Source organism: Microbacterium sp. NPDC086615, assembly GCF_040686055.1.
In the GTDB taxonomy this organism is placed as follows: Bacteria; Actinomycetota; Actinomycetes; order Actinomycetales; family Microbacteriaceae; genus Microbacterium.
In genome coordinates this window covers 167,784-223,084 of record NZ_JBFBJJ010000002.1, presented here as the reverse complement: position 1 = coordinate 223,084, position 55,301 = coordinate 167,784, and the positions used below count along the sequence as shown (strand labels likewise).

56 protein-coding genes, 1 tRNA gene and 1 pseudogene (2 of these 58 cut by a window edge) are annotated in these 55,301 nt (G+C 69.8%); 34 read left to right on the top strand and 24 right to left on the bottom strand.

Annotated elements, in window-relative coordinates:
* From cmk to AB0O24_RS03310, 4 genes are all read left to right on the top strand, one after another.
* Positions 1-368: the 3' portion of a (d)CMP kinase gene (gene cmk / locus AB0O24_RS03325; RefSeq protein WP_275797745.1), read on the top strand. It extends 370 nt beyond the left edge of the window; 368 of the gene's 738 nt are visible here — the last part of the coding sequence; its start codon lies off the left edge, out of view; its stop codon occupies positions 366-368.
* On the top strand, positions 358-1,881 hold the full coding sequence (gene der / locus AB0O24_RS03320; RefSeq protein WP_058594874.1) for a ribosome biogenesis GTPase Der: 1,524 nt from the start codon (positions 358-360) through the stop codon (positions 1,879-1,881). The genes cmk and der overlap by 11 nt, the downstream gene beginning before the upstream one ends.
* Before the next feature lie 175 nt (positions 1,882-2,056).
* Positions 2,057-2,500 (top strand): DUF805 domain-containing protein, encoded by a 444-nt coding sequence (locus AB0O24_RS03315; RefSeq protein ID WP_058594873.1) that lies wholly within the window; start codon positions 2,057-2,059, stop codon positions 2,498-2,500.
* Positions 2,501-2,961: 461 nt separating this feature from the next.
* Entirely contained in the window at positions 2,962-3,864 is a 903-nt protein-coding gene (locus AB0O24_RS03310) for an NUDIX hydrolase (RefSeq protein ID WP_275797289.1), read from the top strand.
* Between the two features lie 178 nt (positions 3,865-4,042).
* On the opposite strand, the gene AB0O24_RS03305 is transcribed toward AB0O24_RS03310, so the two are convergent.
* On the bottom strand, positions 4,043-4,426 hold the full coding sequence (locus tag AB0O24_RS03305; protein WP_275797287.1) for a S4 domain-containing protein: 384 nt from the start codon (positions 4,424-4,426) through the stop codon (positions 4,043-4,045).
* Positions 4,427-4,468: 42 nt separating this feature from the next.
* Positions 4,469-5,047 (bottom strand): GNAT family N-acetyltransferase, encoded by a 579-nt coding sequence (locus AB0O24_RS03300; RefSeq protein ID WP_275797285.1) that lies wholly within the window; start codon positions 5,045-5,047, stop codon positions 4,469-4,471.
* 243 nt (positions 5,048-5,290) lie between these two features.
* Between AB0O24_RS03300 and AB0O24_RS03295 the strand changes: the two genes are divergently transcribed.
* The 8 genes from AB0O24_RS03295 to AB0O24_RS03260 all read left to right on the top strand — a co-directional run bounded on the left by AB0O24_RS03295 (position 5,291) and on the right by AB0O24_RS03260 (position 13,492).
* Positions 5,291-5,364, top strand: a tRNA-Pro gene (locus tag AB0O24_RS03295).
* 130 nt (positions 5,365-5,494) lie between these two features.
* A complete protein-coding gene (locus tag AB0O24_RS03290) occupies positions 5,495-5,653 on the top strand; it encodes a hypothetical protein (protein ID WP_275798562.1) in 159 nt (52 codons plus the stop codon).
* Positions 5,654-6,007: 354 nt separating this feature from the next.
* Positions 6,008-6,610 (top strand): RNA polymerase sigma factor, encoded by a 603-nt coding sequence (locus tag AB0O24_RS03285; RefSeq protein ID WP_275798564.1) that lies wholly within the window; start codon positions 6,008-6,010, stop codon positions 6,608-6,610.
* Positions 6,585-7,730: a hypothetical protein gene (locus tag AB0O24_RS03280; RefSeq protein WP_275798565.1), complete on the top strand. Its 1,146-nt coding sequence runs from the start codon at positions 6,585-6,587 to the stop codon at positions 7,728-7,730. The genes AB0O24_RS03285 and AB0O24_RS03280 overlap by 26 nt, the downstream gene beginning before the upstream one ends.
* A 74-nt stretch (positions 7,731-7,804) precedes the next feature.
* Complete coding sequence (locus AB0O24_RS03275) at positions 7,805-8,770, top strand: hypothetical protein (RefSeq protein WP_363372566.1); 966 nt, start codon at positions 7,805-7,807, stop codon at positions 8,768-8,770.
* Positions 8,771-8,887: 117 nt separating this feature from the next.
* Positions 8,888-10,087 (top strand): peptidoglycan-binding domain-containing protein, encoded by a 1,200-nt coding sequence (locus AB0O24_RS03270; RefSeq protein ID WP_275798569.1) that lies wholly within the window; start codon positions 8,888-8,890, stop codon positions 10,085-10,087.
* Positions 10,068-12,089: an ABC transporter ATP-binding protein/permease gene (locus tag AB0O24_RS03265; RefSeq protein WP_275798571.1), complete on the top strand. Its 2,022-nt coding sequence runs from the start codon at positions 10,068-10,070 to the stop codon at positions 12,087-12,089. Before AB0O24_RS03270 ends, AB0O24_RS03265 begins: the two co-directional genes overlap by 20 nt.
* Entirely contained in the window at positions 12,086-13,492 is a 1,407-nt protein-coding gene (locus AB0O24_RS03260) for a DUF2079 domain-containing protein (protein ID WP_363372563.1), read from the top strand. The genes AB0O24_RS03265 and AB0O24_RS03260 overlap by 4 nt, the downstream gene beginning before the upstream one ends.
* Before the next feature lie 51 nt (positions 13,493-13,543).
* On the opposite strand, the pseudogene AB0O24_RS03255 reads toward AB0O24_RS03260, so the two are convergent.
* A pseudogene (locus tag AB0O24_RS03255) lies at positions 13,544-14,683 on the bottom strand (MMPL family transporter); the annotation flags it as partial.
* Positions 14,684-14,936: 253 nt separating this feature from the next.
* A complete protein-coding gene (locus tag AB0O24_RS03250; RefSeq protein WP_275798597.1) occupies positions 14,937-15,545 on the bottom strand; it encodes a TetR/AcrR family transcriptional regulator in 609 nt (202 codons plus the stop codon).
* Positions 15,546-15,992: 447 nt separating this feature from the next.
* On the opposite strand from AB0O24_RS03250, the gene AB0O24_RS03245 reads away from it, so the two are divergent.
* The 5 genes from AB0O24_RS03245 to AB0O24_RS03225 all read left to right on the top strand — a co-directional run bounded on the left by AB0O24_RS03245 (position 15,993) and on the right by AB0O24_RS03225 (position 19,398).
* The gene (locus tag AB0O24_RS03245; protein ID WP_363372560.1) at positions 15,993-16,652 is read left to right on the top strand and encodes a TetR/AcrR family transcriptional regulator; all 660 of its coding nucleotides are present in this window, start codon (positions 15,993-15,995) and stop codon (positions 16,650-16,652) included.
* Positions 16,653-16,730: 78 nt separating this feature from the next.
* Positions 16,731-17,471, top strand: a complete 741-nt coding sequence (locus AB0O24_RS03240) for an SDR family oxidoreductase (protein WP_275798575.1) — start codon at positions 16,731-16,733, stop codon at positions 17,469-17,471.
* A gap of 95 nt (positions 17,472-17,566) precedes the next feature.
* Positions 17,567-18,469, top strand: coding sequence for an SDR family oxidoreductase (locus AB0O24_RS03235; protein WP_275798577.1), 903 nt, complete (start codon positions 17,567-17,569; stop codon positions 18,467-18,469).
* Complete coding sequence (locus AB0O24_RS03230) at positions 18,466-18,813, top strand: nuclear transport factor 2 family protein (RefSeq protein ID WP_275798579.1); 348 nt, start codon at positions 18,466-18,468, stop codon at positions 18,811-18,813. Before AB0O24_RS03235 ends, AB0O24_RS03230 begins: the two co-directional genes overlap by 4 nt.
* A 429-nt stretch (positions 18,814-19,242) precedes the next feature.
* The gene (locus AB0O24_RS03225; RefSeq protein ID WP_363372556.1) at positions 19,243-19,398 is read left to right on the top strand and encodes a chemotaxis protein CheY; all 156 of its coding nucleotides are present in this window, start codon (positions 19,243-19,245) and stop codon (positions 19,396-19,398) included.
* A gap of 21 nt (positions 19,399-19,419) precedes the next feature.
* Here the strand turns inward: AB0O24_RS03225 and AB0O24_RS03220 are convergent, their stop codons facing one another.
* Entirely contained in the window at positions 19,420-20,316 is an 897-nt protein-coding gene (locus AB0O24_RS03220; protein ID WP_363372743.1) for a signal peptidase I, read from the bottom strand.
* 157 nt (positions 20,317-20,473) lie between these two features.
* On the bottom strand, positions 20,474-21,088 hold the full coding sequence (locus AB0O24_RS03215) for a hypothetical protein (RefSeq protein WP_275798583.1): 615 nt from the start codon (positions 21,086-21,088) through the stop codon (positions 20,474-20,476).
* 190 nt (positions 21,089-21,278) lie between these two features.
* Between AB0O24_RS03215 and AB0O24_RS03210 the strand changes: the two genes are divergently transcribed.
* The 3 genes from AB0O24_RS03210 (at position 21,279) to AB0O24_RS03200 (ending at position 23,697) form a co-directional block, all read left to right on the top strand.
* A complete protein-coding gene (locus AB0O24_RS03210) occupies positions 21,279-21,686 on the top strand; it encodes a MarR family transcriptional regulator (RefSeq protein WP_275798584.1) in 408 nt (135 codons plus the stop codon).
* 219 nt (positions 21,687-21,905) lie between these two features.
* Positions 21,906-22,673 (top strand): acyltransferase family protein, encoded by a 768-nt coding sequence (locus AB0O24_RS03205; RefSeq protein ID WP_275798586.1) that lies wholly within the window; start codon positions 21,906-21,908, stop codon positions 22,671-22,673.
* Between the two features lie 124 nt (positions 22,674-22,797).
* On the top strand, positions 22,798-23,697 hold the full coding sequence (locus AB0O24_RS03200) for an NAD(P)-dependent oxidoreductase (protein WP_275798587.1): 900 nt from the start codon (positions 22,798-22,800) through the stop codon (positions 23,695-23,697).
* Between the two features lie 46 nt (positions 23,698-23,743).
* Here the strand turns inward: AB0O24_RS03200 and AB0O24_RS03195 are convergent, their stop codons facing one another.
* Both AB0O24_RS03195 and AB0O24_RS03190 read right to left on the bottom strand, forming a co-directional pair.
* Entirely contained in the window at positions 23,744-24,091 is a 348-nt protein-coding gene (locus AB0O24_RS03195) for a hypothetical protein (protein ID WP_363372552.1), read from the bottom strand.
* Positions 24,091-25,812: a 2-isopropylmalate synthase gene (locus tag AB0O24_RS03190; protein ID WP_363372549.1), complete on the bottom strand. Its 1,722-nt coding sequence runs from the start codon at positions 25,810-25,812 to the stop codon at positions 24,091-24,093. Before AB0O24_RS03190 ends, AB0O24_RS03195 begins: the two co-directional genes overlap by 1 nt.
* Positions 25,813-25,977: 165 nt before the next feature.
* On the opposite strand from AB0O24_RS03190, the gene AB0O24_RS03185 reads away from it, so the two are divergent.
* The 4 genes from AB0O24_RS03185 to AB0O24_RS03170 all read left to right on the top strand — a co-directional run bounded on the left by AB0O24_RS03185 (position 25,978) and on the right by AB0O24_RS03170 (position 29,066).
* The gene (locus AB0O24_RS03185; protein WP_363372547.1) at positions 25,978-26,646 is read left to right on the top strand and encodes an FCD domain-containing protein; all 669 of its coding nucleotides are present in this window, start codon (positions 25,978-25,980) and stop codon (positions 26,644-26,646) included.
* A 71-nt stretch (positions 26,647-26,717) separates the two neighbouring features.
* Complete coding sequence (locus AB0O24_RS03180) at positions 26,718-27,248, top strand: hypothetical protein (protein ID WP_363372544.1); 531 nt, start codon at positions 26,718-26,720, stop codon at positions 27,246-27,248.
* A 7-nt stretch (positions 27,249-27,255) separates the two neighbouring features.
* On the top strand, positions 27,256-28,413 hold the full coding sequence (locus tag AB0O24_RS03175) for a histidine kinase (RefSeq protein ID WP_363372542.1): 1,158 nt from the start codon (positions 27,256-27,258) through the stop codon (positions 28,411-28,413).
* On the top strand, positions 28,410-29,066 hold the full coding sequence (locus tag AB0O24_RS03170) for a response regulator transcription factor (protein ID WP_363372540.1): 657 nt from the start codon (positions 28,410-28,412) through the stop codon (positions 29,064-29,066). The genes AB0O24_RS03175 and AB0O24_RS03170 overlap by 4 nt, the downstream gene beginning before the upstream one ends.
* A 29-nt stretch (positions 29,067-29,095) precedes the next feature.
* Here AB0O24_RS03170 and AB0O24_RS03165 read toward each other — a convergent pair whose 3' ends face one another.
* Positions 29,096-30,118: a putative zinc-binding metallopeptidase gene (locus AB0O24_RS03165; protein WP_363372538.1), complete on the bottom strand. Its 1,023-nt coding sequence runs from the start codon at positions 30,116-30,118 to the stop codon at positions 29,096-29,098.
* Positions 30,119-30,207: 89 nt separating this feature from the next.
* Between AB0O24_RS03165 and AB0O24_RS03160 the strand changes: the two genes are divergently transcribed.
* Both AB0O24_RS03160 and AB0O24_RS03155 read left to right on the top strand, forming a co-directional pair.
* On the top strand, positions 30,208-31,197 hold the full coding sequence (locus tag AB0O24_RS03160; protein WP_363372536.1) for a hypothetical protein: 990 nt from the start codon (positions 30,208-30,210) through the stop codon (positions 31,195-31,197).
* A gap of 7 nt (positions 31,198-31,204) precedes the next feature.
* On the top strand, positions 31,205-31,558 hold the full coding sequence (locus tag AB0O24_RS03155; protein WP_363372533.1) for a YnfA family protein: 354 nt from the start codon (positions 31,205-31,207) through the stop codon (positions 31,556-31,558).
* Positions 31,559-31,628: 70 nt separating this feature from the next.
* On the opposite strand, the gene AB0O24_RS03150 is transcribed toward AB0O24_RS03155, so the two are convergent.
* Both AB0O24_RS03150 and AB0O24_RS03145 read right to left on the bottom strand, forming a co-directional pair.
* Positions 31,629-32,924: an FtsX-like permease family protein gene (locus tag AB0O24_RS03150; RefSeq protein WP_363372531.1), complete on the bottom strand. Its 1,296-nt coding sequence runs from the start codon at positions 32,922-32,924 to the stop codon at positions 31,629-31,631.
* Positions 32,921-33,628: an ABC transporter ATP-binding protein gene (locus AB0O24_RS03145; protein ID WP_363372529.1), complete on the bottom strand. Its 708-nt coding sequence runs from the start codon at positions 33,626-33,628 to the stop codon at positions 32,921-32,923. The genes AB0O24_RS03150 and AB0O24_RS03145 overlap by 4 nt, the downstream gene beginning before the upstream one ends.
* A gap of 132 nt (positions 33,629-33,760) precedes the next feature.
* Here AB0O24_RS03145 and AB0O24_RS03140 point away from each other — a divergent pair, with 132 nt between their 5' ends.
* Both AB0O24_RS03140 and AB0O24_RS03135 read left to right on the top strand, forming a co-directional pair.
* Positions 33,761-34,993, top strand: a complete 1,233-nt coding sequence (locus AB0O24_RS03140; protein ID WP_363372526.1) for a histidine kinase — start codon at positions 33,761-33,763, stop codon at positions 34,991-34,993.
* The gene (locus tag AB0O24_RS03135) at positions 34,990-35,655 is read left to right on the top strand and encodes a response regulator transcription factor (protein ID WP_275800110.1); all 666 of its coding nucleotides are present in this window, start codon (positions 34,990-34,992) and stop codon (positions 35,653-35,655) included. The genes AB0O24_RS03140 and AB0O24_RS03135 overlap by 4 nt, the downstream gene beginning before the upstream one ends.
* Positions 35,656-35,708: 53 nt before the next feature.
* On the opposite strand, the gene AB0O24_RS03130 is transcribed toward AB0O24_RS03135, so the two are convergent.
* Positions 35,709-36,143, bottom strand: coding sequence for a DUF2000 family protein (locus AB0O24_RS03130; protein ID WP_275800111.1), 435 nt, complete (start codon positions 36,141-36,143; stop codon positions 35,709-35,711).
* Between the two features lie 49 nt (positions 36,144-36,192).
* Here AB0O24_RS03130 and AB0O24_RS03125 point away from each other — a divergent pair, with 49 nt between their 5' ends.
* Positions 36,193-36,969 (top strand): AraC family transcriptional regulator, encoded by a 777-nt coding sequence (locus AB0O24_RS03125; protein ID WP_363372522.1) that lies wholly within the window; start codon positions 36,193-36,195, stop codon positions 36,967-36,969.
* 166 nt (positions 36,970-37,135) lie between these two features.
* Here AB0O24_RS03125 and AB0O24_RS03120 read toward each other — a convergent pair whose 3' ends face one another.
* Entirely contained in the window at positions 37,136-37,675 is a 540-nt protein-coding gene (locus AB0O24_RS03120; protein WP_363372520.1) for a hypothetical protein, read from the bottom strand.
* 264 nt (positions 37,676-37,939) lie between these two features.
* Here AB0O24_RS03120 and AB0O24_RS03115 point away from each other — a divergent pair, with 264 nt between their 5' ends.
* Positions 37,940-38,164 (top strand): hypothetical protein, encoded by a 225-nt coding sequence (locus AB0O24_RS03115; protein ID WP_363372518.1) that lies wholly within the window; start codon positions 37,940-37,942, stop codon positions 38,162-38,164.
* Between the two features lie 34 nt (positions 38,165-38,198).
* On the opposite strand, the gene AB0O24_RS03110 is transcribed toward AB0O24_RS03115, so the two are convergent.
* Positions 38,199-38,741: a hypothetical protein gene (locus AB0O24_RS03110; protein WP_363372515.1), complete on the bottom strand. Its 543-nt coding sequence runs from the start codon at positions 38,739-38,741 to the stop codon at positions 38,199-38,201.
* A 129-nt stretch (positions 38,742-38,870) separates the two neighbouring features.
* A complete protein-coding gene (locus AB0O24_RS03105) occupies positions 38,871-39,770 on the bottom strand; it encodes a hypothetical protein (protein WP_363372512.1) in 900 nt (299 codons plus the stop codon).
* A 102-nt stretch (positions 39,771-39,872) separates the two neighbouring features.
* Between AB0O24_RS03105 and poxB the strand changes: the two genes are divergently transcribed.
* From poxB to AB0O24_RS03085, 4 genes are all read left to right on the top strand, one after another.
* On the top strand, positions 39,873-41,597 hold the full coding sequence (gene poxB, locus AB0O24_RS03100) for a ubiquinone-dependent pyruvate dehydrogenase (protein WP_363372509.1): 1,725 nt from the start codon (positions 39,873-39,875) through the stop codon (positions 41,595-41,597).
* A gap of 192 nt (positions 41,598-41,789) precedes the next feature.
* Positions 41,790-42,443, top strand: coding sequence for a hypothetical protein (locus AB0O24_RS03095; protein ID WP_363372507.1), 654 nt, complete (start codon positions 41,790-41,792; stop codon positions 42,441-42,443).
* Positions 42,444-42,560: 117 nt separating this feature from the next.
* Positions 42,561-43,685, top strand: a complete 1,125-nt coding sequence (locus tag AB0O24_RS03090) for a cohesin domain-containing protein (protein ID WP_363372504.1) — start codon at positions 42,561-42,563, stop codon at positions 43,683-43,685.
* Positions 43,682-45,559, top strand: a complete 1,878-nt coding sequence (locus AB0O24_RS03085) for an amidase family protein (RefSeq protein ID WP_363372501.1) — start codon at positions 43,682-43,684, stop codon at positions 45,557-45,559. Before AB0O24_RS03090 ends, AB0O24_RS03085 begins: the two co-directional genes overlap by 4 nt.
* 165 nt (positions 45,560-45,724) lie before the next feature.
* Here AB0O24_RS03085 and AB0O24_RS03080 read toward each other — a convergent pair whose 3' ends face one another.
* From AB0O24_RS03080 to AB0O24_RS03040, 9 genes are all read right to left on the bottom strand, one after another.
* Positions 45,725-46,660 (bottom strand): siderophore-interacting protein, encoded by a 936-nt coding sequence (locus AB0O24_RS03080; protein ID WP_363372498.1) that lies wholly within the window; start codon positions 46,658-46,660, stop codon positions 45,725-45,727.
* A gap of 11 nt (positions 46,661-46,671) precedes the next feature.
* A complete protein-coding gene (locus AB0O24_RS03075) occupies positions 46,672-47,505 on the bottom strand; it encodes an ABC transporter ATP-binding protein (RefSeq protein ID WP_363372495.1) in 834 nt (277 codons plus the stop codon).
* Complete coding sequence (locus tag AB0O24_RS03070) at positions 47,498-48,532, bottom strand: iron chelate uptake ABC transporter family permease subunit (RefSeq protein WP_363372492.1); 1,035 nt, start codon at positions 48,530-48,532, stop codon at positions 47,498-47,500. Before AB0O24_RS03070 ends, AB0O24_RS03075 begins: the two co-directional genes overlap by 8 nt.
* Entirely contained in the window at positions 48,529-49,575 is a 1,047-nt protein-coding gene (locus tag AB0O24_RS03065) for an iron chelate uptake ABC transporter family permease subunit (protein WP_363372489.1), read from the bottom strand. The genes AB0O24_RS03070 and AB0O24_RS03065 overlap by 4 nt, the downstream gene beginning before the upstream one ends.
* Positions 49,572-50,501 (bottom strand): iron-siderophore ABC transporter substrate-binding protein, encoded by a 930-nt coding sequence (locus AB0O24_RS03060; RefSeq protein ID WP_275800125.1) that lies wholly within the window; start codon positions 50,499-50,501, stop codon positions 49,572-49,574. Before AB0O24_RS03060 ends, AB0O24_RS03065 begins: the two co-directional genes overlap by 4 nt.
* A gap of 185 nt (positions 50,502-50,686) precedes the next feature.
* On the bottom strand, positions 50,687-51,811 hold the full coding sequence (locus tag AB0O24_RS03055; RefSeq protein WP_363372486.1) for an NAD(P)-dependent alcohol dehydrogenase: 1,125 nt from the start codon (positions 51,809-51,811) through the stop codon (positions 50,687-50,689).
* Entirely contained in the window at positions 51,808-53,274 is a 1,467-nt protein-coding gene (locus tag AB0O24_RS03050; RefSeq protein WP_363372484.1) for an aldehyde dehydrogenase family protein, read from the bottom strand. Before AB0O24_RS03050 ends, AB0O24_RS03055 begins: the two co-directional genes overlap by 4 nt.
* Positions 53,271-53,987 carry an alpha/beta hydrolase gene (locus AB0O24_RS03045; protein ID WP_363372482.1) on the bottom strand — a complete coding sequence of 239 codons (717 nt, stop codon included), beginning with the start codon at positions 53,985-53,987 and terminating at the stop codon, positions 53,271-53,273. Before AB0O24_RS03045 ends, AB0O24_RS03050 begins: the two co-directional genes overlap by 4 nt.
* A 362-nt stretch (positions 53,988-54,349) precedes the next feature.
* Positions 54,350-55,301, bottom strand: partial view of a LuxR C-terminal-related transcriptional regulator gene (locus AB0O24_RS03040; RefSeq protein WP_363372479.1) — the final stretch only. Its footprint extends 1,283 nt past the window's final position; only the last 952 of its 2,235 coding nucleotides appear in the window; its start codon lies off the right edge, out of view — the gene reads right to left on this strand; it ends in the stop codon at positions 54,350-54,352.

Sequence of the window (55,301 nt, the reverse complement as noted above, 5' to 3'; positions counted from 1 at the left end):
CCCCCGTGCGGCACGCCGTGAACGAGCTGTTCCGTCGGCTCGTGGCATCCGCCGCTCTTCCGGGCGTCGTGGTCGAGGGACGTGACATCACGACCGTCGTGTTCCCCGATGCGCCGGTGCGGATCCTTCTGACCGCGGCGCCCGAGGTGCGCGCCGCGCGGCGCAGCGCAGAACTGACGACACAGGATGCCGCAGCCGTCGCCGCCGCGCTGCACAAGCGCGACGCGGCCGATTCCACGGTCGTCGACTTCCTCACCGCCGCTGAAGGCGTCGAGGTCGTCGACTCGACCCACCTCGATTTCGAACAGACCGTCGATGCCGTGCTGAGCGTCGTCGACTCCACGATGGGAGCCCGCGATGGGCGTTGAAGACGAGTACGAGGGCGGGCCCGACCAGCTCGCCGAGAAGATGGCCGAGCTGGACGAGGTCCTCGCCGAACAGCGGGCCGAGGCGCTGCGCGCGGGCCTCGAGGACTTCGACCTCGACGAGGACGATGCGGCGCTCCTCGCCGGTCTCGCCTCGGGCGAGGGAGCGATCGAGTTCCTGCCGGCGCTGCCGGTGGTCGCGATCGTCGGTCGCCCCAACGTCGGCAAGTCGGCGCTCGTGAACCGCATCCTCGGGCGCCGCGAGGCGGTCGTCGAAGACACTCCCGGCGTCACGCGCGACCGCGTCACGTACAAGGCCGAGTGGCTCGACCGCCGCTTCTCGCTCGTCGACACCGGCGGGTGGGAGCCCGACGCGAAGGGCATCGACCGTTCGGTCGCCGCGCAGGCCGAGGTCGCGATCGACCTCGCCGACGTCGTGCTCTTCGTCGTGGACGCCACGGTGGGGGCGACCTCGACCGACGAGCACGTCGTGAAGCTGCTGCGCAAGAGCAAGAAGCCCGTCTTCCTCATCGCCAACAAGGTCGACGACGCCCGCCAGGAGCCCGAGGCCACGGCCTTGTGGAACCTGGGTCTCGGCGAGCCGCACCCCGTGTCGGCGATCCACGGTCGCGGTGTCGCCGACCTGCTCGACGAGCTCATGAAGGTGCTTCCCGACGTCTCGGCCGTCGCGAAGTACGAGATCGGCGGGCCGCGCCGCGTCGCGATCCTCGGTCGCCCGAACGTCGGCAAGTCGTCGCTGCTGAACAAGGCCGCGGGCGAGGAGCGCGTCGTCGTGAACGAGCTCGCCGGCACCACCCGTGACCCCGTGGACGAGGTCGTCGAGCTCGGCGGCAAGCTCTGGACGCTCGTCGACACCGCCGGCATCCGTCGTCGTGTTCACCTGTCGCAGGGCGCCGACTTCTACGCGTCGCTGCGCACCTCGACGGCGCTGGAGAAGTCCGAGGTCGCCGTCGTCGTGCTCGACGTGTCGCAGCCGATCAGCGTGCAGGACCTCAACATCATCGACCTCGTGCTCGAGTCGGGTCGCGCGCTCGTGCTGGCGTTCAACAAGTGGGACCGCCTGAACGACGACGACATGGAGAACCAGGACCGCCGTCGTTACCTCGAGCGCGAGATCGAGCAGGACCTCGCGCACGTCGCCTGGGCTCCGCGCGTGAACATCTCGGCCCGCACCGGCCGTCACCTCGACAAGCTCGTGCCCGCGCTCGAGACGGCGCTGGAGTCGTGGGACACCCGCATCCCCACCGGCAAGTTCAACGCGTTCCTGTCGGAGCTCGTCGCCGAGCACCCTCACCCGCTCCGCGGCGGCAAGCAGCCCCGCATCCTGTTCGGCACGCAGGCGGCGACGCGTCCGCCGACATTCGTGCTGTTCACGACCGGGTTCCTCGACCCTGGTTACCGCCGGTTCATCCAGCGGCGCCTCCGCGAGATCTACGGTTTCGAGGGCACGCCGATCGTGCTGAACATGCGCATCCGCGAGAAGCGCCAGCGCTGATCCGCTCCGAGAACGCCCCGGTCGCCGTTGCGGTGACCGGGGCGTTCTCTCGTTGTTCGCGAAACAATCGCGCGATTTCTCACAGAAACCTCCCAGGAATCGGTACGCTGCATCAGCGGTGGGCTACAGGGTCCGCCCGCGTGCGGCACGTCGGCCGCTGACAAGGGGGATCTCCATGACCAATCTGCAGGCCGAACCGGCACTCGATCAGCCGTACTACGGAGCGCCGTTCGGTGCGGCCGTGCGCCGCATCTTCAAGAAGTACGCGACGTTCACCGGTCGCGCGAGCCGCAGCGAGTACTGGTGGTGGATCCTCGCGAACGGCCTCGTCGTCCTCGTGCTCAACGTGCTCGCGGCCGTGACGGGCGGGGTCACCACGGGCCCGTACGGCGAGGTGCAGCTCGCCGGTGGGATCGGTGTGATCTTCGTCGTGCTGTCGGTGATCTGGGGCCTGGCCACGATCGTCCCGCACATCGCGGTTCTCGTGCGCCGCCTGCACGACACCAACCGCAGCGGCTTCTGGGCGTTCATCTACTTCGTGCCGCTCGTCGGGCCGATCATCCTCTTCGTCTTCACGCTGCTGGGCTCGAAGCCCGAGGGTGCGCGGTTCGACCGCTGACCTTTGTCTTCGCGTGCCCCGGCCCCGATTGCGGGGGTCGGGGCACGCGGCTGTTCCGGTGCCGTGGGGCCCGTGGTGCGGGGCGGGCCGTTGGGCTGCGGTGGGTTGTCGGGTGTCGGTGGGCGTTGCGGTGGTGGTGCGGGGTGGGCCGTCGGGCGGAGTCGGTGGGGGACACGCCGTTCCGGGTGCCGTGGGGTCGGCGTGTCGGCGTCCGGATCCGCGGGACGGTTCGGGCGCGGGTGGTTCGGCGGGCCGTCGGGCGGAGCCGGGGGCGTTGCGGTGGCGGCGGTTGGTGGGCCGTCGGGCGGAGTCGGTGGGGGACACGCCGTTCCGGATGCCGTGGGGTCGGCGTGTCGGCATCCGGATCCGCGTGACGGCTCGGGGGTGGCTCGGCGCGGGAATGCGGCGCCATGAGTCGTCCGGCTGACCCGGGCGCGCCGAGGTGTGCCAGGCTGGACGGGATGACGATCGAGCCCCCTGCCGCCGGCGAACCGCGGCGCCCGCACGGTCCCCGCGACCCCGGGGATGCGTGGGTCGTCGCGCCGACGGGCGAGAAGTACTGGGGGCGTTTCGGTGCCGCCGGACTGCTGGCCCTCGACGCCGAGCGGGGCGTGCTGCTGCAGCACCGCGTGTCGTGGAGTCACTTCGGCGACACCTGGGCTCTCCCCGGCGGGGCGCGCCACGAGAACGAGTCGGCGCGCGACGGCGCCCTGCGCGAGTCGGGCGAAGAGGCCGGCGTCCCCGAGGACGCCGTGCAGGCCCGTTTCGAGAGCGTGCTCGACCTCGGTATCTGGACGTACACGACCCTCGTCGCCGACGTCACCGCGCCCTTCGAGCCCGTCATCAGCGATCCCGAGAGCGTGGCGCTCGAGTGGGTGCCGGTCGACGAGGTCGAGTCTCGGCCCCTCCACCCGGGCTTCGCCGCGGCGTGGCCGGCCCTTCGCTCCGCGCTGTCGGTGCGTCCCGCGGTGGTGGTCGATGTCGCGAACGTCATGGGCTCGGTACCCGACGGCTGGTGGAAAGACCGCGCCGGCGCGGCCGGGCGACTGCTCACCCGCCTCTCGGCGCTCGCGTCCGAGGGAATGGATGCCGAGTCCCTCGGCCTTTCCGCCACGCGCTGGTTCCCGTTCGTTGCGGCGGTGCTGGAGGGCGAGGCGCGTGCGACGGACGTCGACCACGAACTGGTCGCGGTGTGGCGGGCCAGCGGGTCGGGCGATGACGAGATCGTGCGCGTGACATCGAAGCTCGTCGGGTCGTGGGACCCGGTGATCGTGGTGACGAGCGACCGCGGATTGGCGGAACGCGTGGAGGCGCTGGGGGCGTCGGTGCGCGGGACGCGGTGGTTGCTGGATCAGCTGGGCTGAAGCGCGACGGAACCGGGGTGGCTGGGCTCGTCGGAGCCGCCTGGCGACGTGGGGGTCTCGGTCCCTTCGACGGGCTCAGGGACCTGGGGTGGCTGAGGTGGGGGTTTCGGTCCCGTGCATGGGATCGGGGACCTGGTGAGGTGGCTGAGCTTGTCGAAGCCACCGGTCGAGTCGCTGCTCAGTCGAGGTCTCGGCCGCGCAGCTTCTCGATGTCGCGGCGATCGCGCTTGGTCGGGCGGCCCGCGCCGCGGTCACGGACGGGGACGAACGGCATGCTCTCGCGCGGTGGGGGTGGGGGAGTGCGGTCGTCGAGGGCCTCGGCGACGAGGGCGGCCCCGACCCGCTTCGAGATCGTCTTCTTGACGACGAGGATGCGGTCGAACCCTTGGATCCGCACGCGGAGCTCGTCGCCGGGCCGAACCGGCTGCGCGGCCTTCGCGCGTTCGCCGTTGACGCGGACGTGACCGGCGCGGCACGCGGTGGTGGCCGCGGAGCGCGTCTTGTAGACCCGGACCGCCCACAGCCAGGCGTCGACGCGCGCGGTGGGCGTGGCATCCGTCATGTCAGGTCCTTCGTCGGCGAACCTCCATCGTAGGACGGGCGCTCAGTCGTGCAGCGTGAGCGCGACGAGGGCGCGGTCGGGTTTGGGGCGATCGACGACGTCGAAGCCGGCGGCCTCGAAGACCGAGACGGTGCCGCGGAAGAGCTGGTTCGACGACCGCTTCGCGGCGTTCGGATCGAGCGGGTACCCCTCGACGACGCGCGCCCCGCCGTCGCGGGCGGCGGAGACGGCGGCATCCAGGAGCTGGCCGGTGAGACCCCTGCCGCGGTGTTCTGTGCGGACGACGAAGCACGAGACGGCCCACACATCGTCGGCGTCGAGCGGCTCCGTGGTCGAGGCCGTGACGTCGCGGGTTCGGGCGAGGCGCGGTTGGGCGGTGCGGGGTCCTACCCGCACCCAACCAGCGGGTTCGCCGTCGACATATGCGATGAGTCCGGGCGGGCGGCCGTCGCTGAATTCGGCGCGGAAGAGCTCGGTGCGTTCGGCGACGGATGCCTCTTTCCACGGGCCGTTGGGGAGGAGCCACCACTGGCACTGGCATTCCGGGCCGTCGCCGCTGTCGAGAGCGACCTCGGCGTCGTCGAAGCGGTCACCGGTCGCGGGGAGGATCTCGATGCTCATGCGGCGACCGTAGCGAGGGGGTCCGACACCGGCAAGGGATTGCCGGGCGCTCGGCCTCTGGGAGCGGGTCGGCCCCGCGCGCACCGCCCGAGGCGGCTTGTTCCTGCATCGCCGGGCTCTGCCCACACGCCGGGGTGCGGTTGGCTTCACACTTCGCGGGCATGCGCACACGCCCGGGCTGCGGCCGGTTCGCGGCACGGTCGCGGAGCGGCTAATATAGGGGAGTTGCCCGCTCGCGGGCGACGGGATGTGGCGCAGCTTGGTAGCGCACTTGACTGGGGGTCAAGGGGTCGCAGGTTCAAATCCTGTCATCCCGACAGAAATGGGCCGGAATCCTGCGGGATTCCGGCCCATCGTCGTTGTTGGATCGTCGGCGGATACCGGCTCCCAGGACTTCTCCGCTAGCTGGTGAAGTGAGCTGCCGGTGACGCCGATGCGGCTCGCGTGATGGACGGTCTGGACGGTGAGAAGGTCGCCGAGCGGGCTGTGGAGATTGTGATCGGTGACTTCGTCGTGATCGATGAAGACCTGTCTGAAGATAGCCTGGTTGAGTCTTCGTCGGACTTCGTCGCTGGCGTGGCGGTAGCAGTCGGCGACCTCCGTTGACAGTCGTGCTGCAAATCTGCTCGCTCAAGCTTGGGGCGATGCTGCCAGGAATTGGTGAGCAGTGGGCCGGAGGCAAACGTGCGGACGCCGGGGACGAGCGCGTAAGTCGAACGACTTCGACAGGGGAGTTGGGCGTCGCGATGCCTTCGCGCACACGTCCGGCGGAGGGCGTTCGACGCGACGTTTCGCTCATTCTCGTCAGGCCTCACCCTCATGCGATTGCGCTGTGCACGGACTCAGCGCTTCCGAGTCAGGGCCGGTAAGCGACTACTCAGTGTCGGTCCGTCTGCTCCGGCGACGGCCGCCGTTGGAAAAAACTTTGAAGGGGCCGCGCGTGGAACAGGAATATCTAATGTGAGCAGCGACAGCGAGATCCTCAGACGCGCCGAGCGATCTCCCCACGCGTTCGCTGAGGTCTTCGATCGGCATGCGGGCGCGGTGGAGTTGTTCCTGCGGCGACGGCTCGGAGCTGATGCTGCCGAGGATGCGCTGAGCGACACCTTCCTGATCGCCTTTCGGCGGCGGGCGACGTTTGATCATGCGTGGGAGTCGGCGCGCCCGTGGCTGTTGGGGATCGCCGCCCGGGTCGCGGCGAAGCACCGGGTCGCGGAAGCACGTCACTGGCGCGCGGTAGAAGCGGCTGCGGGGCGGGGAGAGATGACCACGGGCGGCGGGATCGAGGAGGCCACCGGACGGTTGGACGCGGCGGCCGCTATCCGTGCTCTCGCGCCCCGGATCGCTGCCTTGTCGCGAAAGGAGCGCGACACGCTGCTCCTGCACGCATGGTCGGGTCTGACGCCCGAGCAGATCGCGCAGGCGCTGAACGTACCCGTGGGCACGGTGTGGTCCCGACTTCATCGCATCCGACACAAACTCGCGGCCTCAGGTGCGTCCGCTGCCCAGCTGAGATGGAAGGGAAGGGACACCGACGATGGAAATGTTCGAGCTGGTGCGTGACATTGAGAACACGCCGGATTCCACAGCGCCGGCGCGCATTGCCCGGTCGCGTACTCGTGTGGTGGCAGGGCTGGATGGGCGTGGGAGACACCGCGTCCACTCCCGCTGGGGGTGGAGTGGTGTCGCCGGATTGGGTGGCCTGGCTGTTGCGGCCGCCGCAGCGGCCATCGTCATCGTCGGCACGGCGGCTCCTATCGTCGTGCAGCCGCCGTCCGCCGCTGCCGAAGTTCTCAACGCTGCCGCCGACGTGGTGATTACCGGTGCTGACCCCACGATCGGACCGGGTCAGTATCTGAGGATCCGCGAAACGTACGAACGAGTGTCCCTGTGGGACGCCGATGCGGCGACGTCAGACCCCGTAGCGGGTTTCACCCGGTCGACACTCCTTGACGCCGAGGGCGCCGTCCGTGCGCGCGGGATCCGGGACCTGTATGTGCCTGCCAACCGTGCCCAGGACTGGATCCTGGATGACCGGGCCAAGAACGAGGTGATCAATGTGTGGGGGGACCCGCGCAGCAGGGATGCCTACGACCAGATGGCGACGGACGCTCCCGGCCGCGACGAGGATCCTGACGGCATCACGATCCTTCCGAGGGGGCTTTACGACAGCACACCCAAGGTGACGCCTTCCCCTAACGAGTCGGGCGACAACACGACTCTGCCCACATCGATGGACGATGAGTTCTACGACCGGTTCCGTCTGTATTACGACGACATGCCCAGAGACCCGGCGCAGCTGCTCGCCTGGTATCGAGATCACCTCACCACCTCTTCGGACGACTGGTACGTGTTCCAGGCCATCGGTCAGGGGCTGGGCACCAACCTCATGCCCAGTGACCTCCGTGCAGCATCTCTCCGCGCTCTCGGCCTGCTCAGCAATGTCGAGGTCGCCGCCACGACCGGAACCATCGCCACTCTCGCACTGCCGACACCGCTCGATAGTGGTGGCGAGTTCGGAGACCTTCTGGTTTCGGAGCTCGACATCGACACGAGCAGCGGCCAGGTCGTTGGAATCCGGGAAACCTACCCTCACCGGTCGACAGCTCTCCTCCCCTCCGGCGTGCCATGGACCTCTTCGCAGATCACGATCACTGTCGTCGACGGTGCCCCTACCCCCTGATGCCCAGATCGATCCGACAGTTGCCATTCGCGAGTAGCCGACGCTGCGTCACCCAAGAGAAAGTAGGAACACAGATGTCCTTTCGACAGGGGCAGAAGCAAGCCCGACCCCGCACGATGATGATTCTGCTGTCGGTGCTCGTCAGCGCGGCGGTGCTCGCCGGGTGCTCGTCAGAGCCGACCGCTTCCGGTCTCACCGACCCGAACGCGGCCTGGCAAGGTGGGGCGACGGAGGCCTCTGCTGCACCGAACTCGTCACAGTCGGGCGTAAAGAACATCGCCGGGTGGGCGCTGCCTCTGGATGAGTTCGTGCCAGAGTTCAGCAACCTCGACAACTACGCGGAGCAACTCCTTCTCGCATCCTGCCTCAGCCAGAAGAACATCGCGTGGCCCGTGCCGTGGCAGGACATCGATGAGCCAACGTCTCCGGTGTTCAATCCGACGGGCCGTCGATTGTTCAATCTCGAGATCGCCAAGAAGTACGGTTTCCGGACGAACCTCGCCCCGTCGAAGAGCGCTCAACTGTGGGAGACGTTCCTCACCTATCAGCCAACGGAGCCGGGGTTCCAGGACGCTTTCGATACGTGCCTTGATGGCATCCGCGCGGAGCATCCCCTCGTCAGCAGTGAGGACACGATGTTCGTCAACGCGCTCATCGCCCAGATTCAGGAACAGGCCTTCCAAGATTCCGCGGTGCAGGAGGCTGCCGGCCGATGGCGGTCGTGTATGGAACCGCAGGGATTGGGGCAGCTTCCAGAGAACCCGAACGAGTTCCCAAGTCTGGAGCTGCAGGGCGAACTCGGCGCGGTGCCCCCGGTGAAGACAGTCGAACCGTCCGCACGTGAACTCGATGTCGCCGTCGCACACGCTACCTGCCTGGATTCGAGCGGGTTCTCCGCCGCGATGTACGAAAAAGAATGGGAGTTGCAGGAGACGGCGATCGAGCGTGAGCGAACGAAGCTCGATGCCATCCGGGACGCAGTCCAAGCCCGTCAGGCCGCAGTGAAAGAGATCATCGCCGCGAACGCACCGAAGGCCTGATACGTGGCGATGAAAGCATCGACCACGAACGTTATCCCTAGAGCGGAAAGCGCAACACGTTCCAAAGGCCCAGGTGTACTTCGGTGGAGACGGACGCTGCTCATCGGAGGTGCGGTCATGGCTGTGGTGGCCTTGGTAGTCGCAACCTGGGTGCTCGCTACCGTCTTCGAGTCTCCCGAGCAACGGGAAGCAAACGCCGCCGCTCCAGCGCCGCAACCAGTATTCGCTGCGGTCACGACAGGCGTCCTTGCCGACACTCGTTCGTACTCCGGGACGATCGCGTATAGCGATGAGGTCGGGTTTACGCTCCCGGCCGGGGCTGAGGCGATGCGCAGTATCGTCACGGGCAGAGCGGTCACCGCCGGCGGCACGGTCGGCTCGGGTGATGTGCTGACAGAAGTGAACACGCGACCGGTCTTCCTCGTCGCTTCGCCGTTCGACTTCTTTCGTGACATCGGCTTCGGTGACGACGGGGCAGACGTCCGCGTGCTCCAGGAGGCTCTCGTCGGTCGCGGCTACCTCGGCAGCGCGGACGGCAAGTACGGTGGCGACACGGCGCGTGCGGTGGCGCACTGGTACCGCGATGCCGGGTACGAGGCTCCGACCAAGCAGCGATCGGAAACCGGCACTGACACCACGAGCGCCGATGCATCCGGGACAAGGGGCTCGTCCGATCCTGTAGCACCATCTCAGTCCTCGGGTTCGGAGACTGCTGGGGGGACATCGAATCCGGCACCGAAACCCGTGCTCGATGCTTTCGTGCCTCTCAGTGAGCTGCTGGCCGTGCCGTCCCTTCCCGCAACGGTCGTCACAGCGCTCGCGGTCGGCACGCACGTCGCGGGGAAGACCACCGACATCACTCTCGGTGCGACCGAGCTCATCGTCCGTGCCGAGGCGCCTACAGCCGATACGACGGGACTCGCTCCCGGCGATCCGGTGACCGTCGTCGCCGGCACCGACAAGGTAGACGGCGTCCTCGCGCGGGTCGAGAATCGTCCGGCCGCCGACGACGGGACGCCGCAACCGAGCGTGCTCGAGGTGTCATTCGAGAAAGACGCATCCGTCTTGGCCTCTCACCGTGGGGAGTCAGTCACGGTCACGGTGCAGGACGCGGTCGTTGCGGGGGAGTCCCTCATCGTGCCCACCGCAGCGGTCGTGGGGCGCGGCGAGAAGCAAGGTGTTGTCGTAAAGCGGCAGGATGACGGGTCTCTCGTTGAGGTGCCCTTGACCGTGGATGGTTCCCTACGGGGGATGACGGCGGTGACTCCGGATGACAAGGCGGCGTTAGTTGAGGGTGATGATGTCCGGGTCGGGTGACGAATCGGTACCGCTTCTGGAGATCCGGCACCTTTCGCGGCGGTACTCGTCCCCGCGGGCGCCGGACGTCGTCGCTCTGGACGATGTGAATCTGCAGATTGAGCAGGGCGAGTTCGTCGCGATCGTGGGACCTTCCGGGGGTGGGAAGTCGACTCTGCTGAACATGCTCGGACTGCTCGACTTCCCCGACGAGGGTGAGTACTTACTCGATGGGGTGCCGGTGCCCCCGCGGGAGGGAACTGAGTCGTCGCGCATCCGCAGCACGGAGTTCGCGTTCATCTTCCAGTCTTTCCATCTGCTTCAGAGCAGACCGGTGCGGGACAGCGTGGAACTCGGGCTGATGTATCGGGGCGTCATAGCGCGCAACGCCCCCGCGACATCCGCACTGGAACGGGTGGGCCTCGCGGACAGAGCGGAAGAGCGAGCATCTCACCTATCCGGTGGGCAGCAGCAGCGAGTGGCTATTGCCCGTGCGATCGCATCGAGTGCTCGGATCATTTTCGCCGACGAGCCGACCGGCAATCTCGACAGCGAGAACGCGCAGACCATAATCTCCGAACTACACGCGCTGAACCGAGCCGGCACGACCGTGATCGTCGTGACCCACTCCGAAGACGTCGCCGCCGCCGCGCACCGGCAGCTGCACATCCAAGATGGACGGCTCGTCTCCGACACTCGGCACAGGCAACTCCCGCACACATCGACCGCGGTGGTCCCCGCACCTACGCAAGCTGTCGCAGACGTGCGTCCCGTCGCCTCAAGTTCGCCCACCTCGTCCTTCACCGTGCTGCTGGACGGTGCACACAAGGACGCGACAGAAGAGGACGAAACCGGACAGAGGCCCGCCCGTCCACGATTGCGGACGCGCGATGTCCTCCGCGATGCGTGGCGGTCGGTGCGGTCACGTCCCGCACAGACAGTCGCGCTCGGCCTGGCCGTGTCGATCGCCGTCGCGCTGACTCTGACGACGCTGGGCATCTCCACCTCCGCGGGCGCGCAGGTCTCCTCGGCCTTCGACGCGCAGCTCAACCGTGAGGTCACCGCGACCTGGGACAACGATCCACACTCGAGCGCCGCTGCCCTCGCCGACGTGCCTGAGCGGACAGAGAAGCTCGCCGGTGTCGATGCGGCCGCTGCCCTCGCGGACTTCGACCCGGTCACCGTCACCGGAGTGTCCGAAGGCCGCGCGATCCAGCCACACACCTACGCCGGAGACATCGAAGCCGCGGCCCGCCTCACGATTCGGCAGCCGGCATGGCGGACCCCAGGTCCCCTCGCGCCGAACGAGGTGTTCATCGGGTCACAGCTCGCCACACTCCTCGAACTCAGCCCGCTCGATAGCGGACCGATCGTCACCATCAACCACCGCGCATTCCAAGTCGCGGGGATCATCGAGCAATCCCCGAGACTGCCGCTCCTGAAAGGCGAGATACTCCTCGCCGACAACGCGCCCGGGCTCGACAGCCCAAAGACGATCAGCGCAGTGCTGCTCACCTCCGCCGGCGCGGCACAGCAGGTCGCCCGACAAACACCCATCGCCATAAACTCCTACGCCCCCGAGACGGTGACCGTCCAAGCGCCCACCGACGCCACCGGACTGCGGGTCACCGTCGAACAGGGCGTACAGGCCACCCTCATTGCTTTCTCGATCCTCGCGATCGTCGTTGCTATCGCCGCGCTCTCCAACGCAATGCTGCTCGCCGTCACAGCCCGCCGCGGCGAGATAGGCATGCGCAAGGCACTGGGAGCCCGCAGCAGTCACGTCGCTTGGCTGCTTGCAGGAGAGTCCGCCTATATCGGCGCGGCGGGCGGAATACTCGGGCTCGCCATCGGCATCCTCGCAATCCTCGTCATCACACTCATCCAGAAGTGGACACCCGTGTTCGATCTCCGCCTTGGCCCCCTCGCTGTCGTTGCCGGCACGCTGATCGGCATCCTCGGCGGAGTTATGGCCGCCGCCCGCGCCGCCAAGATCCGCCCCTCCGACACCCTGCGCCAATGAGCTTGGATACGCTCACCTCCGCGCCACCGGCGAGCCCGCGCCCGAAAGTCGAGTGGATTGCCCCGATCAGCGTCGCCGCGGTCGTGACGGCGGCGTACGTGATGTTCGCGGCGTGGCAGTGGAACCGAATCGTGGTGAAGTCGTGGGACCTCGGTATCTTCACGCAGTTGCTGCAGAGCTACGCGCGGTTCCAGCCGCCGATCGTGAACATCAAAGGCGACGGATTCAATCTCCTTGGTGACCACTTCCATCCGCTGCTGGTCCTGCTTACACCGGTGTTCGCGATCTTTCCGCACGCGTTCACGCTGCTGGTGATCCAGGCTGTCTGCTTCGGAGTCTCCGCGGGAATGCTGACAGCAGTATCGTCCCGCCGACTGGGCACACGTGTCGGCGGAATGCTGCTGGGAGTGGCGTTCGGGTTGAGCTGGGGGCTGCAGTACGCCGCTGAGGCACAGTTTCATGAGATCGCGCTTGCTGTCCCTCTTCTTACCTGCGCGCTGAGCGCCATCTTGGAGCGGCGATGGCAGGCTGCGGCGATGTGGGCGGTGCCGCTGGTCTTTGTGAAGGAGGACCTCGGTCTCACCGTGATGGTGATCGGCCTGCTCGTCGCTCGTCTCTCCCGCAACCGGCGGTACCTGTGGCTGGCCGTGTGGGGGGTGGGATGGTCTGCCATAGCGATGCTTTTCGTCCTGCCGGCGCTCAACCCCAACGGTGCCTGGGCCTACGCCGCGAACGCCAACCCCACCGGGCTCCTGGCCGACGCCGAGAGCTGGTTCGACCCAGCGAAGGGCCACACTCTCACACTCGTGCTCGTCACCACCGCCGGATTCCTCCTACGATCACCGCTCGCCCTCATCCTTCTTCCGACGCTCGCCTGGCGGCTCTTGTCGACCAACCCTGGTTACTGGGGGCCAACCTGGCACTACAGCGCCGTGCTCATGCCCATCGCGTTCGCCGTCGTCATCGACGGCATCCAGCGTGCATCCTCCAGCGAATGGGCTTGGCTGCGCTCCTACGCTCGGCACGGCGCGGCCGTCGCGATCACCGTCTCGATGATGCTGCTCCCGCAGCAACCCCTGGCCGATATGATCACCGCCGACGCGTGGAAACCGGTGGATCGCGCTGATGCCGCGGTCAAAATCCTCAAGAGCATCCCCGACGGGGCAAGCGTCGAGAGCGACATCGGACTCATGAACTACGTCGTCGACGACCACGACGTCTACTGGATCGGCAACCCCAATCCCGCGGCCGACTGCATTCTGATCGATCGCGCTGCCGGCGGCACCCCAAACGAATGGGGCGATGTTCTCAGTGTCGGCCGTCGTCTCCATCCCACGGCTCACTACGCGATCATCGAGCACGTCGAGGACTACCAACTCGCTTGCAAAAGCGCTCTGCACTGATCCGACTTGCGAATAATGCTCCGATTGCGTTATGCAATGTCGGCTTCGGGCACGGTTCTTGCGCGTCAATACCCGGGTGCCAAGCAGGGCGAGGAGGGCCGGGGCAGCGGTGATGGCGAGGAGGATCGCGATGGCGACGCAGATCGCCCCGACGGTCCCCATCATCCCGAGGAACCCGATCCCGGTGACGTTCAGGGCGAGGAGCGCGATCAGGACGGTGGAACCGGCGAAGACCACGGCGTTGCCCGAGGTGCCGTTGGCGAGCCCGATCGACTCGTGAAGCTCTGTCCCCTCGAGGAGCTGGCGGCGGTGACGGTTCAGGATGAACAGGGCGTAGTCGATGCCCACGGCCAAGCCCAGCATGACTCCGAGCACGGGGGTGAGGGAGATCATCTCGACCACGCCGGACATCGCCAACGATGCGGTCACGCCGATCCCGACGCCGACGATCGCGGTCACCAGCGGCAGCGCCGCGGCGATCACGGTGCCGAGCATGATCAGCAAGGTGAGCGCAGCGACCGCCAGGCCGACGATCTCACCGGCCCCGAAGATCTCCGTGCAGCTGGAGTCCAGCTCGGTCGCGAACTCCACCGAGACGCCATCCGGGAGGCCGCCGCTGATGTGGTCGGTGACCGCGGCCTTCGTTTCCGGGGTCACATCGTCTTGCGCGGCATCGAAGACCACCGTTGCCAGCGCGGTCGTGTCGTCCTCAGGCACCGTGCCGGACCTCGCCGACATCTCCAGCAGGCGGGACGAGAGATCCAGGGTCTTTGCTTGTTCGTCCAGGTCGGAGAGCTGCTCGGAGAGATCCGTCTGCTGCGTGTCGAGCTCGGTGCGTTGCGCATCGATCTGCTGCTGTTGGGTATCGAACTGCGCCTGTACTGCATCGGGAAGGTCGCCGGCCTGCTGTGCGCGCTGGAGTTCCGTGTCCAGCGGGGTCTGTGCGGCGTCGAGTTGCTCGGCTGCGGCGTCGAGCTGCTCCTGTGCCGACGACAGCTGATCGCGACCGTCGCTGATCTGTTCCTCCCCGTCCGTGATCTGTTGCTCTTGATCGGAGATCTCACGGGCGGTCTGGAACGGGTCGGTCGTGGTGTCGACGCCCGCAAGGCCGCCGGCACTCTCCAAGAGCTCGCTGATCGTTCGCTTCTGCTCGCTGGAGAACTCGCTGCCGTCCTCGGTATGGAACACCATGCTGCCGGTGCCACCGCTCGCGCTCGGGAAGGATTCCGTGAGCTTGTCCGTCACCCGAGCGGTCTCGGTTCCCGGGATCGGGACGCTGGAAGACAAAGTCCCGCCTGCGATCAGGAATGCACCGACTGCCAGCGCGAGGATGGCCAGCCAAGACAACAGGACGGTCCAGGCGTGGCGGGCCGAGAAACGACCAAGACGGTACAGCAGTTCAGCCAAAATTCACTCGTAACTTTATGGTGGATGCGGGCGGGGATCAGTTCTGGGGGAGGTAGCCCCTGCGCGCGGTGTCGATTACGCGCTCTAAGAGCTCCGCCCAGAGCGCGCGGGCTTCGGCACTCGTCGCCGCGTTAGTGGCGGCGATCCAGTGATAGGCGACCGCAGAGGTTCCGCTCATCAGCGATGCCACGATCAACTCAGCGTCCAGCTGGTCGATAGTGCCGTCACGTTCTGCGAGCTCGCGGGAGAGCTCGGTGGTCGTTCGGGAGAACGCGCCTTGGAAGATCTGCTGCGGCCGAGGATCGATCGCGTCGAATCCGCCGAGCGCCTTCCAGAGGTAAGAGATGATGCCGGGAGCATCGGCTGCCCGCAGAGCCGTCGCGACATTGTCGAAGGCGTGAGCGGGCCCTCCAGCTCCTGCAGGCTGAGCCAGCATGACCTCGCGGAATCGGTCGATGATCGATGACCAGGCCTCAGCACAGGAGGTCGTCACGATGTCGTCGATCGAGGCGAAGTGATTGAACACCGTCCGACGCGACACCCCCGCACGTTGCGCAAGTGCATCCACATCGAACCCGGCGATCCCCGCTTCGCTGATCATCCATCTGGCGGTATCCAGGATCGCGCGTCGTCGTTTGGCTTTCACCACGGATCGGCCGTCGAGGGAATCTGAAGGAGAAGTCACTTGCTTGCACTAAGTGCAATATGCACAAAGTGCAAATTGATCTACTGAGAGCAGGGGAGCGGACGTCCGGATCGTGCGTGACACCGGATCTGCTCGCGCTGAACGATGCGAGCTGCAGGCCCGTGGCCGAGAACATGGAAAGAATGCCTAGCATCCGCGCCGTCATCACCGACGAATCTCCCGACCAAGCTGACCGCAACGGATCATCTGTCGCGCGTCGGAGATCAGCTCCCAAACGTCGTCGGCACTGGCCGGCCTTGGAGGGGCAGTCGGGTGTCGCTATGTAGGGCCGGGCGCCGTAAGAGTACGCATCCTCTCGCACCGAGAGTGGAGCAGATCACCGATACGATAAATTCATTGCGCTGATACCACCGTCGTGTTATCGTCGATTACATGAGTTCGAGATCGGTGATCCTCGATCGTGCGGTGGAGTTGCTCTCTGTCTCCGAGACCGGCGATGTGTCGACGCGTGCGGTGTGTGAGGCCGCGGGCGTCGGACAGCCGGTGTTGTACCGGATGTTCGGTGACAAGGACGGTCTCCTGGCGGCCGTGGCCGACCGGGTGTGGGAGCAGTACCTCGGTCCGAAGCGCGCGGCGGCCGTGTCGGATGACCCGGTGCGGGATCTGCGTGACGGGTGGGACAACCACGTCGCCTTCGCCCTGGCCAACCCCCATGCCTACCGTCTGGTGTTCGCCAGCTCGCTGTCGTCACGGCCGGCCGCGGCCGGCGAGGCCATGACCCTCCTGCGCGGGGTGCTGGAGCGCGTCGCGGCGCAGGGGAGGCTCCGGTTGGAGGTGGGGGAGGCGGCGCGGATTGTGATGGCCGCCAACAGCGGGATCGCGCTGTCGCTGATCCTGCGTCCGGAGCAGTATCCCGACCTGTCCGCCTCGACTCAGATGCGCGAGGCGACCCTGCGCGCGATCCTCACAGAGGATGTCCCGGACGCCGGTCAGGCACAGCGGGTCGCCGCCACCACACTGCTGGCGGGACTCACCGACGCCGCGGCGTTCACCTCTGCGGAGGCGGCGCTGCTGGCCGAGTGGCTCGAACGCATCCGCACCTCCTGACCCGCCCCCTTCCTCTCCCCGTCCACGCATCCGCGTGAGCGGTGTCCGTCGACCCTGAAAACAAGGAGATACCCACACATGAAGACGAAGAGCACCCCTCGCATCGCCCTCGTCACCGGTGGTTCCGGTGGGATCGGCAAGGCCGTCGCCCAGCGCCTCGCGGCCGACGGATACGCCGTCGCCGTGCACTACGCGGGCAACAAGACCAAGGCCGACGCCCTCGTCACCGAGATCACGGACGCGGGGGGACGGGCGATCGCCGTCGGTGCGGATGTCGCCGACGAGCACGCCGTCTCCGCCCTGTTCGACGAGGTCGCGCAGGTCTTCGGCGGGATCGACGTGGTCGTGAACACCGCCGGGATCATGATCCTGGCACCGATCGCGGAGTACGACCTCGACGCGTTCGACCGGCTGATGCGCACGAACGTGCGCGGCACGTTCGTCGTCTCGCAGCAGGCAGCCCGCCGGGTGCGCGAGGGTGGGGCGATCATCAACTTCTCCACGACCGTCACCCGTGCCCAATTCCCCACGTACGGCCCCTATGTGGCCAGCAAGGCCGCCGTCGAAGGACTCACCCTGATCCTGGCGCGCGAGCTGCGCGGGAAGGACATCACCGTCAACGCTGTCGCTCCCGGCCCGACAGCGACGCCGCTGTTCCTCGACGGCAAGACCGAGGAGCAGATCGCGGGGCTGTCCAAGGCCGCCCCTCTGGAGCGCCTCGGTCAGCCCGATGACATCGCCGAGACCGTCGCGTTCCTCGCCGGCCCCGCCCGGTGGGTGAACGGGCAGACCATCTTCACCAACGGCGGACTCGCCTGACCCCCATCCCACCGCCGGCCGGCCTTCGCCGAACGCTCCCTCCCCGGCGGGAGCGGCCCGCGCATGTGGGCGGCTCCTGCCAGAAAGCAGTCATCATGACCTCTTCACGCATCATCGTCATCACCGGCGCCTCCTCGGGCTTCGGCCACCTCACCGCCAGGGCCCTCGCGCGCGCCGGGCACACCGTCTACGCCGGCATGCGCGAGACCGCCGGTCGCAACGCGCCCCGCGTGGCCGAGCTCGCCGCGCTCTCCGCCACGGAGGGGATCGACATCCGCGGCATCGAGATGGACGTGCAGGACCAGGACTCCGTCGACACCGCGATCGCCCGGATCGTCGCCGAGCAGGACCGCCTCGACGTAGTCATCCACAACGCCGGGCACATGGTCCTCGGCCCGCTCGAGGCGTTCACCCCCGAGCAGCTCGCCCGGCAGTACGACATCAACGTGCTCTCCACCCAGCGCGTCAACCGCGCCGCCCTCCCCGTCCTGCGCGCACAGGGATCCGGGCACCTCGTGTGGGTCGCCTCCAGCTCCGCCCGCGGCGGGCACCCGCCCTTCCTCGCCCCGTACTTCGCTGCGAAGGCCGGTATGGACACCCTCGCCGAGAGCTACGCGGCGGAGCTGATCAAGTTCGGCATCGACACCACCATCGTCGTCCCCGGCGCCTACACCAGCGGCACCAACCACTTCGCGAACTCCGGCACCCCCGCCGACACTGCCCGCGCGGCCGAATACGACGCGCTCTACGGACAGCTGCGGGAGAACATGGCGGGCGCCCTCGCATCGATCTTCCCCGAAGGACGCGAGGTCACCGAGGTCGCCGACGAGATCGTCCGCGTCATCGGCCTCCCCGCCGCCGAGCGCCCGTTCCGGGTGCACGTCGACCCCAGCAAGGACGGCAGCGAGGTCGTCTCGGTCGTCTACGACCGCATCCGCGCCGAGTTCTACCACCGCATCGGCATCGACGAGCTCCTCACCCCGCAGGCCACGGCATGACCACGGCCAAGACCACGACCAGTGGCCTCCCCGAGACGATCGCTCAGTTCATCGACGCCACCAACACCGCCGACACCGCCCGGTTCCTCGACGCCTTCACCACCGATGCCACCCTCGACGACTGGGGACGCCAGTTCCACGGCCGAGACGGCATCGCCGCATGGAACGACACCGACAACATCGGCGTCCAGGCACACTTCGAGCTCGTGAAGGTGGCGGAAGCCGACGTCGGGCACGTCTACGTCGTGACGCTCGCGGTGTCCGGCAACGGCTACAACGGCACCGGGCCCATGACCTTCACCCTCGCAGACGGACGCATCCACAGCCTCGTCATCAGCCCCTGACGCATCCGCGGGTGGGAGCGCGTGAGCCTTTCATAAGCCCCAGGTGAAGCCCCGATGGATCTGCGGTCGGCTACCAAGAGCCGGGACCTGGTCGGGACCTGATGCATGCAAACCATGCAATCCATGACGTGAAATGAGGCCTTCTGCGGGACGGGGACGCCCGAAAAATGAAGGATTCAGGTTGAACCGTCTACCTGGGGGTCAAGGGGTCGCAGGTTCAAATCCTGTCATCCCGACAGTCGAGGCCCGAACTTCCGCAGGATTGCGGGGGTTCGGGCCTCTTGTCGTTTCCGTGCCTTTCCGGCCGGACAGGCTCGATGTCCGCGCGTCGATGTGGCGACGGTCTGAGGCCGCGGGGCGCCGGAACATTGCGCCCGAAACGAGGCCGCGGCTATTTTGGGGCGGGTGCCAGAGCGGGTTTCGGAACGAGTGCGGAGGCTCCTCGTCGAGCAACCGAGCATCGACGTGCGCTTCACCGCCGCCATCGCTCCGGAGAGCTTCCACCACGCGGTCCGGCCGGGCGCTTCGGTGCTGTTCCTTCACCCCGTCCACCGGGAGCTCGTGGAGCAGCTGCGCGGCGGATGACTGCCGCGGGAAGGCCGGTGCTCAGGCGCAGCGCGCCACGCCGACCCACAGGATCGTCACGGTCGTCACGCTGCGCGAGTCCGAGCTCGTCGCGCCCCAGGTCGGCGTGAGGTTCGTGCGGACGCGGACGACGGAGGTCCGACCGAACGAGAACGGGGTATTCGCCCGGAGTTGGACGGAGCGGGCTTCGGGCCCGAGGGTGGCGATGGAGCCGCGGCCATCGACGAGGACCTCGAAGCTGGAGGGCGTCTCGGCGTCGTAGCTCCAGCCGACGGTGACGGAGCCGTCGAAGTTGTTCTCGCAGGTCAGATCCGACGGCGCTTGAGCCGTCGCCGCGCGGACCGACCCGAGCGTCTGCGTGCGATCGGAGAAGGATGCCGCGTGGGCCGGTGAAGCCGCGGCGACAGCGGCAACCGTGAACGCCGCGACGAAGGCCACCGTCCGCGACCTGGCGCGGCGCGTATCGGCATCCTGTGACCGTCCGCTGCCGCGCACCTCGGAGCGCGGCGCGGGAGGATCCCCGTCGTTCCGCGCGGTCGGGGGAGCGAGAGCCACCGCGATGACGACGATGAGTCCGAGGACCGTCGTGGCGAGGGCGACGACATCTCCGTCGTGCGCCTGCTGGATCGGGATGCCGATCCAGGGGACGCGGAGGGCGCCGATGCCGAGGACGTCGGCGCGGGCCACCGGAGACGAGTCGGCCTCGGGGTTGGCGTCGCCTTTGGTCGTGAGCTCGGCGCCGTCGATGGCCTGGAGGCGGTGCAGTCGGAGGCGTTCGGAGTGGTCCGGGTCGTCGACGAGGACGACCTGACCAGGGCGCAGTTCGGCGGGGTCGATGGGGCGGCTGACGACGAGGTCGCCCGGCTGGATGGCGGGTTGCATCGAGCCGGTCATGACCGTGGTCGTCTGCCATCCGATCGCGAGAGGCGCGACGGCCCAGAACGTCAGGCCGAAGACGGCGGCGAGCGCGGCTCGCGCGGAGATGACCGCGCAGAAGCGGAGCCAGGCCCACGACGGACGGGCGGGCTCCGTCGTGGAGAACCCGCCCGCGCCGTCGGTGGAGCGACTCCTCAGCTCACTGATTTTGCGCTTCCCAGGTGAAGTTGACGTTGGCGGTCGCGCCCATGATCGACGACGGGGCGTTCGTCGAGACCGCGTACGTGATCTGGAAAGTGCGCGTCTCGGGGGAGCTGCCGCCCGCGGGCGCCCAGTTTCCCACGCCGCTGCCGTAGTCCGTGGCGCCATTCACGAACGAGCTGAGGGTGTTGTCGTAGACGGACGCGCCGGACGAGATCGGCGAGAATCCATTGCAGCTGCCGTTGCCGCCGCCGGTGCCCTGGGTCACCGTCAGGTTCAGCCAGTCGCCGATGCCCTGGCTCTGGGACGCGTTCGTCGCGTACAGCTTGACGGCGGCCGGCAGGGTGCCGGTGGAGGTGACGGCGACACAGGTGGTGCCCGTCGATCCCGGCTTGAGGTTCGTCGCGTCGAACGCCGCGCTGTTGGGTGAGCTGTTGGTGAGCCCCACCGAACCTGCCGACCAGTTGTTCGATGGGTTCGAGGTCGTCGCCGAGAAGGCGGAGTACGACGCAGTGGAGACCAGCGCGCCGGCGGCGATGAAGGAGAGGGGGATGACGGCGATCGTCGCGATCTTGCCGAGACGACGCGAGGGGATGGTGGCAGTTCTGCGCATGAGAAGGGCTCCTGGAACGGGGAGGACGAATGAGGAGAAAGCACGTGCTCCGGAAAGTGCCTAGCGGAACTATAAGAATGTGAAACTAGTAACTCAAAATGTGAGACATAGTGTGGACTATTCTTTCTGAATGGGGTATGCGCAGAATCCCGGAAGGGAATCGTCACCCTCCGCGAGTTCCGAAGCGATCGTGTCGGCGTGGTACCGCATGCAGGTCGAGAATGCGCACCTTCTTCAGCGTCTTGCGCTGGAGCACGACCTCAATCCGATCGATCTCCGTGCCTTGAAATTCCTCGGTGTCGACGGCCCGCCGCAGACACCGAAAGATCTCGCCCGATTCCTTCAGGCCGGCAGCAGCCTCGCGAGCGCGGTGATCGAAAGGTTGGAGTCCCGGCACCTCATCCGTCGCGCGCCGAATCCTCGCGATCGGCGGAGCACCCTTCTGCAGCTCGATGACGGTGGACGCGAGGTGGTCGATCAGCTGCGCGGGTTGTACGGCCGAGCGCTCTCGGGGTTGTTCGGCCACCCCGATCAGGACGCGATCCTCGCCGCGGTGACGCAGATCGGGGAAGGGCTGCGCGAAGCCGCCTCGTTCTGACGCGTGGTGATCGCGCCCACCGCGATGAGCGGGGGCGGGGTGAAATGCGGCGCGCTCGCTGCGGACCTCGGAGCGAGCCGGTGTCTGGCTCCTCGCGGTCGGTGACCCAGGTGTTTGTTGGTGCCGGTGCGGCGATCATGAGCGGAGTGCGAAACGCGCGCGGCGGCGACGACGACTCGCCCTTCCGATGAGACGATCATCTCCACGATGAAATGAATCGTGACTGAGCGCATCGGCTGGGTGGACCTCCTCCGCGGGGTGGCGGTCGTGCTCCTCTTGCTCTGGCACGCCTCGTCCCTCCCGGCCTATCTCGGATGGGAAATGCCCGTCTGGCTGTTCCTCGTCAACGAGATCTTCTTGCCGTGGCGGATGCCCACGCTCATGTTTCTGTCAGGCATGCTCCTCACGCGAGCACGTCGAAACGATCTCCGCGACTACTACCGAGGCAAGGCTCGCACTCTGTTGTGGCCGTATCTCGTGTGGTCCGCGCTCTACCTGCTGACCTTTCCGTTCCCCGATGGCTCGATCCTCTCCGCGCGGTCGTGGATCGCCACGGGATATCTCTGGTTCATCTTCTTCCTCCTCGCGTACGTCGTCGTCGCACCCCTCGCGACGAGGCTGGCGTGGCCGATCGTGATCCTGCCGGCCGCGGTCATCTCGGCGGCCGCCCCCGCTGTCTTCGCGATGATCTTCCTCACCGCGATCGTGGCAAACCGCGTCGCACCGGGCCTCGCCGCGACGACCGCGGGCCGCTCCGTCGCCTGGATGGGGCGCAACTCGATCGTCTTCTATCTCGCGCACTTTCCGGCGATGGTGGCGGTCGGCCAGATCGCGACGATGTTCCCCGTGCCGCTGGGGCTGTGGCTCGTCGTCGCCAACCTGGTGGTCGGACTCCTCACGTCCTCCGTGCTGGCCCGATACTCGTCCACGTTGCCCGTCGCCTGGCTGTTGCGGATAGCGCGGCGGCGACCTCACACCGCTGAGTGAAGGAGAGGCGGCTCTGCGGCCCGTTCTCAGCCGTACGACCGCACCAACACCCCCTATGTCGATGATATGCGGCGCTTTCCCCGTCGCCGGGGGACGGCGGGTCGGGCGACCTATGCTCGGGAGCGTGAGGATCCCCGCTGCGTCGAAGCGAACGGTCGGTTTCATCGGACTCGGCCTCATGGGGGTGCCCATGGCGACGAATCTCGTGCGGGCCGGATTCGACGTGGTTGTCTGGGCCCGCGCGAGCGGGCCGGTCGACGAGCTGGTGGCGGCCGGTGCACGGCCGGCGGCCGACGTCGCCGGGGTGTTCACCACCGCGGAGACCGTGGTTCTCATGCTGCGCGACGAGGCCGCCGTGGATGCCGTGCTCTCCCGCGGCACCGGCGTCTTCTCCTCCCTGGTGACCGGCCACACCCTCGTACAGATGGGCACGTTCGCCCCCGCGTTCTCGCGAGCTCTCGCCGACGACGTCGAGGCGACCGGCGGACGTTATGTCGAAGCCCCGGTGTCGGGCTCGCGCGGACCCGCGACGGACGGCACGCTCGTCGGGATGCTCGCGGGAACTCCGGATGCCATCACCCACGTCGATGAGGTCGTCGGGGCGATGTGCGGTCAGGTGTTCCGCTGCGGCGACATCCCGGCGGCGCTCACGATGAAGCTCGCTGTCAATACGTTCCTCATCACGATGGTGACCGGTCTCGCCGAGACCTTCCACTTCGCCGAGCGCGGGGGAGCCGACGTCGAGGTGCTGCGCGAGGTTCTCGCGGCCGGGCCCATGGCATCCGTCGTCTCGACCGGAAAAGCCCGGAAGGTGACCGGCGGCGACCTCTCGGCGCAGGCTGCGATCGCGGACGTCCTCAAGAACGCGAGGCTCGCGGAGGACGCGGCGAGAGCGGCGGGATCGGCTCACCCCCTCATCACGGCGAGCCGCGAGCTTTACGAAGAGGCGGTCGCCGAAGGCGCGGGAGCACTCGACATGATCGCGGTCGTGAGGGCGTTCGAAGCGCGGACATCGGCGCAGTGACGATCACCGTGCCGCGGCGGAACGAATCCCGCCGCGGCGCGTTCGCTCAGAAGCCGATCACCGTGGCCCCCTCGCGCGAGTAACGCAGGAAGGCGTCGCGCGCGATCACGAGGCTCAGCCCGCGGGCGCGCAGCGCGTCTTCGAGGCCGTCGGCCCGCGCGAGCGTGATGCACGCGCCCACGGGGATTCCGGCGGCGAGCAGTTCGTCGATCTGCTCGTTGAAGCGGCGGTCGAGGTCGGTGTCGGCGCGCCCGAGGCGGCGCTGCGCGGCGCCGAAAACGAAGACCTCGAGGGGCGGATCGTCGGGGCGCGCGGCATCGGCCATGCGGCGGGGGAGCCTGCTGCCGATCAGGAGCGAGTCGGGGTCGTCGTGGAAGAGGTGGACGACGGTCATCACGATCCGACCACCTCTCGCGCCGCCGCCACCGCGTTCGCGGCGCGGACCACGGCGTCCACCGAGGCGGTGAGCACGGAGCCGTTCCGCCCCGCGACCCACGCGGGGCCGTCGGGGCCGCGGTACTCGAGAAGCGTGAGGGCCTCGGCATCCGCTCCCGCCCGCAGTGAGCTCTGGTGCAGCGACAGGATCTCGAGCGCGATGCCGCCGCGGTCCAGAGCGCCGACGACCGCATCGACCGGGCCCGTCTCGGAGACACCGCGATACTCGATGCCGTCGACCTCGACCGCCACCTCCGCGCCTGCGTCGACCCGCAGCGACGTCACCCGCACGGCGTCGTCGGGGCCGGACAGGTACGCGTCGGTGAAGATCGCCCAGATGTCGTCGGCCGTGGCCTCGTCGCCCGTGCAGTCGGTGTGCCGCTGTACCTGGCGCGACAGGTCGATCTGCAGACGGCGGGGGAGTTCGAGGCCGTACGCCGTCTCGAGCAGGTACGCGATACCGCCCTTGCCGGACTGCGAGTTGACCCGGATCACGGCGTCGTACGTGCGACCGATGTCCGCCGGGTCGATCGGCAAGTAGGGCACGCGCCACGCGATCTCGGCCTCGTCGCGGCCCTCGGCGAGAGCCCGGGCGCGGTGTTCGGCGAAGCCCTTGCGAATGGCATCCTGATGCGTTCCGCTGAAGGCGGTGTGAACGAGGTCTCCGACATACGGATGCCGGGGCGAGACCTCCAGTCTGTTGCAGTGCTCCACGACCCGGCGGACTCCGTCGATGTCGGAGAAGTCGATCATCGGGTCCACGCCCTGCGCGTGCAGGTTCAGCGCGAGGGTCGCGAGGTCGACGTTGCCGGTGCGCTCGCCGTTGCCGAAGAGGCAACCCTCCACCCGCTGTGCACCGGCGAGCACCGCCAGTTCGGCGCAGGCGATGCCCGTGCCGCGGTCGTTGTGCGGATGCACGGAGAGGATCACGGCATCCCGACGGGCGAGGTGGGTGTGCATGTACTCGATCTGGTCCGCGTACACGTTCGGCGGGGCGACCTCGACCGTGGCCGGCAGATTCAGGATGACGGGACGCTCGGGCGTGGCATCCCACAGCTCCGTCATCGCGTCGCAGATCTCGAGGACGTAGTCGGGCTCGGTCAGGTTGAACACCTCGGGCGAGAACTCGAACCGCACGTTCGGAAGGTGCCCCGCGAGCTCCCAGACGTCGCGGCCCCCGGCGAGGATGAGCTCGCGCAGCTCGTCGCGGTCCTTGCCGAGCACGGTCTCGCGCCAGGTCGGAGCCGTCGCGGTGTACAGGTGGATGACCACCTCGTTCCGGATGCCGCTGATCGAGGCGACCGTGCGTTCGATGAGGTCGCGGCGCGCCGGGGTGAAGACGACGATCGTGACGTCGTCGGGGGCGATGTCGCTCTCGGCGATGAGCCGGACGAAGTCGAAGTCGGTCTGCGAGGCGGAGGGGTAGCCCACCTCGATCTCGGTGTAGCCCATCCGGACCATGAGGTCGAAGAAGAGGCGCTTGCGCTCGGGGTCCATGGGTTCGGAGAGCGCTTGGTTCCCGTCGCGCAGGTCGACGGGGACCCACAGCGGTGCCTCGGTGATGCGGCGCGTCGGCCATTGCCGTTCGGCGTCGGCCAGGGGGACGTCGACGCGCGAGTAGACGTCGGTGTAGCGGTGAGAGGGCATGCGCGAGGGGCGCTGCCTGTTCCAGGTGGTCATGTTTCTCGGTTCCTCGGGGTGTCGCGGGGGCGACCGGCGCAGCGTGCGGCTCCACGACGGGGAGCCGGTCTGGTCAGGCCCCGTCGTGGCGACGAAGAAGGAGGAATCCGCGGAAGGACATGGGAGGACGGTAGCATAAGTCCTCAGACAAGTTGAGGAGTCAGGATGCCGGACCTGAAACGCGTACCCCTGGCCGACCAGGCCGCCGACGTGCTGCTCGCGCGCATCCGGGCGGGGGAGTGGGCGCTGGGCGCCAAGCTCCCGGGTGAGACGACCCTCGCGCCGCAGTTGGGCGTCGGCCGTTCCACCGTGCGCGAGGCGATCCGGCAGCTCGCGGGTCGCGGCGTGCTCGACTCGCGACACGGATCGGGCGTGTACGTCACCGCTGTCGACGTGCCCGAGGACTGGGAGCAGGTGCTCCGCCGGGCCGACATCGTCACGGTGCTCGAGGCGCGGACGGCGATCGAGGTCGAGGCGGCCGCGCTCGCGGCCGTGCGACGCACCCCGTCCGACCTGCGTGCCATCAAACACGCACTGGCGGAGCGCACGGCGCCAGGGCAGAGTGTCGAGGAACACGTGGACGCCGACATGGTGCTGCACCGCGCGATCGTCGTCGCGGCGCACAACGACGTGCTCACCGATATGTTCGACGGCTTCGTCCCGCGCGTGCGCCGAGCGATGGTCGACATGCTGCGCCTGCGTCCCGTCGCGGACGAGGACCGTGACCACGACGCCCACGCCGACGTCGTCGCGGCGATCGGCGACCGTCGTCCCGAGATCGCCGCCGCCGCGACCCGCGCGCACCTCGACGCGTTGAAGACGGGGTTCGCCTGACGGGCGATTTCCACCCTTTCTCCACCCCGGCGGAGGAAGTCGCGCGAGCGCCCGGAGACGAGTCTCGAAGCATGAACCTCGAAACGCTCGCGGACATCGTCCTCATCGTCCTGCTCGTCGGCTGGCTCGGGTACCGACAGACCACGTGGCGTCCGGTTTCCCCGGCGAAACTGTGGCGCACCCCGCTCATCCTCGCGGTCCTCGGCGTCGTCAATCTGGCGCGGGGAGACCTCGCGATCGGCGGCCTCGATGTCGCCGTCCTCGTGATCGAACTCGTCCTCGCCCTTGGCGTCGGCGCGTGGATGGGCGCCCTCGCGCACTTCCGCCCGCTGGAGCAACGCGTCACCGGCCGTCGCGGCGAGGGAGCTGTCGTCGAATCCCGCACCGGGTGGTGGGGGCTCACCCTCTGGGCCGCCCTTCTGCTCGTCCGTGTCGGGATCGACGTCGCGGCCACGGCGATGGGCGCCCACGGGGTCACCGGCGCCGGTGTCATCCTGCTCGTCTTCGCCGCGAACCGCGCCGCTCGAAACCTCGTCCTCGGTGCCCGCCTCGGGCACCTTCCCGTCGGCGATGCGCGCCCTCCGCGCATCACCGCGCGATGATGGTGCCGTGACTCCCCACCCGACCGCCTTCGGGGCGGCGCTGACCGTCTTCGGTGCGGCGCTGTGCACCTGGGGTCTGTTCAGCGCACCGCGCCCGATGTGGGCCCTGGTCCTGGCGCTCCTCGCTCTCGCGGCGTGGCTCGTACGGACCGCCCTCGTCTTCGTGCAGCGGTCGGCTGCGGCGCGGACCGCGCGCGTCGCCGCGCTGTGCGCCATCGGCGCGGGCGCCCTCGCGGGGACATCGACCGGAGCCAACTCGCTGATTCCCGCTGCCGTGTGCGCCATGGTGCTCGTCGCCGACCAAGCGGTGTCGGTCGTCGCGGCGGCGGTCACGGCGTGTGGCGGTGTGGCACTGGTCGCGGCGGGCGCCGTCCTGTGGCCGACGTCGGTGTCGGCTCTCGCGGGGATGGTCGCCGCGGTGCTGGTGGGAGCGCTCGCCGGCTTCAGCCGTCGACAGGGTGCGCAGGCCCGACGGCGCGAAGCGCTCCTCGCGGAACGCGAGCGCGCCCTTCGTGAGGAGGCCGGGCGCAACGCGCTCGCGCGCGATCTCCACGACGTCCTGGCGCACACGCTCGGTGGGCTGGTCGTGCAGTTGGATGCCGCCGAGGCGCTCCTCGAGGCGGGAGACGCATCGTCCGCCCACCGCCGGGTGGCCTCGGCGCGCGAGCTGGCGGCATCCGGTCTCGGCGAGGCGCGTCGCGCCGTCGCCGCGCTGCGCCGACCACGGCAACCGGGAGTCGAAGCCGAAGCCGCCGACCGCGACCCGGTCGCATCGATCGTCCTCGACCGTCGCCTCGACGAGCTGGTCGATATGCATCGCGCGCTCGGGGGCGAGATCGCCTGGGAGCGCTCGGGCGACCCCGCGCCCCTCGACCGGGCCCAGGCGGACGCCCTGCACCGCGCCCTGCAGGAAGCGCTCAGCAATGTGCGACGCCACGCCCCGGGGTGCGCGGTCACCGCGCGTCTCGCCTGGCGACCCGGCGTGGTGCGCCTCAGCATCGAGAACCCCTTGCCATCGTCGCCGCCGCCCACGCCGAGCGCCGCGCCGGGTTTCGGGCTCCGAGGTATGCGGGAACGCGTGGACGCCCTCGCACTCGGCGGGACGGTGACGGCCGGGCCCGAGGCGGGATCCTTCGTCGTCACGGTCGAGGAGGTGCTCGCGTGAGCGACGAGCCCCCGATCCGCGTGCTCGTCGCGGACGATCAGGCGATCGTTCGGGACGGACTCGCGACGGTTCTCGCGCTCCTGCCCGACGTGGAGGTCGTCGGCACCGCCGCGGACGGCGAAGAAGCCGTCGCGCTGGCCGTGCAACGGCATCCCGACGTCGTCCTCATGGATCTCCGGATGCCGCGCCTGGACGGCGTTGCGGCCACCGCCCGGCTCGCCGTCGATGTTCCGAGCGCCGCGGTGCTCGTGCTGACGACGTTCGCCGACGACGAGTCCATCGTCGCCGCGCTGACCGCGGGGGCCAAGGGATATCTCACGAAGGATGCCGGTCGCGCCGAACTGGCGGCGGCGGTGCGATCGGTCGCCCGCGGGCAGGCGACCTTCAGCGCCGAGGTGGGCGCGACCATCGTGGACTCCCTGATCCGTCCGCGGCCCCCGGCGTCTCCGGGGGAGGAGCTCGCCGCGCGCTTCCCCCGGCTGACCCGGCGCGAGATCGACGTGTTCGCCCTCCTTGTCGAGGGGCGCACGAACGCCGAGATCGCGGAGCGCCTCTTCGTCGAGGTGTCGACCGTGAAGACGCACGTGAACGCGCTGTTCGCCAAACTCGGCGTGCGAGACCGTCGCGCCGCGGTGGCGCTGGCCCGAGGCTGACGCCTGCCGAGCTCGAGAGGACGACCTCGTTACGGGGTCTCCCCGTCGCCGCGGCGTGATTCGCCGCTCCCGCTCTCGCGCAGCGACGCGACGAAATCGAGCTTGTCGAGCACCGGATCCGGCAGGAGGAAAGGGTAGAGGTCGTCCTTGCCCATCGACCGGTTGACCATGTTGAGGGCGCTCGCGAGCGGCATCCAGACCTCCGTCACCAGGGTGCGGAAGGGGCCGGATGCCGACGAGTCGACGTGCAGGAGACCGTTGACGGCGGCCGTCTCGACCGTGTCGGTGATGTGGAGGTAATGCGCCCAGGTCTCGGCGAAGTCCTCGTAGGGGTGCATGGTGGCATAGGTGGAGATGTAGCGCTCGGGCCAGTCGGCCGGGGGACCCTCGGAGTAGTGGCGGTCGATCTCGGCCTGGTAGTCGGCGGTCTCGTCGCCGAAGAGCGCCCGCGCCTCGCTGAGGCGGTCGGTGTCCTCGACGAGGATCCACTCGAAGTAGTGCCCGCTCTCGTGGCGGAAGTGGCCGAGCATCGTGCGATACGCCTCGCCCAACTGCTCCTGCACCCGGACGCGGTAGGCGTCGTCGCTCTCGGCGAGGTCGATCGTGATCACCCCGTCGGCGTGCCCGATCGTGACGTCCTCGGCGACGCTCGACAGCAGGTCGAAGCAGAGGCCGCGCTCGGGGTCCTCGGCCTTGCCGACGACGGGGAAGCCGAGACGGTCGAGCTCGACGAGCAGCCAGCGCTTCGCACGTTCGGCGACGGGGTACTGCGAGAGGCCCTTGGCGTCGGCGTCGTTCGGACGCACGCGCGTGAGATCGCAGGCCGAGCACTGGCCTCCCTCGACCGGCGCGAGCCACGTGCAGCCCGACAGGTTCAGGTTTCGGCACACGTGCCAGGCTCGTCCGTCCGCGTCGACGTACCGACCCTTCTCGTCGACGGGAACGATCTCGACCTCGTCGCGCGAGAAGCCGAGCGGGGTGTGGCACGACACGCAGACGGAGTTCTCGAACCAGAGGGCGTTCCCGCACACGCGGCATCGGAAGGATTTCATCCCTCGAGCCTGACACGGACGCTCCGCCCTGCGGGATGGGGTTGCGCGGTCTTCCTAGAATCGTGAGGTCGCCCACCGGAAGGACTCCCGTGACCCCCACTCCGGCCGGATCCCTCGCGCGACGGGTGCTGTGGCATCCGTTCCCGTGGGCGGTCGTCTGCTTCGCGGGGGCGGTGGTGCTGTTCGGCCTCGGTCAGGAGTTCGCGGGCTTCCTGCTCTCGCTCGTGGCGGGATGGGCGCTGGCGCAGACGCTTCTGTACGCGCTCGCGTTCCTGCGGACGCGTGCGGTGTCGGTGGCGGTGCATCTCGCGCTGGGGATCGCTGCCGGGTTCGCGGTCTTCCTGGTCGTGCAGCCGGGGGACTGGCCCGTGGCGGTACCGCCGACCGTGCGCTCGACCCTCTCGTTCGCGATGGCGCCCTTCGCGGGGTGGATCTGGCTCTCGTTGGTCGGGCGAGTGACCGCGGCCGTCCAGGCGACCTCGGACAAGCGGGCCGCTCAGCTCGTCGAGCCCGAATGGGAGCGCGCGGGCGGCGAGTGGACGCTCCGGCTCCCCGTCGTGCCGCTCCGACGCTCGACGTACCTCACGGTCGGCGCGGTGCTCGGCGTGCTGGCGGCCGGAGCGATGGCGACGTTCGTGCTCGTCTTCGCCGACCTCGCGCAGAGGCTCGGCCCGATGGCGATGCTCCTCCTGCTCGGATGGACGGTGGGGTTGCCCGTGTACCTGGTGGTCGGCGCTCTCGCGCGAGCGCGCACGACCACGGTGGAGCTGTGCCTCAGCGCGGAGCGCGTGCGGGTGCGGACCATCGACGGCGTCACGTTGATGGATGCCGGGACCGATGGCATCCGGACCCTCTTCGTCTCGATGCGCAACGCTCCGACGCGGATCGTCGTACGCCCGGTGGAAGGGCTGGGACTCGTGTTGCTGGTCGGCATGGCGCGCCGGCCGAAGGGGACGGCGGCGACGGTACCCGAGTTCCCGCGGCGCCTACGCCACGCGCTCGAGGGGGCGGGGCTGACGGTGATGGAGGGCAAGCGGGCCCGGGCGGGCGAGACGACCCTCGAGCGCTCACCCGGATAATGGCGGAATGACCACCGCCCGGATCGTCATCCTCTTCGCCGTCGCCGCCCTGGCCGAGATCGGCGGAGCCTGGCTCATCTGGCAGGCCGTGCGCGAGAACCGGGGCTGGTGGTTCGCTCTGCTCGGCATCGTCGCGCTCGGGGCCTACGGGTTCTTCGCGGCCCTGCAGCCGGAGGCGAACTTCGGCCGCGTGCTCGCCGCGTACGGGGGAGTGTTCATCGCCGGCTCGCTGGCGTGGGGGATCGTCGTCGATGGCTTCCGCCCCACGACCTGGGATTACGTCGGCTCGGCGATCGCCCTCGTCGGCGCGGCGATCATCATGTTCGCCCCGGGCCAGTCGACGGCGGGAGAGATCTCGTGACGGATGCCGTGACCCCCGCCCTCCGCGACCGACAGGCGGCAGACCCGGAGGTCCGCCGCCCGCTTCGCCGTCACTCGTAGCGCAGCGACTCCACGGGATCGGCCCGCGCGGCCCGCGCCGCCGGAAGCGTCCCCGCGAGGAACGCGATCCCCATCACCACGAGGGTCGTCACAAGGATCGACACCGGGTCGAACGCGATGAGCTGCAGTCCCGGCAGGTCGCTGAACAGGTTCGCCGCGAGCTGCGCGCTCACCGCCGTGCCGACGCCGATCGCGATGACCGCGCCCAGCGCGCTGCCGAGGAATCCGATGAAGATCGCCTCGAGGCTGAAGAGCGAGAAGATCCGCCCGCTGCCCATTCCCATCGCCTTCATGAGGCCGATCTCCCGGGTGCGTTCCTGCACCGACATGAGCAGGGTGTTGACGATGCCGAAGCTCGCCGCCAGCAGCGCGATGATCGCGAACGCGTTGAGCACCAGGACGATGCCGTTGATCACCGACTCGAACGTGCCGAGCTGATCGGCCACGGTGGTCCCCGTGTAGCCGGCGTCGCTCAGCGCGGTCTTGACCTCGTCGACCTGCGCGGTCGTCGCCGACGACACTGTCACGCTCGCCGAGGCGTACCGGTCGAGCTGGTCGGCGGGGACCCCGGTGTTCTGCAGCGTGAACAGCTCCTTCTCGAGGGCGGTGTTCGTCGTGAGCGAGGTCGTGCCGCCGAACGCGTCTTCGGTCACACCGGTCACGGTCGCCTCGACGAGATGCTGCGTGCGCACCGGGTCGGTCACCGCGATCGTCACGGTCGCCCCCACCACGTCCGCGGCGGCCGCGAAGCCGAGGGGTGTCACCAGCGCCGACGGGAGGGCGACCTGCAGCGCGTCGGAGCCGTCGTCGGGTGCTGACCCGTCGGCGATCCGCGGGGTCTGACCGGCGACGAGGCTGCCGACCTGTGCCACGTACGGGTCGCCGCCCGGTGCCTCGACGTAGTCGATCGACACCGACGTCACGGGAACGACCTTCTCGACGCCCGCGATCTGCGAGATCGTCGTGATGTCCTGGTCGGTGAGCGCGGTCACCTCCGTCGTGCCGCCGGGGCGCCCCCCGGGCTGCGACGCCGAGGCGACGGCATCCGGATCGTACTTCTGCGGCCCGGTCGAGGTCGCCGTGGTGGTCTTCGTCACGGTCAGCACGTCGGAGGCGCCCATCGAGGCGACGGTGCTGTCGATGAACGCATTGATGCCCGTGCCCAGACCGTTCGTGATGGTGAGGGTGAAGGCACCGACGAAGATCGCGAGCACCGTGAGGATCGTGCGCGTCTTCGAGCGGAACGTGTTCGCGATGGCGGTGGAGACGAGGTCGACGGTTCTCATGCGGCGCTCCGTTCGTCGGCGACGATCAGGCCGTCGCGGATCTGCACACGTCGATCGCAGCGCGCGGCGAGGTCTTCGTCGTGCGTGACGACGATGAGCGTGATGCCGTGCTCGCGATTCAGGCGGAAGAGGATGTCCTCGACGACGGCGCCGGTGGCCGAGTCGAGGTTGCCGGTTGGCTCGTCCGCGAAGATCACTCGCGGATCGTTCACGAGGGCCCGGGCGATCACCGCGCGCTGCTTCTGTCCGCCCGAGAGAGCGGTGGCCTTGTTGCGCGCCTTGTCGGCCATGTCGAGCTCGGCGAGCGCCGCTCTCCCGCGCCGCGCGCGCTCGGCACGGCCCACACCCGCGATCTTCAGCGGCAGCACGACGTTGTCGAAAACCGAGGCGCTGGGGGTGAGGAAGAACTGCTGGAACACGAACCCGAACGTCTGATTGCGGGTGCGGTTGAGTCGACGGCCGCGCAGGGTCGTGGCATCCACTCCGTCCAGGCGCACGGTGCCCCGGGACGGGGCGTCCATGAGGGCGAGCAGGTGCATGAGGGTCGATTTGCCGGATCCGCTCTTGCCGACGATCGCGATGCTCTCGCCGCGATGGATGTCGAGGTTCACGCCGCGGAGGGCGTCGAAGCGCGCGGAGCCGCGTCCGTAGGACTTGTGCAGATCGGTGACCGAGAGGAGTGGGGGAGGTGGGTCGGATGCCATGCCCTCACCCTCGCTCGCGGGTGGGGCGCCGCGCGTCCCACGGGTGGGGTGACCGTCTACCCCGCGTGGGGGATTCGCGGATGCCCCCGTCGGGCGATGGCCGGGGGCGTCGGGACGCGCGAGACTGGAGCGGTGAGGGCTGACGAGACGAGCGATGCGGTGCCGCGCTGGCCCTGGGCCGGTCGCCCGTGGCTGATCGACGCGTTCGTCGTCCTGCTCGTCGCGGGTCCCGCGTTCGCGCCCCTTCCCTTCGCCGAGATGCGACCCTCGAGCCCGCTCGCGTTAGCCCTCGTGCTGTCGCCCGCGCTCGCCCTGCCTTTCCGTCGTCGGTGGCCGCGGACGGTGCTCGCCGTGTGCGTCGCCGCGTGGGCCGCCGCCCTGACGCTCGGCACGCTCTCTCCCGGCGGCGCGGTGGCCATGGTCGTCGCGACCTACGGCGTGGCGCACCGCACCCCGCGTCGCTCGTCGATCATCGCGACGGCCGCCGCCGTGGTCGTCGTGCTCTCGACGGGCGTGATCGTCTCGCTCGTGTCGGGTATGGACACCCGAGTGCTCCAGGTGGCTCTCTCGCTCTCGCTCGCCGGGGCGGTGGGCGATGCGGCGCGCTCGCGCCGCGCGTACGTCGAAGCCGTCGTCGAGAGGGCGCGCCGTGCCGAGGAGACGCGCGAGTTCGAGGCGCGGCGCCGCGTCACCGAGGAACGCCTGCGCATCGCCCGCGACCTGCACGACGCCGTCGCGCACCGCATCTCGGTGATCAGCCTGAACGCGGGCGTCGCCACCTCGATGCTCGAGACGCGCCCCGACCGCGCGCGCGAGGCTCTCGCCACGATCCGCACCGCCTCGCGCGACGTGCTCGGCGAGATCGGCACGATGATGAGCGTGCTGCGCGCCCCCGACGACGCTCCCGTCCGCGTCCAGCCGGGGCTCGCGCGAGTGCCCGAAATCGTCGAGTCGGTGCGCGTCGCCGGGTGGGACGTCGTGGTGCGCGACGAGATCGGGACGGATGCCGAGGCCGCCGGCATCCCGCTCGGCGTCGACATCGTGGCCTATCGCGTCGTGCAGGAGGGACTCACGAACGCGCTCAAGCACGGCACGACTCGCCGTGCCCACGTGTTGCTGCGCCGGGACGGGGAGGAGCTGGAGGTGGTCGTGACGAATCCGATCGAGCGGGTGCCCGAGGCGACCGACGAGGGTCTTCCCCCGTCGGGTTTCGGTCTGGTCGGACTGCGCGAGCGCGTCGACGCGGTACGGGGCACCCTCGACGCGGGTCTCGCCCCCGGCGGCTACCGCCTCGCCGCGCGGCTGCCGCTGCCCGCCCGCGTGGAGGCGACGCCGCGCGTGCTCTCGGGGGAGCGGCCCTCGTGACGACCGTCATCGTCGTGGACGATCAGGCGCTCATCCGGACGGCCGTGCGCGACCTTCTGGATGCGGCGGAAGGCATCTCGGTCGTCGGGGAGGCGGTCGACGGCGAGGCCGGGGTCGAGCTCGCGCGGCGGCTCCGCCCCGACGTCGTGGTCTCGGACATCCGGATGCCGCGTCGAGACGGCATCGAGCTGACCGCGCTCATCTGCGCCGACCCCGCGCTCGCCGAGACCCGCGTGCTGATCCTGACGACCTTCGAGGAGGACGACTACGTCGTCTCCGCCCTGCGCGCCGGTGCGAGCGGCTTCATCGGCAAGGGCGCCGAGCCCGACGACATCGTGCGGGCCGTCGCCTCGGTGCACGAGGGCGGCGCGCTGCTCTCACCCGCCGCGACCCGGGCGCTGATCGAGAAGTACGTGCGCACGACCGATGCCGCGCAGACGCCGAGCCCCATCGCGCTCGACGCCCTCACCGACCGCGAGCGAGAGGTGCTCCTGCACGTCGGCCGGGGACGCTCGAACGACGAGATCGCCGCGCACCTCTACATTTCGCCGCACACCGCGAAGACGCACGTGAAGAACACGATGCTCAAGCTCGGCGCGCACGACCGGGCGCAGCTGGTGATCGCGGCCTACGAAAGCGGGTTGCTCGCGCCGGGGCGGTGACGGCTGGGCCCGCGGAGCGCGCTCGGCGAGGGCTCCAGGGACGGACCCGCGCCTCAGGCGTGGAAGCGCGCCCCCTTCGTGATCCGGTCGACGGCGTTGCGCGGTCCGCGGAGCGCGATCCCCACGAGGTCGAGGTCGACGGCGGCCACCGCCGCGACCGCGGCGCGGTTCGCCACGTCGTGCGAGGTCGAGAACAGCTCGCGCGTGTACAGCGCCAGGGTGACATCGTCGCGCGACGCGGCCTTCGCCCGAGCGCGGGCGAGGGTCTCGGCATCCGCGGACATCACCATGACGGGTTGACGGAGCATCGGCGAGTAGGTCGTGCCGTCGGCGTCGCGATACGGCTCGCCGACGAGGTCGGGGGCGCTCGTGGCGATGCCGCTCATCACGAACGCGGTGACGTTGAGTTCCTGCCAGGGGGCGAGGTCGTCGGCGAGCACGACGACCACCTTCGTGTCGAACAGCGGAGCGGGAGAGGCATCGGTCATGCCTCCAGCCTCGGCCCCCGGCGTCGGGGGTGTCTTGTACGTTTCTTGCATGGGTGATCGGGTGCGGGCGTGGCATCCCGACGTCCCGATGCTGCGCGAGGTCTACCACGCGAGCTTCGCGCACAACTATCCGCCCCACACGCACGACGACTGGGCCGTGATGCTCGTCGATCGCGGTGCCGTGACCTACTCGCTCGACCGCGCCGAGCATCAGGCGACGCCGACCGCGGTCACGCTCCTTCCGCCCGGGATCGCGCACGACGGTCGTCCGGCGGTCGAGGGCTCGGGCTACCGCAAGCAGGTGCTGTACCTCCGCGGCGACTGGCTCGACGACGGCGTCGCCGCGCGGATCGCGGATCGCCCCACGCTCACGAACGCCCCGGCGCAGACCGCGGCACGACGCGTGCACGCGGCGCTCGCCCACCCGGGCGACGAGATGGCCGCCGAGCACTGGCTGCTCACCGTCCGCGACGCCGTGCTCGCCCACGCCGGCTCGTCGGCGCCACCGCGCCGGGATGCGCCTCTCGCCCGGCGCCTGCGCGCGCTGCTCGATGACCGCTACACCGAGTCGTTCACGATCGCCGAGGCCGCCGCAGAGCTCGGCGCGCACCCCAGCCACCTCGTGCGGGTGTTCTCTGCCACGTACGGCATCGCTCCGCACCGCTACCTCGTCGGCCGCCGGGTCGACGCCGCACGTCGTCTGCTGGGGGAGGGATGCCGTCCGGCCGACGTCGCGGCCCGCACCGGCTTCCACGACCAGGCCCACCTCGCGCGGCACTTCCGCCGCGTGTGGGGTGTGACGCCGGGCGCGATCCGCGCGGCCTGAGCCCTCTGCGGATCCGAGCGCGACCCCGCTTCGGTTCGGGGGCTTTTCGTCAGGAGCTGCGTGTCCCGGCGCAGTTTTCGGGGTGGGGCGGCTCACGAACGACGCTCAGCGATACGACACTGAACCAATCGTCTTCGGCTCCTCGTCGGGCCTCAGCCGCGCAACCCTAAGAGGGCAAGAGCCACTGACGGGCACGCGGAGACTCGAACCATTCTTGTTCGAACGGCTCTCCGAGACCGGTGTAATCGGCGATCAAGGCGAGCGATGAAGCAAGGTAGCGTCCCATGGTCCAGTCCAGCGTTGCCTCGGCAGCCAGGGGCTCACCTCTGCCTTCGTCGGTGTCTGCGCGAAAGAGCGGGTCGAACTGTCGCGTGATGCTTCCATGCCGACCGAGAACGAGATTCGACACGGCGTTGACGTTGACGAAGAGGGATCCCGCCGGACCGGGCGAACAGAGTCGAAGAAACGGCTCGCCGCTCGCTCCGCCGTGCCCGTTGTCTTCCCAGATGACCACATGGTGGTCTGTCTGGATCGTCATGGTGTGGCACAGTTCGTAGCTTCCCCACGAGGCGTGCCGTGCCTCGTCGAAGCTCGCCGCCTCACGAGCTGTGGGCTCGAGCGAGCGAACAGCAGCTTCAGCTGAAGACATTGCGGTCACCGTTATGCACGCGACGAGGCCGTGGTCAGCCCAGTGGTAATCCGCCATCGCCGGGGCCCCTTTCCGTCCCGAGTGCCTTTCATGGAGTTGGCATGTCCGTCGCTCGAGTTCCGGCAATCTCTTCCTACCTACGCCGCAGTGTGCCATAGATCTCTTCCGCCGTCAGAACAGTGGCGCACGGAACGCCGGCGCCGAAAACGATCGGTTCGCACCAGGGGGTCCGCCGCGTGGAAGGTCCATGCGTCCCCAGCGCTCGCCCGAGCGGAGACTTGCCCGGTGGCGGCGCTACGCCTCACAGAGCAAACTCATTGCATGACGAGGACTCACGCAATTGACGGCATCGAATGCGCGCCCGTTTTTCTCGTCGCAGGGGACTACCCGCGGTCGATCAGTGAAGACGAATTCCTGACGGGCGTCCCGGTATCCGATCTCATCGACAACCTTCAGCCCGGACAACACGTGTACGTGGTCGACTACGCCAGCGTGCCCGGGCGCACGCGGCTCACCCGACTTGCATCGCATCGGGGCGAAGGTTGACAAGAGCGTCCTTCCGCCATGAGCGCCGAGTGCGTCACCCCTGTCCGGGTGCTCCATACTCTGAGCCGTCGGGCAGCGGGGGACAGGTGGCCATGTCGGTTTGTGCGGCGACCTCCGCCCGGATCGCAACGTCCCCCTCCTTCTTTGCGAGCGTGTAGACGACCCCTTCCTGCGCACCGGGGGCGGGGATGTATCCGACGATCGCGGAATCGACCGGTCCCCAGTCCTCGGTCGCGGGACCGAAGTTCGTCGTCACAAGGTCGGCGGTGGGATTCTCGATCAGCCAATTGGCCGCATCGACCACAGTCGTATCGGGGATGACCCAGTACCCTTCCAACTCCTCGTAGGGGCCGCACGGCCACCCGGTGTACGAGGTGAAAGTGCCGGGAGAGGTGTCCGTGCGTACCGCTCCCGGTGGGAGGTTCGCCGCGTCGAGCCATGCCTGGGCTTGCGCGAGCGCCGCGGCATCTCCCGCGGCACCCGGGGAGGATGCGCCGGGGTGAACGGGAGCAGTCCCCTCTTCGCCTCCGGCGCCCGGGGCGACATTCGCACCGGACGCACAACCGGTGAGAGCCAAGACCACAACGACAAACGCAGTGGGTATGACGAGAAGTCGACGCCGCATAGCCAACACCGTATCGCTGGGCATCGTGCCCGCACCGTCGACTGAGCTTGGAGAGGCCACCGGAGTTCGGGAGACGCGGGGCTAACCCCGCTGCGCGTCGGCGGCCTTCGACAGCTCCGCCATCCAGGATTCCATGCGGTCCTGCAACGTGCTCGTGTCGAGCTCGTCGCGCAGCTCCGGATGCTCCTTCCAGAACCGGAGCACCGTGTAGACGAGCCAGGCATGGGATTCGAGCGCGTCGACCGGGATAGGCACCTCCTCGACCGCGCCGCCGGCGTCCGCGGCGTGGAGCTTCAGCTCGGGCACCGTGTTCCCGCGCCGTGCGTCGACGAGCCCGCCCGGTACGACATCGACGATCGCGTCCCACGGCCAGGAGCGGTCGAACTCGCCGCGATCGAACGAGTACAGCGTGACGCCGGAGCGGCCCACCACCAGGCCGCGCGGACGCCGCGCGAACCACCGTGCACGCCCGCGCACCGCGAGCGAGTTCGCGCCGGCGAGAGCGACGATCACCGCGGCCAGCGTCAGCGGCACGAGGAAGACGAGAACGAGCAGCACCTGGCCGCCTTCCACGATGCAGCGGACGATCAGGATGCCGCACGCCGCCGTCGTCACCAGGCCGCCCCCGAGCAGCCACAGGCACGACCACAGCGAAGGGGCGCGCTGCCGGAAGAACGACACCCACGAGTCGGCGGGTCGCGTCTCGGCGCGCGTGAGCGCGAGCGCGTTCACGAACTCGGGCAGCGCGCGCTCGCCGCCCGCACGCTCGCCCCCGACGGCGACCACCGCGAGGAACCCGAGGAGCAGCAGCGCGAGGATCGTCCCGAGGACGGTCTGCTCGCCGACGACGGCGCCCCACAGCGCAGCCGAGAGCGCGAGACAGCACACGACGAGCACGCTGGTGATGAGCCGCGACCGCGGCCGCGCCGGGCGAAGGTTCCAGCCGGACGGCAGGGGGTACGGAGCCAGCGGGACGCTCATGGGTCCATCTCAGCATCGATCCGTGGCCCTCGGTGGGTCCGTCTCCCCGCTCGCGGACGGGCGTAGCGTGAGGGGTACCGCACGTTCGTCGAAAGGACTCCCGTGACCACCGTCGCTGAGAACATCGTCGCCTCCCTCCGCCGCCACAACATCGAACGGGTCTATGGCCTCCCCGGCGATTCGCTGAACGGCTTCACGGATGCCATCCGCCGAGACGGCGTGATCCGGTGGCAGCACGTGCGGCACGAGGAGGGAGCGGCTTTCGCGGCCGCGGCCGAGGCCGAGTTGACCGGCGAGCTCACGGTGTGCGCGGGTAGCTGCGGGCCGGGAAACCTCCACCTCATCAACGGTCTCTACGACGCCAACCGCTCGAGGGTTCCGGTCCTGGCGATCGCCGCGCACATCCCGACGGCCGAGATCGGCACGAACTACTTCCAGGAGACGCACCCGCAGGAGTTGTTCCGCGAGTGCTCCGTCTACGTCGAGTACGTCGCCGACCCCGTGCAGATGCCGCGCCTGCTCGAGATCGCGATGCGCGAGGCGATCGAGAAGCGCGGGGTCGCGGTGCTCGTCATCCCCGGAGACGTGCTGCTGGCGAAGGCCAAGAACGAGCGGGTCGTCGCGATCGAGCGCGCGACCCCTCGCATTCTTCCCTCTGAAGAGGAGCTTCGACGCACGGCCGAGGTGCTCAACGCCGCCCAGAAGGTCACGATCCTCGCGGGCGCGGGCGTCGCGGGGGCGCACGACGAGGTCGTCGAACTCGCCGAGCGTCTGCGGGCGCCCGTCGTGCACGCCCTGCGCGGCAAGGAGCACATCGAATGGGAGAACCCGTACGACGTCGGGATGACCGGACTCCTCGGCTTCTCGTCGGGCTACCGCGCGATGGAAGACGCCGACGTGGTGCTCATGCTCGGCACCGACTTCCCGTATCCGCAGTTCTACCCTCAGCACGCCACGCACATCCAGGTCGACATCCGGGGTGCGCAGCTGGGCCGGCGGCATCCGGTCGACATCGGTCTGGTCGGCACCGTCCGCGACACGGTCCAGGCGCTGCTGCCGCTGCTGGACGAGGGGAAGTCCTCGCGGCACGCCGACGAGGCGCGCGAGCACTACCGCAAGACGCGCGCGAAGCTCGACGACCTCGCCGTGCCGACGGGTCGCGGAAAGCCGCTGCACCCGCAGTTCGTCGCGCGGACGCTCGATCGCCTCGCCGACGACGACGCCGTCTTCATCCCCGATGTCGGCTCGCCCGTGGTGTGGGCCGCGCGCTACCTCACGATGACGCGCGATCGTCGCCTGATCGGGTCGTTCTCGCACGGCACGATGGCCAACGCGGTCTCGCACGCGATCGGAGCGCAGTCGGCGTTCCCCGACCGGCAGGTCATCGCCCTCGCCGGTGACGGCGGCCTCGCGATGCTCCTCGGCGAGCTCATCACGATCGTGCAGAACGAGCTGCCCGTGAAGGTCGTCGTCTTCGACAACTCCTCGTTGAACTTCGTCGAGCTCGAGATGAAGGCCGCGGGCTTCGTCACCTTCGGCACCGACCTGAAGAACCCCGACTTCGCCGCGGTCGCCGAAGCGATCGGACTGAAGGGCTTCCGCGTGGACGACGCGGACGATCTCGAGGGCGCGCTGTCCGCCGCTCTCGCGCACGAGGGGCCCGCGCTGGTCTCGGTGAAGACCGCGCGGCAGGAGCTGTCCATGCCGCCGTCCGTCACCCTCGAGCAGGCCAAGGGCTTCACCCTCTACGCGATCCGCACGGTCCTCTCGGGGCGCGGCGACGAGCTGATCGACCTCGCCGCGACGAACTTCCGGCAGTTGTTCTGAGCGGCGCCCAGGTCGCGAGAACAGGGGAGCGCGCGGGACAGGCCCGAACGGCGTGCGTCGGCCTGTCCCGGGCGTGCGTCCTGTTCTCAGCGGGGGGCGACGGCATCCTGTCTCCCGCCCGTCACGCGCTCGCCGCCAGGGTTCTGCCAGAATGTCGCGGTCGACATTGTCCCCCCGAATGGAGACCACCCCATGATCCGCCGACGCTCGGCTCCCCTCATCGCCCTCACCCTCATCGCGACCGCTCTGGCGGGCTGCACCGGTGTCGCTCCCGGCGACGACTCGCCCGACGAGCCGGCCCCGCAGGCGATCGATAACGGCACGGCAACCGAGGCGCCGGACGGGACGGATGCCACGACCTCTCCGGCGTCCGGGAGCTACCCCACCTGCGACGAGGTGAAATCCGCCCTCGGCCCCGAGGTGGCCGAGCTCGTCGAGGTGCCCGGGTCGGAGAACGGTGAGAGGGACGGCTCGAGCGGGCACGAGTTGGCGTGCACCTGGATGACGCCGCAGACGGCGCAGCAGTCGCTCGACCTCAACAACTACGGCGGGATCAGCATCGGCATCATGCGCGACCCGAGCTACGTCGAGAAGGACTACGACGATCTCGGCTGGACGATCGACGACCCTCGGCTCGCTGCCGACGACGCCTGGGCGCTCACGGCGGGCGGACAGTACGATCCGGCCGCGCAGGTGAACATCACGAGCGTGCAGGTCGTGCGCGACGGCACCGTCGTGGTCATCACCGGCGGGGGAGTCGCGCTGCAGGACGTCCCCGAACTCGCCGCCCTCACCGAGGGGTGGGCCGTCGGCGCCGGACTGTCGGTGCTGGACTTGATGCGCTGACCGCGGCGAGTCGGAGAGGACTCAGCGCAGACAGAACGAACCGTCAGGCTCTTCACAGTATGGTGGGCGAAGTCGGCGAAACCGACGCGCTTTCCCGCCGACCGTGAGGCCCATTGCATGCCGCGACTCCGAAGCCGCTGGCTCGTCCTCCTGCTGTCGACGATCGCGGCGACCGCGCTCCTCGGCTCCGTGGCACCCGCCGCGATCGCTGCTGAGTCCTCCCCGTCGCTGACGGCGACGCTGTCCGACACGGACGGCGCGTCGGGGGATCCGGTCGCACTCGACCTCGGAGTGACCGGGGCAACCGACCTCTACGCCGCGACGGTGCGTGTCACCTACGACACCGACCGTGTCGTTCTCGACCCCGCCGCGGTGACGTCGGACTTCCCGGGCATGTTCAGCGTGTCGGGCGTCGAGGGGGCGATCGACTTCACCGTGACGCGTCTGGGAACCTCGAGCGGCCGAACGGGCGACGTTCCCCTGGGGTCGCTGGGCTTCGTGGCCACGGGGCCGGGAGAAGCGCTCCTCCGCGTCGACGAGGTCACGATCATCGACTCCGCCCTGGTCGGCACGACTCTCTCGCCCGCCATCGGCCTGAGCTACACGGTCGCCCCCTCGTCGTCGGCGCCGGAGCCGTCCGCGCCGGGCGCACCGCCGACCATCTCGGTGACGGGGCAGGGCTCGGGCGTGTCGCGCGGCGGGGACAGGACGTTCCGCGGCTCGGCTCCGCAGTCGTCCGCGGCCCCGACCGCGACATCGCCGAGGATCACGGCGTCATCGCTCACCCCGCGGGTCGGCGAGACGATCACCCTGACCGCCCGCGGACTCACCCCCGATGCCGCGTACCGTGTCGGACTGGACTCCGACTCGATCCGCCTGGGTGAGGTCACCGCGGATGAGACCGGATCGTTCGTCCTGGCGGCGACGATCCCCGAGACCGCCCCCACCGGGCAGCACGAGATCGTCGTCCTCTCGCGGGGGCTCGCGGTGACGACGCTCCCGATCACGATCCGCGCGGCGGACGAAGCGGCATCCGCCCCGCGGAGTTCGGCCAGCCCCTCCGTCGGAGCCGCCGGTGTCACGAACGAGGCGACCGCCGACGCCGCGCCGGTGTCCGCGGACTCGACGTCCGCGCTGGTGTGGGCGCTCATCGCGGTCGTCGTCCTGCTCGGCGCGGCCGCGATCGTGCTTTTGAGGCGACGGTTCCATCGCGCCGCAGGCGATGACGGGGGTCGGGGATGAACGCTCTCCGCTTCGCCCCCGCCCCGATCGTGGTGAAGGGAACACTCGTGAGAAGGACGATGCTCGCTTCCGGGGTGGCCGCCGTCACCGCGGCGGCGCTGGTGTTCGGGGCGGTCGCGCCGGCGCACGCCGAGACCGACTCGGTCAGCTATGCGGCTCCCGCCTACCAGCGCGGCGAACTCACTGGCGACGCGAAGGTCGACCGCGACGACCTGACCGTGCTGATGACCGCCGTCGGGCGGAAGGCCGGTGATCCCGGATGGGATGCCGTCGCCGCGGCGGACGCTGATCAGGACGGTGCGATCACGGTGACCGACGTCGCCGCGCTCTCGAAGCAGTTCGTCTACGACGACGACCCCTTCGAGCTGCAGGAGACCGACGTCGTCGCGATCCAGAAGGCGATGACGGCCGGGACGCTCACCTCCCAGGAGTTGACGGCGCAGTATCTGCGCCGCATCGCCGCCTACGACCGCGCGGCCGGGCTCGACCCCCGCGACCCGGACGCGGCGCTCGAGTCCATCATCGCGACGAACCCGACGGCCATGGCCGAGGCTGCGGCTCTCGACGCGGAGCGGGCAGCGACCGGGCCGCGCAGCATCCTGCACGGCATCCCGGTCATCGCGAAAGACAACATCAACCTGGCTGGGCTCGCCACCACCGCGGGGTGCGCCTGCCTGGCCGACAACGTGACCTCGACGGACGCCGAGGCCATCACGCGGCTGAAGGCGATGGGGGCGATCGTGATCGCGAAGGCCAACCTGTCGGAGTTCGCGATGTCGACCGTCGTGTCGAACAGCTCGTACGGCAACACCAAGAACGCCTACGGTTTCGATCTGCCCCCGGGCGGGTCGAGCGGCGGCACCGGTGCTTCGGTCTCGGCCAACCTCGGAGCGGTGGGGCTCGGCACCGACACCGGCGGCTCGGTACGCGTCCCCTCGTCGTACAACGCCCTCGTCGGCATCCGTCCGACCGTCGGGCTCGTCAGTCGCGAGGGGGTCCTTCCCCTCGACGAGTACCGGGACACCATCGGTCCCATGACACGCACGGTCTCGGATGCCGCGCTGTCGCTCGACGCGCTGGCGGGGGCCGCGCCCGGAGAGCACGCGATCGCTCCGGAGGCGTTCCGCAAGCCCCTCTCGTACGCGAGCAGCCTCGATTCGAACGCTCTTCAGGGCGTCCGCGTCGGCTACCTCGTGGACCGAGGACCCACGGACGCGCAGACCGGGAACTTCCAGCTCGTCGCCGCGGCGCGCGCCGACCTGGAGGCCGCCGGCGCCACGGTCGTCGACATCGCCTCGTTCGACCCGGTCGGTGGCGGCCGGATGGAGGACATCCACGGGAGCAAGACCTTCACCCACGGAGTCGACGTGTACCTCGACACCTACTACCGACCCGGCTACACATTCGCCGACCTGGCGCAGAAGGTCACCGATGCCGAAGCGGCGGGGCATCCGCTCTCGAGCTGGCCGGCGGAGGTCGTGCGCGAGTTCGCCTCGACGACCACGGAGGAGCGCGAGGCGGCCTACGGCCCCTTCCGTGCGGGGCAGAAGGCGGTCCAGGATCGGATCGACCAGCTCATGCGGGAGAACGACCTCGACGCGCTCATCTATCCGAGCACCGGCGCCCCCGACCTCCTCTCGGGCTTCAACAATCTCATCAGCGCGGCCAGCGGCTACCCGGCGATCTCGGTGCCCATGGGGGCCACCGACGTCGACCTGCCAGAGGGGACGATCCTGGGGATCCACCGCGGTCTCGAGTTCCTCGGCGCGCCCTATGCCGAGGACCGCCTGATCGGCTTCGCGTACGCGTACGAGCAGCAGACCCACCACAGGCAGGCGCCCTCGCTGTTCCCCGATCTGCCGACCGAGCCCTGACCCGAGCGCCGACGCTCTGCGGTGACGCGAGCGTTCTTCCGCGCGCGCCGGTGGTGCGGTTGCGCTGTGCGAAACTCCGGAGAAACCGGCTCGCGGGAGCGACAAGGGGCTGCTTGTCCGCTCGAGGACGCGGAAACTCAGGAGTTTCGCACGGCCCGCCGCGCTTCAGTCCACCAGCGCTCCGCCCTCGCGCCAGTAGCCGAGGAAGGCGACGCGCTCGCGCGGTACGCCGAGCTCGCGGACCAGCACGCGTCGCGAGGCCGTGACGACCCCGGATTCGCCGGCGAGCCACGCGACGTCGACGTCGGGCGTGGCCCACGCGCGCACGGCGGCCTCGGTCTCGCCGCGCCCGACGACGCGCACATCGACTTGAGGGCTCAGGCCCGCGACGGTGAGATCGTCGGCGTGGTCGCCGATCTCGACGATCGCGATGCCGCGGGCGGCGGGCGGCAGCGACGCCGCGATGCCGCGCACGGCGGGGATCGCCGTCTCGTCCGCGACCAGCAGGAACGAGGTGTACTTCTCGGGCGGCTGCCAATGGATGCCGTATCCCGTCCATCCGTTGCGGACATCGGGGCCCGTGATCACGAGCGTCTCGCCCACGTGCGCTCCGCGCGCCCACCGTGACGCGGGGCCGTCGGGGGAGTGCAGGTAGATGTCCACGTCGATCTCGCCTGCCCCCGGGCGGATCGCGGCGGGCGTGTACGTGCGCAGGACGTTGCGTTCGTCCGGCGGCAGTGCCTTCCACCGCGTGTACCACTCCGAGGGGTGCGGCGTGGGGTCGTCGAGAAGGCCGAACTCGGCGAGCCCTCCGCCCGGCAGGGGCAGGACGAGCTTTATGCGTTGGTCGAGGCCCCACGGCGCGAAGTGCTGCAGCGCGTCGCCCGAGAAGGTGAGTCGCACGAAGTTCGGGGAGAGCATCTCGCGTCGGGCCACAGTCACGGGGAAGGCGCTGTATTCCCACGGGCGGCTCGCGCTCGGCGGGATCTCGGTCCCCGCCATCGACGACCCGTCGGGTTCCGCCGCCGCACCGGCCGCCGGCATCCGGTCGCCGCCCGAGCGGGAAGCCCCCGCCGCCGCGTCCGCCACGACCCCTGGCATCCGCTCCCCGCTCACGCGTCGAGCCCCGTCGCCGCAGCCGCCGCCCGCGCGGCGAACGCCCCGCCGCGCAGCGGCACCACCAGTGGACCGCCCGTCACCGGGTCGTCGATCACGACGTTCGGCAGGCCGTAGACCTCCTCGACGCGTTCGCTCGTGATGACCTCGCGCGGGGCTCCCTCGGCGACGATGCGGCCGCCGCGCATCGCGATGATGTGGCTCGCGTACCGGGCGGCGTGGTTGAGGTCGTGCAGTACGGCGATGACGGTGCGCCCGCGGGCGTTCAATTCGGCGAACAGCTCCATGAGCTCGACCTGGTGCGCGACGTCGAGGTAGGTGGTGGGTTCGTCGAGCAGCAGCAGGTCGGTCTGCTGCGCGAGCACCATCGCCACCCAGACGCGCTGACGTTGTCCGCCCGACAGCGCATCGACGGGTCGGGCCGACAGGTCGGTCGTGCCCGTGGCATCCAGGGCCTCCTTCACCGCGGCCTCGTCGGCGCTCGACCACTGCCGCAGCAGTGACTGGTGCGGGTAGCGGCCGCGGCCGACGAGGTCGGCGACCGTGATGCCGTCGGGAGCGAGCGCGCTCTGCGGGAGGAGGCCGAGACGGCGCGCGACCTCCTTCGCGGGGTAGCTCGAGATGTCGCGCCCGTCGAGCACGACGGAGCCGGCGGCGGGGGAGAGGAGGCGAGAGAGCCCCCGCAGCAGCGTCGACTTGCCGCACGCGTTCGGGCCGATGATCACCGTGAACGACCCGGGCGGGATCGCGACGGTCAGCTCGGGGACGACGGTGGCGCCGTCGTACGCGAGCGAGACGGAGCGGGCTTCGAGGCGGGTGGGGTCAGACACGGCGGCGGATCTCCGTAACGATCATGACGATGAGGTACGCGCCGCCGACCGAGACGGTGACGACGCCCACGGGGAGGGTCACCGGCAGCACGTGCTGCGCGATGGCGTCGGAGCCCAGCAGCAGCAGGGCGCCCACGAGGGCCGACAGCGTGAGCGACAGCGACGGCGTGCGGGCGAGTCTCCGCGCGATCTGCGGGGCGGCGAGGGCGACGAAGGCGATCGGTCCCGCGACAGCGGTCGCCGCGGCCACGAGCACCACGCCGGTGAGCAGCGCGAGGCTGCGCACGAGGTGGGGGCGCACGCCGGACGCGGCGGCCAGGTCGTCGCCCAGCTCCAGCTGGCGGAGCGCGGGCACCAGCGCGAAGGCCGCGAGCGCGAACGGCGCCGCGCACAGCAGCACCCCGCCGAGCGCGTCACCGGTGACGCCGTTGAGCGACCCGTGCCCCCACGCCGACGCGAACATCGCCGTCTCGAGTTCGATCTGCAGCAGCATCCAGGTGTTGAGCGAGGCGAGCATGGCCGAGACGCCGATGCCCACGACGATGAGCCGGAAGCCCTGCACGCCACCGCGGTACGACAGGAACCAGATGACGACGGATGCCGCGAGGCAACCGATCAGCGCGCCCGCCGCCCGCGCCGGCCACGACGACGAGACGAGCACGAGCGTCAGCAGCATGCCGGTGAAGGCGCCGTTCGAGAGCCCGAGGATGTCGGGGCTCGCGAGCGGATTGCGCGTGACCGTCTGGAACAGGGCCCCGGCGATCGCGAGCAGGGCGCCCAGGGTGATCGCGGCGAGGACGCGGGGGAGGCGCCAGCCGACGACCACGGTGGTGTCGAGCGCGTCGCCCGCTCCGAGGAGCGCGCGGATGACGGCATCCGGAGCCAGGGGATACGTGCCCCAGCCGAGCGAGAGCACCGCGAGCACGACGACGGCGACGAGCACCGCGACACCGACGGCGATGCTCCGCAGCCGCACCGGCAGCGCGCCGAGGACCACCCGGCGGTACCCCACGTCGACGGCCGTCACAGCGCGCTCGCTCTCCGTCGGCGCGCGAGCGCGATGAGCACGGGAGCGCCGACGAACGCGGTGACGATCCCGGCGGGCACCTCGGCCGGGGCGATGATCACGCGGCCGAGCACGTCGGCGAGCAGCACGACGATCGGCGCCGCGAGAGCGCTGAGGGGGAGAATGCGGCGCTGGTCGGGCCCGACGATCCACCGCACGACGTGCGGCACCATGAGCCCGACGAACGACAGGGGTCCGACGAGGGCGGTCGCCGCTCCCGCGAGCACGGTGATGGCGGCGATGGATGCCACCCGCACGGCGCCGACGGGGATGCCCTGCGCACGGGCGAGGTCGTCGCCGAGAGCGAGGGCGTTGAGCGCGCGGCCGAGCACGAGAGCCACCGCGAGTCCGACCGCGATGAAGGGGACCACGGGGAGGACGACGTCGAGACCGCGTCCGAGGAGCGAACCGGCGTTCCACCCGCGCATGAGGTCGAACGCGTCGGGGTTGCTCAGCATCATGCCCGAGGTGATGCCGGAGAGCACCGCACCGACGGCGACGCCCGCGAGGGTCAGGCGGATCGGGTCGGCCGGTCCACGCCCCGACGAACCGACGAGCGCGACGGCGACCGTGACGATGAGCGCCCCCAGGAACGCGGGCCAGACGAGCAGGAGAGAGCTCTGGATGCCGAACAGTGCCACCGTCACGGCGACGGCGAACGCGGCTCCCGCGTTGACGCCGAGGATGCCGGGGTCGGCGAGCGGGTTGCGCGAGAACGCCTGCATGAGGGCTCCGGCGACGCCCAGGGCGGCCCCGGCGACGATGCCGGCGATGGTGCGGGGCACACGGAGTCCCTGCACCACGTAGTCGGTGTCGGGGGTGCCCGCGCCGGTGAGCGAGGCCCACACCGCGTGCCAGGGTAGGGGGTTCGCGCCGATCATGAGCGACAGGGCGATCGCGATGGCGAGGACCGCCGCCAGCACGAGGGTGCCGGCGACGGTCCGACCGATCCGTGGGGATCGGGGTGCCGTGTCCGGCACCCGCGGGGAGACGATCGAGGTCATTTCCCCGATGCGAGGAAGGTCTCGATGTCGTCGAGCACCGACTGCGCGCCCTTCGGCCCGACGCCGGCGACCCACGTGCTCGTGTCGACGAGCGTGACGACGGGGAACGCCGCGGCGTTCTGCGCGATCGCCGCGGGGACGGTCGACGGGTCGTTCACGTCGGTCGTGGTGACGAAGACGGCGTCGGCGGTCGCGCTCGCGATGTTCTCGGGCGAGATGTCCGCCTGCAGGCCGTCCTCCCACTCGTGATCGGGGATCGTGTAGCCGACGCACTCGAGCAGGCTCCCGGCGAACGAGACCGGGCCGTAGAGGCTCAGTGTCGTCTCGTCGCGCGGGCGGATCATCTCGGCGGTCTTCCCCGCGAGGTCGTGTGCGCTCTTGATCTCGTCGCAGCGCTGGTCGACGGCATCCACGGCCTTCGTCACGTCGTCCTCGCGGCCGAGCGCCTCACCGATGAGGGCGGCGTTGTCGCGCCACGGATCGGCCTGCGTCGCGATGAACACCGTCGGGGCGATCGCGCTGAGCTGGTCGTACAGCGCGGAGTGGCGGGACTCGGTGCCGAGGATGAGGTCGGGCTTGAGTGCGGCGATCGCCTCGAGGTCGGGCTCGCTCACCGTGCCGACGGGTGTGACGCCCTCGACGCCGAGGTAGCTCGGCACGCCGTTGACCATGTTCGCCACGGCCGCGCCGACGGGGGTGATCCCGACGGCCACCGCGGTGTCGAGTTCGAGCGGCTCGAGCGTGACGACGCGCTGCGGAGCCGTGCTGACGGAGGTGGTCCCACGCGCGTGAGCCACATCGTGGGTCGAGGCGGAGCTCTCGGCGGGAGAAGCGCTCGCGCCGCCCGCGCAGCCGGAGAGGGCGAGGGCGAGACCGGTCGCCGCGGCGAGGAGGGCGAAGCGCCGGGAGGAACGGCGTGCGGGCATGGCGAGATGTCCTTTCGGGTGGGGGAGGCCGAAAGCTGAAGCTTAAGCAAGGGTTACCTTACCAAGTGCGCCCGATCGCGACACGCGGCCCGCCCGGACTTGCGGAAACGCTGCGATCACCGAGGCACACGGATGCCGTGCGCGAGGGCGATCGGTGGGATCGCGGGGCGCACGGCATCCGGTGCTCAGTACACGATGACCGGCTTCACCGTCCGCCCGTGGTGCATGTCGTCGATCGCCCGGGCGATGTCGTCGAGGGCGTACCGCCGCTCGAGCCTCTCCAGCGGCAGGCGCCCCTCGGCGTGCAGCGCGACGAGGCGCGGGATGAGCTCGCGCGGGTCGGCGTCGCCCATGGTGACGCCGCGGAGGATCTTGCCGGTCAGGATGCCCTGGATGTCGACGGGGACCTCGGTCCCGGGCGGGGGCGCCCCGCACACGAGCACCGTGCCGCGCGCGGCGGCGGCATCGAGGGCGGTCCGGGCGACGCCGGGGTGCCCGGTGGTGTCGAAGCTGAGCGTGACGCCGCGTCCGCCGGTCAGTTCGGCCAGACGCGCGGCGACGTCTTCGTGCGCCGCGTCGATGGTGGCGGTCGCACCGAGCTCGCGCGCGAGGTCGAGACGCGAAGCCACCCGGTCGATCGCGATGAGGTGCGCCGGCGCGCGGAGCGCCGCGGCCATCACCGCGGAGAGGCCGACCGCCCCGGCTCCGTACACGGCGACGACATCCGCGGTCCCCGGATCGAGCACGTTCCACATCGATCCGAAGCCCGTCAGCACGCCGCAGCCGAGCGGGGCGAGCGCCGCGAGATCGGCGTCGTCGGCGACCCGCACGAGCGAACGCTCGTCGGCGATCGCGTGGGTGCCGAACGACGACTGTCCGAAGAAGTGCCCCGCGACCGGCGCGCCGTCGCGGGTGATCTCGCCCGAGTCGCCGTCGCGGAGCCCGCCGAGCAGGTTTCGCGGTAGCCACGTCTCGCAATACGCCGGGTGGGCGCCGACGCAGGCGTCGCACGCGCCGCACGAGGTGAAGCTCAAGAGCACGGCATCCCCGGGACTCACCCCGCGCACGCCCGGCCCGACGCGCTCGACGCGCCCGGCCCCCTCGTGCCCGATGATCCCCGGGGTGGGGAACGGGATGCCACCGGCCAGCACCCCGAGATCGGTGTGGCAGAGACCGGTCGCGGTGAGCCGGACGAGCACCTCGCCGTGGCCGGGCTCGGCGTAGTCGACGTCGGCGACCGAGATCGTCCGCGTCCCGGAAGCGGCACTGTCTCGGCTCTCTTCGACGATCGCCGCGCGCCCCGCGGTCACTGCGCGCCGCCCAGGTCGAACACGATCGAATGGGCCTTCTGGTACGACTGCAGTGCTTCCGGGCCGCCCTCGCGTCCCCAGCCCGAGGCCTTCACCCCGCCGAAGGGCACGGCCGGGTCGAGGATCGCCCAGCCGTTCACCCAGGTGATGCCGGCGCGCAGGCGCGCGGCGATCCGGTGGGCGCGGGCGAGATCACGGGTCTGGATGCCGCTCGCCAGGCCGTACCTCGTCCCGTTGGCGAGGGCGATGGCTTCGTCCTCGGTGTCGAACGGCTGCACGGTGAGGACCGGACCGAACACCTCGTCCACGACGACCTCGGCCGCGGGATCGAGGTCGGCGAGAACGGTGGGCGCGTAGTAGAACCCGCCGTCTCGCTCGACCGCGTGGCCGCCCGTCACGACGCGCGCGCCCGCGGCACGTGCCCGATCGACCATCGCCGCGACCTTGTCGAGCTGCGTGCGGCTCGCGACCGGGCCGATCACGGTCGCCGGGTCGTCGATGTCGCCGAAGGGCACGTGCGGCACGGCGTCTTTCAGGATGCCGAGCACGACACCGTAGATCGGACGCTCGACCAGCAGCCGGGGGCCGGCCATGCAGAACTGCCCCGCATTGAACACGAACGCCGAGATCACGGTGTGGATCGCGCGGTCGAGGTCGGCGTCGGCGAAGAGGATGTTCGCCGCGTTCCCGCCGAGCTCGGCGGTGAACGGCTTGAGCGACCGACCGGCGAGGGCCGCCGCATGCGCGCCGATCTCGGTCGATCCGGTGAACGCGACCTTGTCGACGTCGGGGTGCGAGACGAGGTGGTCGCCGAGCGTCGACCCCGGGCCCGTGACGACGTTGAAGACGCCGTCGGGCACGCCGGCGTCGCGCAGCAGCTCCGCCATGAGCAGGGCGCTCAGCGGGGTGTCGCTCGCGGGCTTGTGGACCACGGTGTTCCCCGCCACGAGGGCGGGGGCGATCTTCGTGCTCGACAGGATCAGCGGGAAGTTGAACGGCGTGATCGCGGCGACCACGCCGAGCGGCTCGGTACGCACGTAGGCGTGGGCGTCGGCGGTGATCTCGCGGACGTCGCCGTCGAGGCGATGGCCGAGAGCGGCGTAGTACTCGTACAGCTCGGCGGCGTTGTTGACGTCGACGACGCGGGCGAAGGTGATGGGCTTGCCGACGTCGAGGCTCTCGGCGTGCGCGAGTTCTTCGCTGCGCTCCCGCATGAGCGCGTAGGCCCGCTGGAGGATGCGGGCGCGTTCGCGGCTCGACATCCGCGGCCACGGGCCCTCGTCGAACGCCCGGCGGGCGGCGGCGACGGCGGCGTCGACGTCGGCGGTCGTGCCGCGCGCGACGTCGGTGATCTTCTCGCCGGTGGACGGGGCGATGACGTCCATGCGGCCGCCGTCCGCGGCATCCGTCCACCGTCCGTCGATGAAGAGGCGGCCGGGCGCGGTCGTGACCGTGAGGCTCATCGCGCCACCTCCGCGGGGGTCACGATGTCGGCCAGAACGCCCGCGAACCACACCGGGTCGTCTTCGAAGGGCGTGTGGCCGGTGTCGACGCGAACGACCTGGGCACCGCTGCGCGCGACCAGGTGCTCCTGGAACGCGGGCGGCACGAGCTCGTCGCGCTCGGTGAGTACGTAGGTCGTGGGTTTCGCGCGCCAGGCGACGCGCGTCACGGGCGAGGTGAAGGCGGTGAGCGACTGCGGACGGAAGGTGTCGGCGAGCTCGGCCGCGACCGTGTCGGGGATGCCCGCGGGAAGGTCGGCGGCGATCATCGCGATGCGCTCTTCGCGTGAGCGGCCCATCGAGACCATGCCGTCGGCGATCCCCCAGAAGTCCGGGATGCCACCGCCTACGGCCTGTTGGAGGGTCTCGCCCTCGTCGAGGGCGAAGGCCGCGACGTAGACGATCCGCTCGACCGACGGGTGGTCTCCGGCCTGAGTGGTGGGGATCCCGCCGTAGGAATGCGCGATCAGCGTGACGGGGCCGTCGGCCGCATCGAGCTTCGCGGCGATCGCGTCGGCATCGGCGTACAGGTCGGCCGTGCTGCCGATGCTCGGCAGGGTCACCGTGTCGACGGCGAAGCCGCGTGCGCTCAGCTCGGCGGCGAGACGGTCGAACACCCAGGGCCCGGCCCAGGCGCCGTGGACCAGAAGGATGCGGGGAGGGGAAGGGGTCATGCGTGCGCTCCTCGGACGGGGACGACCTCGGCGTCGTCTTCGCCAGTGTCCGACGCGCTCGTGGAGGACGGTATCCGTAGGACTACGGAACGCGGGGCTTCCGGTCCCTTCGACAGGCTCAGGGACCTGGGTTGCGGGCTGGGGCACGTGGGGATGCGGGCTGGGGCACGTGGGGTGCGGGCTGGAGGACGTGGGGTGCGGGCTGGGGACCTGGGGTGCGGCGGAGGTGGCTGAGCTCGTCGAAGCCTCCGGTCCCTTCGACAGGCTCAGGGGGCTCCGGGAGCCTGGGGTGCGCGCTGGGGGTCCTGGGGTGCGGCGGAGGTGGCTGAGCTCGTCGAAGCCTCCGGGCGCGCTACGGCGCTCTACGGCACGCTCACCAGCGTCGACTGATACCAGGCCGCGATCTGCGCGCGCGAGGTGAAGCCGAGCTTGCCGAGGATGCGTTGCACGTGCGTGTCGACCGTCCGCACGCTCAGCACGAGCCGTTCGGCGATCTCGCGATTGCTGAGGCCCTCGTGGATGCCGGCGGCCACCTCGCTCTCGCGAGCGCTCAGGCCCGCGGCCGGTCGCCCGGGAGCCCCGGCGAAAGCGGCCGCCTCGGCGGGGGACAGGCGCTCGCCGACCGCGAACAGCCGCTGGAACGTCTCCTCGCCGAGGCGCTGGCGCACGACGGCCACGCACCGGTCGTGCTGCGCGAGCATCTGCGGGCCGTGCACCGCGATGCCGGAGTCGATGCGGCGCCACCAGTTGCGCGCGGCCCCCAGCAGGACGGCGGTGCGTTCGGTGGGGGAGCGCGCGGCGTCGATCCAGCTCAGCAGCTCCAGCACGAGGCAGTCGCCGACGGGGTCGTCGATCCCCTCTTCCATCGCGAGGGCCTCGCGCGCATGGCGCTCGGCGTCGTCGAGCTCGCCGTCGGCGTAGAGAGCGAGGCCGATCGCCCACAGGGAGAGCGATCGGATCCACCGCTCGCCGATCTCGGTGGCGTGGCGCAGCGCCTCGCGCGCGGGACCGAGAGTGTCGGGGAGCTCGCCCTGCACGAGGGCGACGGTCAGCTGGAACTGCGCGAGCAGCGCCTCTTCGGGTCGGCCGATCGAGCGGGAGAGCCGGATCGACCGGCTCAACTCCTCGCGCGCGAGGTCGCTTTCGCCCGCGAAGAGCGCGCGCGTCCCGCTCAATCGGCGAAGCTCCACCTCGCACTGCTCCTGTTCGGTCGGAGACAGTGACGGCAGGAGCCCCCGCGCTTCGTCGAGATGGGTTCGCGCCTCGTCGAGCGCGCCCTGGAGGACGCAGATCCAGGTCGCCACGAGCAGGGCG

Bases quoted from the DNA above. Each gene is read 5' to 3' on its own strand.
- der (WP_058594874.1), top strand. From the start codon at position 358: ATGGGCGTTGAAGACGAGTACGAGGGCGGGCCCGACCAGCTCGCCGAG.
- AB0O24_RS03315 (WP_058594873.1), top strand. From the start codon at position 2,057: ATGACCAATCTGCAGGCCGAACCGGCACTCGATCAGCCGTACTACGGA.
- AB0O24_RS03310 (WP_275797289.1), top strand. From the start codon at position 2,962: ATGACGATCGAGCCCCCTGCCGCCGGCGAACCGCGGCGCCCGCACGGT.
- AB0O24_RS03305 (WP_275797287.1), bottom strand. From the start codon at position 4,426: ATGACGGATGCCACGCCCACCGCGCGCGTCGACGCCTGGCTGTGGGCG.
- AB0O24_RS03300 (WP_275797285.1), bottom strand. From the start codon at position 5,047: ATGAGCATCGAGATCCTCCCCGCGACCGGTGACCGCTTCGACGACGCC.
- AB0O24_RS03290 (WP_275798562.1), top strand. From the start codon at position 5,495: ATGGACGGTCTGGACGGTGAGAAGGTCGCCGAGCGGGCTGTGGAGATT.
- AB0O24_RS03280 (WP_275798565.1), top strand. From the start codon at position 6,585: ATGGAAATGTTCGAGCTGGTGCGTGACATTGAGAACACGCCGGATTCC.
- AB0O24_RS03275 (WP_363372566.1), top strand. From the start codon at position 7,805: ATGTCCTTTCGACAGGGGCAGAAGCAAGCCCGACCCCGCACGATGATG.
- AB0O24_RS03270 (WP_275798569.1), top strand. From the start codon at position 8,888: ATGGCTGTGGTGGCCTTGGTAGTCGCAACCTGGGTGCTCGCTACCGTC.
- AB0O24_RS03265 (WP_275798571.1), top strand. From the start codon at position 10,068: ATGATGTCCGGGTCGGGTGACGAATCGGTACCGCTTCTGGAGATCCGG.
- AB0O24_RS03260 (WP_363372563.1), top strand. From the start codon at position 12,086: ATGAGCTTGGATACGCTCACCTCCGCGCCACCGGCGAGCCCGCGCCCG.
- AB0O24_RS03240 (WP_275798575.1), top strand. From the start codon at position 16,731: ATGAAGACGAAGAGCACCCCTCGCATCGCCCTCGTCACCGGTGGTTCC.
- AB0O24_RS03235 (WP_275798577.1), top strand. From the start codon at position 17,567: ATGACCTCTTCACGCATCATCGTCATCACCGGCGCCTCCTCGGGCTTC.
- AB0O24_RS03230 (WP_275798579.1), top strand. From the start codon at position 18,466: ATGACCACGGCCAAGACCACGACCAGTGGCCTCCCCGAGACGATCGCT.
- AB0O24_RS03215 (WP_275798583.1), bottom strand. From the start codon at position 21,088: ATGCGCAGAACTGCCACCATCCCCTCGCGTCGTCTCGGCAAGATCGCG.
- AB0O24_RS03195 (WP_363372552.1), bottom strand. From the start codon at position 24,091: ATGACCGTCGTCCACCTCTTCCACGACGACCCCGACTCGCTCCTGATC.
- AB0O24_RS03190 (WP_363372549.1), bottom strand. From the start codon at position 25,812: ATGACCACCTGGAACAGGCAGCGCCCCTCGCGCATGCCCTCTCACCGC.
- AB0O24_RS03185 (WP_363372547.1), top strand. From the start codon at position 25,978: ATGCCGGACCTGAAACGCGTACCCCTGGCCGACCAGGCCGCCGACGTG.
- AB0O24_RS03180 (WP_363372544.1), top strand. From the start codon at position 26,718: ATGAACCTCGAAACGCTCGCGGACATCGTCCTCATCGTCCTGCTCGTC.
- AB0O24_RS03165 (WP_363372538.1), bottom strand. From the start codon at position 30,118: ATGAAATCCTTCCGATGCCGCGTGTGCGGGAACGCCCTCTGGTTCGAG.
- AB0O24_RS03155 (WP_363372533.1), top strand. From the start codon at position 31,205: ATGACCACCGCCCGGATCGTCATCCTCTTCGCCGTCGCCGCCCTGGCC.
- AB0O24_RS03150 (WP_363372531.1), bottom strand. From the start codon at position 32,924: ATGAGAACCGTCGACCTCGTCTCCACCGCCATCGCGAACACGTTCCGC.
- AB0O24_RS03145 (WP_363372529.1), bottom strand. From the start codon at position 33,628: ATGGCATCCGACCCACCTCCCCCACTCCTCTCGGTCACCGATCTGCAC.
- AB0O24_RS03130 (WP_275800111.1), bottom strand. From the start codon at position 36,143: ATGACCGATGCCTCTCCCGCTCCGCTGTTCGACACGAAGGTGGTCGTC.
- AB0O24_RS03125 (WP_363372522.1), top strand. From the start codon at position 36,193: ATGGGTGATCGGGTGCGGGCGTGGCATCCCGACGTCCCGATGCTGCGC.
- AB0O24_RS03120 (WP_363372520.1), bottom strand. From the start codon at position 37,675: ATGGCGGATTACCACTGGGCTGACCACGGCCTCGTCGCGTGCATAACG.
- AB0O24_RS03115 (WP_363372518.1), top strand. From the start codon at position 37,940: ATGACGAGGACTCACGCAATTGACGGCATCGAATGCGCGCCCGTTTTT.
- AB0O24_RS03105 (WP_363372512.1), bottom strand. From the start codon at position 39,770: ATGAGCGTCCCGCTGGCTCCGTACCCCCTGCCGTCCGGCTGGAACCTT.
- AB0O24_RS03095 (WP_363372507.1), top strand. From the start codon at position 41,790: ATGATCCGCCGACGCTCGGCTCCCCTCATCGCCCTCACCCTCATCGCG.
- AB0O24_RS03090 (WP_363372504.1), top strand. From the start codon at position 42,561: ATGCCGCGACTCCGAAGCCGCTGGCTCGTCCTCCTGCTGTCGACGATC.
- AB0O24_RS03085 (WP_363372501.1), top strand. From the start codon at position 43,682: ATGAACGCTCTCCGCTTCGCCCCCGCCCCGATCGTGGTGAAGGGAACA.
- AB0O24_RS03080 (WP_363372498.1), bottom strand. From the start codon at position 46,660: ATGCCAGGGGTCGTGGCGGACGCGGCGGCGGGGGCTTCCCGCTCGGGC.
- AB0O24_RS03065 (WP_363372489.1), bottom strand. From the start codon at position 49,575: ATGACCTCGATCGTCTCCCCGCGGGTGCCGGACACGGCACCCCGATCC.
- AB0O24_RS03060 (WP_275800125.1), bottom strand. From the start codon at position 50,501: ATGCCCGCACGCCGTTCCTCCCGGCGCTTCGCCCTCCTCGCCGCGGCG.
- AB0O24_RS03050 (WP_363372484.1), bottom strand. From the start codon at position 53,274: ATGAGCCTCACGGTCACGACCGCGCCCGGCCGCCTCTTCATCGACGGA.
- AB0O24_RS03045 (WP_363372482.1), bottom strand. From the start codon at position 53,987: ATGACCCCTTCCCCTCCCCGCATCCTTCTGGTCCACGGCGCCTGGGCC.